General features: G+C 30.7%; 58 protein-coding genes and 2 tRNA genes (2 of these 60 cut by a window edge). 14 read left to right on the forward strand and 46 right to left on the reverse strand.

What is annotated here, in order from left to right; genetic code table 11:
* The 4 genes from RSC72_RS00255 to RSC72_RS00270 all read right to left on the reverse strand — a co-directional run.
* Positions 1–656, reverse strand: the 5' end (the start) of a protein-coding gene (locus RSC72_RS00255) for a thiamine pyrophosphate-dependent enzyme (RefSeq protein ID WP_332566481.1). The gene continues 1078 nt to the left of window position 1, outside the view; the window shows 656 of its 1734 coding nt (coding positions 1–656); it begins with the start codon at positions 654–656; the stop codon falls past the left edge of the window.
* Between the two features lie 450 nt (positions 657–1106).
* Positions 1107–1625: a plastocyanin/azurin family copper-binding protein gene (locus RSC72_RS00260; RefSeq protein ID WP_332543595.1), complete on the reverse strand. Its 519-nt coding sequence runs from the start codon at positions 1623–1625 to the stop codon at positions 1107–1109.
* Positions 1626–1719: 94 nt separating this feature from the next.
* Positions 1720–2367, reverse strand: a complete 648-nt coding sequence (locus tag RSC72_RS00265; protein WP_332543596.1) for a 7-carboxy-7-deazaguanine synthase QueE — start codon at positions 2365–2367, stop codon at positions 1720–1722.
* A 4-nt stretch (positions 2368–2371) separates the two neighbouring features.
* Positions 2372–3247: a bifunctional 5,10-methylenetetrahydrofolate dehydrogenase/5,10-methenyltetrahydrofolate cyclohydrolase gene (locus RSC72_RS00270; RefSeq protein WP_332543597.1), complete on the reverse strand. Its 876-nt coding sequence runs from the start codon at positions 3245–3247 to the stop codon at positions 2372–2374.
* A gap of 426 nt (positions 3248–3673) precedes the next feature.
* On the opposite strand from RSC72_RS00270, the gene RSC72_RS00275 reads away from it, so the two are divergent.
* Entirely contained in the window at positions 3674–4231 is a 558-nt protein-coding gene (locus RSC72_RS00275) for a 5-formyltetrahydrofolate cyclo-ligase (RefSeq protein WP_332543598.1), read from the forward strand.
* Here RSC72_RS00275 and RSC72_RS00280 read toward each other — a convergent pair.
* Together RSC72_RS00280 and RSC72_RS00285 are read right to left on the reverse strand one after the other, a co-directional pair.
* Positions 4171–4794: a hypothetical protein gene (locus RSC72_RS00280; protein ID WP_332578381.1), complete on the reverse strand. Its 624-nt coding sequence runs from the start codon at positions 4792–4794 to the stop codon at positions 4171–4173. The two genes, RSC72_RS00275 and RSC72_RS00280, sit on opposite strands and share 61 nt — an antisense overlap.
* The gene (locus RSC72_RS00285; protein WP_332543600.1) at positions 4784–5860 is read right to left on the reverse strand and encodes a hypothetical protein; all 1077 of its coding nucleotides are present in this window, start codon (positions 5858–5860) and stop codon (positions 4784–4786) included. Before RSC72_RS00285 ends, RSC72_RS00280 begins: the two co-directional genes overlap by 11 nt.
* Before the next feature lie 309 nt (positions 5861–6169).
* Here RSC72_RS00285 and RSC72_RS00290 point away from each other — a divergent pair, with 309 nt between their 5' ends.
* Together RSC72_RS00290 and RSC72_RS00295 are read left to right on the forward strand one after the other, a co-directional pair.
* Positions 6170–6424: a hypothetical protein gene (locus RSC72_RS00290; RefSeq protein WP_332543601.1), complete on the forward strand. Its 255-nt coding sequence runs from the start codon at positions 6170–6172 to the stop codon at positions 6422–6424.
* 32 nt (positions 6425–6456) lie between these two features.
* A complete protein-coding gene (locus RSC72_RS00295) occupies positions 6457–6675 on the forward strand; it encodes a hypothetical protein (RefSeq protein ID WP_332543602.1) in 219 nt (72 codons plus the stop codon).
* Positions 6676–6739: 64 nt separating this feature from the next.
* Here RSC72_RS00295 and RSC72_RS00300 read toward each other — a convergent pair whose 3' ends face one another.
* The 3 genes from RSC72_RS00300 to RSC72_RS00310 all read right to left on the reverse strand — a co-directional run bounded on the left by RSC72_RS00300 (position 6740) and on the right by RSC72_RS00310 (position 10908).
* Positions 6740–7789 (reverse strand): NAD(P)-dependent alcohol dehydrogenase, encoded by a 1050-nt coding sequence (locus tag RSC72_RS00300; RefSeq protein WP_332543603.1) that lies wholly within the window; start codon positions 7787–7789, stop codon positions 6740–6742.
* Between the two features lie 10 nt (positions 7790–7799).
* Positions 7800–8720 carry a hypothetical protein gene (locus RSC72_RS00305; RefSeq protein ID WP_332543604.1) on the reverse strand — a complete coding sequence of 307 codons (921 nt, stop codon included), beginning with the start codon at positions 8718–8720 and terminating at the stop codon, positions 7800–7802.
* Positions 8721–8793: 73 nt separating this feature from the next.
* Positions 8794–10908, reverse strand: coding sequence for a prolyl oligopeptidase family serine peptidase (locus tag RSC72_RS00310; RefSeq protein WP_332543605.1), 2115 nt, complete (start codon positions 10906–10908; stop codon positions 8794–8796).
* 205 nt (positions 10909–11113) lie between these two features.
* Between RSC72_RS00310 and RSC72_RS00315 the strand changes: the two genes are divergently transcribed.
* Positions 11114–12538, forward strand: a complete 1425-nt coding sequence (locus RSC72_RS00315; protein ID WP_332543606.1) for an MATE family efflux transporter — start codon at positions 11114–11116, stop codon at positions 12536–12538.
* A 31-nt stretch (positions 12539–12569) separates the two neighbouring features.
* On the opposite strand, the gene RSC72_RS00320 is transcribed toward RSC72_RS00315, so the two are convergent.
* Complete coding sequence (locus RSC72_RS00320) at positions 12570–13895, reverse strand: hydroxymethylglutaryl-CoA synthase family protein (protein WP_332543607.1); 1326 nt, start codon at positions 13893–13895, stop codon at positions 12570–12572.
* 179 nt (positions 13896–14074) lie between these two features.
* On the opposite strand from RSC72_RS00320, the gene RSC72_RS00325 reads away from it, so the two are divergent.
* On the forward strand, positions 14075–14713 hold the full coding sequence (locus RSC72_RS00325) for an HdeD family acid-resistance protein (protein ID WP_332543608.1): 639 nt from the start codon (positions 14075–14077) through the stop codon (positions 14711–14713).
* A 47-nt stretch (positions 14714–14760) separates the two neighbouring features.
* Here RSC72_RS00325 and cls read toward each other — a convergent pair whose 3' ends face one another.
* Positions 14761–16254: a cardiolipin synthase gene (gene cls, locus RSC72_RS00330; protein WP_332543609.1), complete on the reverse strand. Its 1494-nt coding sequence runs from the start codon at positions 16252–16254 to the stop codon at positions 14761–14763.
* 143 nt (positions 16255–16397) lie between these two features.
* On the opposite strand from cls, the gene RSC72_RS00335 reads away from it, so the two are divergent.
* From RSC72_RS00335 to der, 4 genes are all read left to right on the forward strand, one after another.
* Positions 16398–16473 (forward strand) — tRNA-Phe (locus RSC72_RS00335).
* Positions 16474–16590: 117 nt separating this feature from the next.
* Entirely contained in the window at positions 16591–16941 is a 351-nt protein-coding gene (locus RSC72_RS00340; RefSeq protein ID WP_332543171.1) for a phosphomannose isomerase type II C-terminal cupin domain, read from the forward strand.
* A gap of 24 nt (positions 16942–16965) precedes the next feature.
* Positions 16966–17394, forward strand: a complete 429-nt coding sequence (locus RSC72_RS00345) for an adenylyltransferase/cytidyltransferase family protein (RefSeq protein ID WP_332543173.1) — start codon at positions 16966–16968, stop codon at positions 17392–17394.
* A gap of 106 nt (positions 17395–17500) precedes the next feature.
* Positions 17501–18808, forward strand: a complete 1308-nt coding sequence (gene der, locus RSC72_RS00350; protein WP_332543174.1) for a ribosome biogenesis GTPase Der — start codon at positions 17501–17503, stop codon at positions 18806–18808.
* A gap of 109 nt (positions 18809–18917) precedes the next feature.
* On the opposite strand, the gene RSC72_RS00355 is transcribed toward der, so the two are convergent.
* A tRNA-Arg gene (locus RSC72_RS00355) sits at positions 18918–18991 on the reverse strand.
* A gap of 189 nt (positions 18992–19180) precedes the next feature.
* Between RSC72_RS00355 and RSC72_RS00360 the strand changes: the two genes are divergently transcribed.
* Complete coding sequence (locus RSC72_RS00360) at positions 19181–20248, forward strand: ABC transporter substrate-binding protein (RefSeq protein ID WP_332543176.1); 1068 nt, start codon at positions 19181–19183, stop codon at positions 20246–20248.
* Positions 20249–20740, forward strand: coding sequence for a MepB family protein (locus tag RSC72_RS00365; protein ID WP_332543177.1), 492 nt, complete (start codon positions 20249–20251; stop codon positions 20738–20740). It abuts the gene before it with no gap.
* Positions 20741–20789: 49 nt separating this feature from the next.
* Here the strand turns inward: RSC72_RS00365 and pheS are convergent, their stop codons facing one another.
* On the reverse strand, positions 20790–21809 hold the full coding sequence (gene pheS, locus RSC72_RS00370) for a phenylalanine--tRNA ligase subunit alpha (protein WP_332543178.1): 1020 nt from the start codon (positions 21807–21809) through the stop codon (positions 20790–20792).
* A 95-nt stretch (positions 21810–21904) separates the two neighbouring features.
* Here pheS and RSC72_RS00375 point away from each other — a divergent pair, with 95 nt between their 5' ends.
* The gene (locus RSC72_RS00375; protein ID WP_332543179.1) at positions 21905–22555 is read left to right on the forward strand and encodes an ATP-binding cassette domain-containing protein; all 651 of its coding nucleotides are present in this window, start codon (positions 21905–21907) and stop codon (positions 22553–22555) included.
* Positions 22555–23547, forward strand: coding sequence for a hypothetical protein (locus RSC72_RS00380; protein ID WP_332543181.1), 993 nt, complete (start codon positions 22555–22557; stop codon positions 23545–23547). The genes RSC72_RS00375 and RSC72_RS00380 overlap by 1 nt, the downstream gene beginning before the upstream one ends.
* Positions 23548–23603: 56 nt before the next feature.
* On the opposite strand, the gene RSC72_RS00385 is transcribed toward RSC72_RS00380, so the two are convergent.
* From RSC72_RS00385 to RSC72_RS00520, 28 genes are all read right to left on the reverse strand, one after another.
* Entirely contained in the window at positions 23604–24740 is a 1137-nt protein-coding gene (locus RSC72_RS00385) for a DegT/DnrJ/EryC1/StrS family aminotransferase (protein ID WP_332543182.1), read from the reverse strand.
* Positions 24741–24751: 11 nt separating this feature from the next.
* Positions 24752–25399, reverse strand: coding sequence for an acetyltransferase (locus tag RSC72_RS00390; protein ID WP_332543183.1), 648 nt, complete (start codon positions 25397–25399; stop codon positions 24752–24754).
* Positions 25400–25409: 10 nt separating this feature from the next.
* Positions 25410–26015 carry a sugar transferase gene (locus tag RSC72_RS00395; RefSeq protein ID WP_332543184.1) on the reverse strand — a complete coding sequence of 202 codons (606 nt, stop codon included), beginning with the start codon at positions 26013–26015 and terminating at the stop codon, positions 25410–25412.
* 4 nt (positions 26016–26019) lie between these two features.
* Complete coding sequence (locus RSC72_RS00400) at positions 26020–27147, reverse strand: glycosyltransferase family 4 protein (RefSeq protein ID WP_332543185.1); 1128 nt, start codon at positions 27145–27147, stop codon at positions 26020–26022.
* Positions 27148–27211: 64 nt separating this feature from the next.
* A complete protein-coding gene (locus RSC72_RS00405) occupies positions 27212–28057 on the reverse strand; it encodes a dTDP-4-dehydrorhamnose reductase family protein (RefSeq protein ID WP_332543187.1) in 846 nt (281 codons plus the stop codon).
* Positions 28057–29175, reverse strand: coding sequence for a non-hydrolyzing UDP-N-acetylglucosamine 2-epimerase (gene wecB / locus RSC72_RS00410; RefSeq protein WP_332543188.1), 1119 nt, complete (start codon positions 29173–29175; stop codon positions 28057–28059). The genes RSC72_RS00405 and wecB overlap by 1 nt, the downstream gene beginning before the upstream one ends.
* A gap of 2 nt (positions 29176–29177) precedes the next feature.
* Entirely contained in the window at positions 29178–29582 is a 405-nt protein-coding gene (locus RSC72_RS00415) for a WxcM-like domain-containing protein (RefSeq protein WP_332543189.1), read from the reverse strand.
* Between the two features lie 8 nt (positions 29583–29590).
* Positions 29591–30586: a polysaccharide biosynthesis protein gene (locus tag RSC72_RS00420; protein ID WP_332543191.1), complete on the reverse strand. Its 996-nt coding sequence runs from the start codon at positions 30584–30586 to the stop codon at positions 29591–29593.
* 9 nt (positions 30587–30595) lie between these two features.
* Positions 30596–31363: an AglZ/HisF2 family acetamidino modification protein gene (locus tag RSC72_RS00425; RefSeq protein WP_332565990.1), complete on the reverse strand. Its 768-nt coding sequence runs from the start codon at positions 31361–31363 to the stop codon at positions 30596–30598.
* A 5-nt stretch (positions 31364–31368) separates the two neighbouring features.
* Positions 31369–31983: an imidazole glycerol phosphate synthase subunit HisH gene (gene hisH, locus RSC72_RS00430; protein ID WP_332543193.1), complete on the reverse strand. Its 615-nt coding sequence runs from the start codon at positions 31981–31983 to the stop codon at positions 31369–31371.
* On the reverse strand, positions 31980–33116 hold the full coding sequence (locus RSC72_RS00435) for an N-acetyl sugar amidotransferase (RefSeq protein ID WP_332543194.1): 1137 nt from the start codon (positions 33114–33116) through the stop codon (positions 31980–31982). The genes hisH and RSC72_RS00435 overlap by 4 nt, the downstream gene beginning before the upstream one ends.
* Positions 33117–33226: 110 nt before the next feature.
* Positions 33227–34234, reverse strand: a complete 1008-nt coding sequence (locus tag RSC72_RS00440) for a glycosyltransferase (RefSeq protein WP_332543195.1) — start codon at positions 34232–34234, stop codon at positions 33227–33229.
* 3 nt (positions 34235–34237) lie between these two features.
* Complete coding sequence (locus tag RSC72_RS00445) at positions 34238–35314, reverse strand: glycosyltransferase family 4 protein (RefSeq protein WP_332543197.1); 1077 nt, start codon at positions 35312–35314, stop codon at positions 34238–34240.
* Between the two features lie 93 nt (positions 35315–35407).
* Positions 35408–36757: an O-antigen polymerase gene (locus RSC72_RS00450; RefSeq protein WP_332543198.1), complete on the reverse strand. Its 1350-nt coding sequence runs from the start codon at positions 36755–36757 to the stop codon at positions 35408–35410.
* Positions 36754–37752: a glycosyltransferase family 2 protein gene (locus tag RSC72_RS00455; RefSeq protein ID WP_332543199.1), complete on the reverse strand. Its 999-nt coding sequence runs from the start codon at positions 37750–37752 to the stop codon at positions 36754–36756. The genes RSC72_RS00450 and RSC72_RS00455 overlap by 4 nt, the downstream gene beginning before the upstream one ends.
* The gene (locus tag RSC72_RS00460; protein WP_332543201.1) at positions 37749–39011 is read right to left on the reverse strand and encodes an oligosaccharide flippase family protein; all 1263 of its coding nucleotides are present in this window, start codon (positions 39009–39011) and stop codon (positions 37749–37751) included. The genes RSC72_RS00455 and RSC72_RS00460 overlap by 4 nt, the downstream gene beginning before the upstream one ends.
* Positions 39012–39017: 6 nt before the next feature.
* On the reverse strand, positions 39018–39878 hold the full coding sequence (gene rfbA / locus RSC72_RS00465) for a glucose-1-phosphate thymidylyltransferase RfbA (RefSeq protein WP_332543203.1): 861 nt from the start codon (positions 39876–39878) through the stop codon (positions 39018–39020).
* A gap of 20 nt (positions 39879–39898) precedes the next feature.
* Complete coding sequence (gene rfbC, locus RSC72_RS00470) at positions 39899–40447, reverse strand: dTDP-4-dehydrorhamnose 3,5-epimerase (RefSeq protein WP_332543205.1); 549 nt, start codon at positions 40445–40447, stop codon at positions 39899–39901.
* A 1-nt stretch (position 40448) separates the two neighbouring features.
* Positions 40449–41495 (reverse strand): dTDP-glucose 4,6-dehydratase, encoded by a 1047-nt coding sequence (rfbB, locus tag RSC72_RS00475; RefSeq protein WP_332543207.1) that lies wholly within the window; start codon positions 41493–41495, stop codon positions 40449–40451.
* 16 nt (positions 41496–41511) lie between these two features.
* Positions 41512–42813, reverse strand: a complete 1302-nt coding sequence (locus RSC72_RS00480; RefSeq protein ID WP_332543209.1) for a nucleotide sugar dehydrogenase — start codon at positions 42811–42813, stop codon at positions 41512–41514.
* Positions 42810–43844 (reverse strand): NAD-dependent epimerase/dehydratase family protein, encoded by a 1035-nt coding sequence (locus RSC72_RS00485; protein WP_332543210.1) that lies wholly within the window; start codon positions 43842–43844, stop codon positions 42810–42812. Before RSC72_RS00485 ends, RSC72_RS00480 begins: the two co-directional genes overlap by 4 nt.
* Positions 43845–43847: 3 nt before the next feature.
* The gene (locus RSC72_RS00490) at positions 43848–44267 is read right to left on the reverse strand and encodes an adenylyltransferase/cytidyltransferase family protein (RefSeq protein ID WP_332543212.1); all 420 of its coding nucleotides are present in this window, start codon (positions 44265–44267) and stop codon (positions 43848–43850) included.
* Positions 44268–44366: 99 nt separating this feature from the next.
* Positions 44367–45359 carry a mannose-1-phosphate guanylyltransferase gene (locus tag RSC72_RS00495; protein ID WP_332543214.1) on the reverse strand — a complete coding sequence of 331 codons (993 nt, stop codon included), beginning with the start codon at positions 45357–45359 and terminating at the stop codon, positions 44367–44369.
* 134 nt (positions 45360–45493) lie between these two features.
* A complete protein-coding gene (gene pyk / locus RSC72_RS00500) occupies positions 45494–46936 on the reverse strand; it encodes a pyruvate kinase (RefSeq protein WP_332543215.1) in 1443 nt (480 codons plus the stop codon).
* 34 nt (positions 46937–46970) lie between these two features.
* Positions 46971–47429 carry an IPExxxVDY family protein gene (locus RSC72_RS00505; RefSeq protein WP_332543216.1) on the reverse strand — a complete coding sequence of 153 codons (459 nt, stop codon included), beginning with the start codon at positions 47427–47429 and terminating at the stop codon, positions 46971–46973.
* A gap of 4 nt (positions 47430–47433) precedes the next feature.
* Positions 47434–48186: a ribonuclease III gene (gene rnc / locus RSC72_RS00510; RefSeq protein WP_332543217.1), complete on the reverse strand. Its 753-nt coding sequence runs from the start codon at positions 48184–48186 to the stop codon at positions 47434–47436.
* The gene (fabF, locus tag RSC72_RS00515; RefSeq protein ID WP_332543218.1) at positions 48186–49439 is read right to left on the reverse strand and encodes a beta-ketoacyl-ACP synthase II; all 1254 of its coding nucleotides are present in this window, start codon (positions 49437–49439) and stop codon (positions 48186–48188) included. Before fabF ends, rnc begins: the two co-directional genes overlap by 1 nt.
* Before the next feature lie 18 nt (positions 49440–49457).
* Positions 49458–49694, reverse strand: a complete 237-nt coding sequence (locus tag RSC72_RS00520) for an acyl carrier protein (RefSeq protein WP_038336002.1) — start codon at positions 49692–49694, stop codon at positions 49458–49460.
* Positions 49695–49922: 228 nt separating this feature from the next.
* On the opposite strand from RSC72_RS00520, the gene pckA reads away from it, so the two are divergent.
* Positions 49923–51494 carry a phosphoenolpyruvate carboxykinase (ATP) gene (gene pckA, locus RSC72_RS00525; protein ID WP_332543226.1) on the forward strand — a complete coding sequence of 524 codons (1572 nt, stop codon included), beginning with the start codon at positions 49923–49925 and terminating at the stop codon, positions 51492–51494.
* 77 nt (positions 51495–51571) lie between these two features.
* Here pckA and RSC72_RS00530 read toward each other — a convergent pair whose 3' ends face one another.
* The 5 genes from RSC72_RS00530 to RSC72_RS00550 all read right to left on the reverse strand — a co-directional run.
* Complete coding sequence (locus RSC72_RS00530) at positions 51572–52219, reverse strand: tRNA1(Val) (adenine(37)-N6)-methyltransferase (protein WP_332543227.1); 648 nt, start codon at positions 52217–52219, stop codon at positions 51572–51574.
* A gap of 49 nt (positions 52220–52268) precedes the next feature.
* A complete protein-coding gene (locus tag RSC72_RS00535; protein WP_332543228.1) occupies positions 52269–53717 on the reverse strand; it encodes a sensor histidine kinase in 1449 nt (482 codons plus the stop codon).
* On the reverse strand, positions 53717–54304 hold the full coding sequence (locus RSC72_RS00540) for a riboflavin synthase (protein WP_332543229.1): 588 nt from the start codon (positions 54302–54304) through the stop codon (positions 53717–53719). Before RSC72_RS00540 ends, RSC72_RS00535 begins: the two co-directional genes overlap by 1 nt.
* A 101-nt stretch (positions 54305–54405) precedes the next feature.
* Entirely contained in the window at positions 54406–56253 is a 1848-nt protein-coding gene (gene glmS, locus RSC72_RS00545; RefSeq protein WP_332543231.1) for a glutamine--fructose-6-phosphate transaminase (isomerizing), read from the reverse strand.
* Positions 56254–56277: 24 nt separating this feature from the next.
* Positions 56278–57671 carry the 3' portion of a DUF4270 family protein gene (locus RSC72_RS00550; RefSeq protein ID WP_332543233.1) on the reverse strand. It continues 229 nt past the right edge of the window, so only the last 1394 of its 1623 coding nucleotides appear in the window; its start codon lies off the right edge, out of view; its stop codon occupies positions 56278–56280.

Genomic DNA, 57671 nt, shown 5'->3' on the forward strand with positions numbered 1-57671 from the left:
ACAATTTCTTTGTTTGCATTTGCTGCTCCGATACCGCAAAATAAAGTCACTTTATCAGCTTCATTAATCAGTTTTGCAGCTTTTTCTAACTCAGTTTTATTTGGAGTCAATACAGGTTCATTAAAAAAGAAATCAGAAGTATATGTATTTTCTACCGCATCCATTTCTGCAATATCGCCTGGAAGCCCAATTATTGCTACATCTTTATGATATATTGCATTCTGAATAGCTGTTTGCACCATTCGTGGAGCTTGTTCTGGACGAGTAATAATTTGGTTATAACTACTGCAATCGTCAAATAATTTGATGGTATTTGTTTCTTGAAAATAGTTGGTTCCATATTCGCTGGTTGGTATCGTAGAGGCAATAACAATCAATGGCGTTCTTGATTTGTGCGCTTCGTAAACCCCGTTAATAAGATGAACGTGACCAGGGCCTGAACTTCCTGCACAACATCCAATTCCTTCTAATTCGGATTCCGCTGTTGCTGCAAAAGCCCCAACTTCTTCATGTCGCACGTGTACCCAATCTATTTCTTTACTTTCTTTTACTGCAATATTGAAAAAATTCAAACTATCACCAGTAACTGCATAAACTCTTTTTACACCTGCTTTTTCAAGTAATTCCACAATTTGTTGAGAGACATTCTTTGCCATAATAGTATTTTTAAGATTGATTTTTAAAAATAGCCATAATAAAATGGGAAAAAGAAGATAAAATGTTAAATGTAAGATAATTAAATGAAAAAAGCCTGCTACAAAACAGGCTTAAAATTAACACATGAGGACAAAATTTACTCTACTAAATCTTATACTCTTTATATATTTCAATTTTTGTGCCAAAACAATTTATTTTTACATATATTTCATTAAAACCTACAGAATTAATAGATTTTAATCCATATTGTATTTTTATAAATCAAATATTCTTGACTACTTGTCATATAATTTTGTAAATAGTTATTTTACTAATATTACAACATGTTGATTTTCTAAACACAAAAAATTAATAGTGTCAAAATGACCGAAAATTACATTTTATAAATTCTCATTAAAAAAGCGCTATTTTGTAAGAAATAGCGCTTTTTTAATGAAATATAGTTTATTTTATATTGCTGTAATTGTTCCGTTCATTGTAGCAAAATGTCCAGGGAAAGAACACAAAAAATTATACGTCCCAGCTTGTAACGTAAATTTGATTTGCTCGTTCTCTTTTCCTCCTAAAAGCTTTGTATTAGCTATAATTTGAGATTTTAATTCGGTCGGAATATAGTCTGTCGCTTTTGCAGAAGCAGCTTTATTTGCAAACTCAGAAGCATCAAATCCAGAATTTAACAGAATAAAATTGTGTCCCATTGCTTCTTTGGACATTTCACCTGTATTCATCAAAATTAAAGTTACTTCTTCACCAGCTTTCACGGTAAATTCTGTTTTGTCAAAACGCATATCATCACTTGCTTTCAAAACAATGTGATTTGTTGTTTTAGCTTCAGGTTTAGCAGTTTCTGTTTCTTCTGAAGGCGCAGTGCTATAATCAATTTCAGGTTGAGTAGATTCTTCTTTTTTGGAATCTCCACAGCTCATAATCATCAAAGCAGTGAAACTCATTAAAAATAATTTCTTCATAATTCTATTGTTTGATTCAATAAAAATAATGAAATACACGAACTTAAAAAAGTTTACTCCATCTAAATTGAACTGATTTTAAGCAGATAATTCTCTAAGGAATATCCAAGTATTTGTGCGTTTGTAAAGAATAACGCCATTTCGGATTTTCTTTGACATACTCTATAATTAATGGCAGGTTTTTGTCACGTTTGCTCCATTCTGTTTGTAAAAAAAGTGTACAATCTTTACCAACACGAGCTGCTTGTTCTTCTGCAAACTCAAAATCGTGGTTATTGAAAATAATACATTTTAATTCATGAGCAGCTGCACAAACATCCTCTAATGGTAACATTTTTTTCTTTGGAGAAAGACAAACCCAATCGATTTCTCCACTTAATGGATACGCTCCTGAAGTCTCGATATGAATACGAGCGCCTTTTTCGTGTAATTTTTTTGTCAAATACGTTAAATCCCACATCAAAGGTTCTCCACCTGTAATAATGATTGTTTTGGCTTGTGAAGTTGCCAAATCTACCAACTCATCAACATTAGTTAAGGGATGCTTTTCAGCATCCCAACTATCTTTTACATCGCACCAATGACAACCAACATCACAGCCACCCAATCTGATAAAATATGATGCCACGCCAGTGTACATTCCTTCTCCTTGAATGGTATAGAAATGTTCCATAACAGGCAATAATTTACCTTCTTTTATAAGTTCTTGTTCTTCTGCTGTTGTTGATGCAATATGTATCATAATTTTATTTTTTTCTATTATATGCCAATAATGTATTTTTCAATAACATGGCGCGTGTCATTGGTCCAACCCCTCCAGGAACTGGTGTTATCCACGATGCTTTTTCTTTTACATTATCAAAATCTACATCTCCTGCCAATCTGAAACCTCTTGGATTTGAAGTGTCATCAACGCGTGTAATTCCTACATCAACGATAACTGCTCCATCTTTTATCATATCGGATTTCAAAAAACCTGGTACGCCTAAGGCTGTGATGACAATGTCAGCTTCTTTTGTAAATTGTTCTAAATTTTTTGTTTTCGAGTGAGTTAAAGTAACTGTACTGTTTCCTGGATTACCATTTTTACTCATCAAAATACTCATTGGGCGACCAACAATGCGCGAACGTCCGATAACAACAGTGTGTTTACCTACTGTATCAATATTGTAACGCTCTAACATTTCCATGATTCCATAAGGAGTTGCAGGTAAAAATGTTTCCATTTCTAATGCCATTTTACCAAAATTTGTTGGATGAAAACCATCTACATCTTTATTTGGATCAATTGCATTGATAACTGCTTCTTGGTCGATGTGTTTTGGTAAAGGTAATTGCACGATAAATCCGTCTAAAGTATCGTCGTTATTCCATTTTTCAATTTCTGCAATTAGTTCATCTTGCGAAATTGTGTCTGGTAAACGTAACTCTGAAGATTGGTAACCTACAAAATGACAATCTTTTATTTTATTGTCTACATAAGTTTGTGAAGCACCGTTACTTCCTACCAAAATTGCACCCAAATGTGGTACACGAAGACCTTGGTCTTTCTGATTCTGTACCAGCTCCTTGATCTCTTGCTTGATCTCTTTTGCCAGTTTAATTCCGTCTAAAATTTGCATTGTTTTGTTGTGTTTGCGCAAAGATACGGACAAATTTAGAATATAGAAATTAGATTTTAAATTCGCTTTTGAGCTTCTTTTCAAATTCATATAATTAAAAAAAAACAATAACCTATAATAATAAAAATTATGTTATTTAAAGCAACCTTTTACTATTTTCGCATCTTAGTAGAAAGCCATCTTTAATTCAAAAAAAATCAATTTATATAATTAGTGTTATAATGTCAAAACCAAAAAGAATTCATAAAACTTACAAAAAATCATTATTTGAAATAAAACGTATAAAACTTGTTGATCTACTCCTTTTTGTTGCAACAATATGTTTTATGTTTACCTTATATTATTTTATAAAATAATATAGAAATGCGGATATCAATATGGTTTCCGCATTTTTTATTTCATAACTTCGGATAAAATATCCGTAAAATGACAAAAGCCGAAGCAAGGAAATATTACAGAAACTTACGCAAACAATTCTCAAGAGAAGAAGTTAATAATCTTAGTGCGCAGATTTTTAATCAATTGAAACAGATAGATTTTACTTCTGCTCAAACTTTTCACATTTTTTTACCGATAGAAAAAAACAACGAGATCAATACTTATCCTATTATTGATTGGTTGTTTCAACAACACAAAAACGTCGTTTTACCGCTTGTTGTTGGTGATGATATGATAAATTGTGAAGTAAAAAAAGGCTTTGAAACACAACTAAATTCACTTCAAATTCCAGAACCTATTCATTACAAAGAAATTGATTCTACTGAAATTGATGTGATTTTAATTCCACTATTTGTAGCGGATAAAAAAGGGAATAGAGTGGGTTATGGAGGTGGATATTACGACACATTTTTGGCGAAATGTAAACCTGAGTCAAAAAAAATAGGTTTAACATATTTTAAACCTATTGATACTATTGAAGATGCTTATTTGGGCGATTTTCCTTTAGATTCTTGTATCACTCCAGAAGGTATAACGTCTTTCTGAACGGAATCTTTTTTCTCATTCAATGTTCTGAAATAAAATTTAAACTCGCGCTTAAACTGTATTGGTTCTTGCTTCAAAACAAAAACGCCTACACGATTGTTACTTTCTATTAATTTCTTATCTGCATTAAAATAGTTAATAGAATACGCAATTTTCTTGATAGAATCTGGCGTTATAGAGTCTTTTGGTAATATTGCAAATTTTGTTACAGATGTATAGGTTACTTTTTTTGAGGCTAAATCTCTCAATAACGGATAAATTTCTGTTGTATCTTTTTCTGGGAAATAGGCCAATAATTGATCTTTCAACAAACTATCAACCACCGTATCGCTTGTGTTAGAAGCCAGCGCAGAAAGTTCATAAAACTCGCGTAATTTCTGCTTTGCAATAAAATTTACAGCTTCTAACGAGTCCATTTTACTACTCACAGTAGACGCCTCATTTTTATATCCTTTTATCGCTTCTGGGTTATAATCTCCTTTATATTTATCGTCTTTACACGAAAATATAATCCAAACACTACATAGCACAACTAGGCTAAACTGAGTAATTTTACTTATCATTCTCATCTTGTTGGATTTTAAATTTTAATTTAACAATTTTTCCATTTTTGCTTTCAGATTCGATCAAAGAAAAATTCTTTAACGAAGTCGTCGGCATTGTAACCAAATTAATATATTGTTGTTTTGATAAAATCTCAACACCAAAAAAATCATTGTCATAAACCTGATAAATAAGCGCATTATTCGCAATCATTTGGTCAAGTTTAGCTATTCTTTGTTTCAAATCTTTTGCTGAATTAGAATAATAATAAAGCATAATTTTATAATCATCAGGCTCTAAAAGCAACTTTTCAGGCTGATTATATTGATGCAAATTAACCTTAAACGTATCTTGTTTATAATAAGGCGAACTCACAAACATTTTGATTGTATCTCTTTGCGATTCAAATTTTATACAACCTGTTTTTGTCGATAAATAAAGCGGTGTAAAACCATCTCTAATTATTGTAACCTCAACAGAATTTGTTACAGCCGTCTGTCGATCAGCATCTACAAAACAAAATTCGTATTCTTTTTGGTCGAAAAAAGAATAATAAACGCCTGCCCCAATTCCACACAAAACTAAAATTGTAGCCGAAATCATCGAAATTAATTTAAGTTTCGGTTTTGTTTTCTTCGTTTTATCAGGTTCTTCTTCTTTGTTTGTCGATTCTTTATTTTCGGGAATAATTTCTGTCGAAACTTCTTCTGAAAAATTATTTTTTGGTAGATTATTTTCTGTTTTTTCTGCTTCTATCGTCGATTCTTCAACTTTATTTGTTCCAAAATGTTCATTTTTATTAATTTGAACAAAATGCGCCCAATTCTTATAACCACAATATTGTGATAGCAGATTGAGCATGTCTATGCGTGGAAGTTTCTTAAAATCTGACTTAAAATACGTATAAAACCATTTTTCGCTCACAGTAGAGCGGGTTTTATTGAATAAATCGTCTTGAAAAGAAGTAATTTCTTGACCTCTCCAATCAGAAATATTATCGGATTGAGCAGAATTTTCTTCTAAAAATCGTTTTGCTATCGATTTTTTTAGAATTTCGAAAATTTCTATATCTGTAAATTTGCTCAAAAATTAAAGTTTAAATAATTGGTTATGAATATTTTGTAAAATAAAAACGATTTTACAATTTGTTTTTAAATACATCTACAAATAAAATAATTTTTTTGATAAGATGCGTTGTATTTCTTTATTAATGATGTTTTGTTTGATATTATATGTTGTAAAACTTTTGTTGATTATTTGCACAATTGATTACAACAATGTTACAACTATTTTGCTTAGAAAAATATTGTTGTCGTTCTAACTTTGACTTAACAAAATGATTGAGAAATCAACGAAAATTAAAAATCAAATTAAACATTTAAAAAAATTAAAGTTATGAAAAAATTAGCATTAAACGTAATCGTATTAGGAGTTATTGGAACTGCATTTGGTTTATCTTCTTGTAATTTATTTGGATCGAAAGAAACAAAAACTGAAACAGAGGTAAAAAATGATACAATTACAACAATTGAAGATTCTGTAAAAATTGATTCTGTAGGTAAAGATTCAGTTGTCATTAAAGACTCAGTAGTTGTAAAAGAAACGCCTGTAAAAGTTGAAACAACTACGACTACAACAGAAAAAAAATAGTTTTAAAGAGAAATTAAACAACAGATTATCAAATGAAAAAATTAGCGTTATTCGCTCTTGTAGCGATTTCATTCACAGCAATTTCTTGTAAACAAGAACCAAAAGTTGGAGAACCAACAACAATTGTAGAAGATTCTGTAATTGTAGAAAAAACAGCTGTTCCGGCTGCAGATTCTGTGGAAGGTGTTACAACAGATTCAGCAAAAACTGTAAAAGCTGTCGATACAAAAACAGACTCTGTTACAAAATAAAGCTTGAATATTAAATCAAAAAATCCGCTCTGTGAGCGGATTTTTTGATTTATAAATGATGATTTTAAGCGTTTTTCAATGATTTGATGTCAATCACAAAGCGATATTTAACATCAGATTTTATCATTCGTTCATAAGCTTCATTAATATTCTGAATATCAATCATCTCAACATCAGAAACAATATTATGCTCACCACAAAAGTCTAACATTTCTTGTGTTTCTTTGATTCCTCCGATTAATGAACCTGCAAGATTGCGTCGTTTCATAATCAACAAACCTCCATGCATTGGGTCTAAAGGCTCTACAGCACCAACCATACACATTGTTTTATCTAATTTCAATAAATTAAGATATGGATTAACATCGTGTTTTACAGGAATTGTATTTAGTAAAAAATCAAACGAATTTGCATGTGCTTTTAATTGCTCTACATCTTTTGAAATCAATACCTCATCTGCTCCTAATTTCTTTGCATCCTCTCCTTTCGCCTCAGAAGTTGTAATCATAACAACATGAGCGCCCATTGCTTTTGCAAATTTTACACCCATGTGACCAAGACCACCAAGCCCAATAATTCCAACTTTATCTCCCGATTTTACATTCCAATGACGTAAAGGTGACCAAGTTGTAATTCCTGCACAAAGCAATGGTGCAGCAGCTTTAGCATCAATATTTTCTGGAACAGTTAAAACAAAATCTTCTTCAACTACAATATGTTCTGCGTAACCACCGTATGTTACTCCTCCGTATTTTGAGTTTTTAGAATTGTATGTTCCTGTAAAACCATTCTCGCAATATTGCTCGATACCATCGTCGCAAGGAGAACAGTGTTGGCAAGATTCTACCATACATCCTACTCCAACCAAATCACCAACTTTGTATTTTGTTACTTCTGGTCCAACTTCTCTTACTCTACCAATAATTTCATGTCCTGGTACAACTGGATAGCTTGGTTTTCCCCAATCTCCTTTTGCTGTATGAATATCGCTGTGACAAACACCACAATATTCGATATCTATAAAAACGTCTTTTGCATGTAAATGACGACGTTCTATTGTATGTGGCACTAATGGATCTGTTTCATTAAATGCTGCGTATGTTTTTGTACTCATTTTGTAATTATTAAAGGTTATTTAATATTTCTCTTTGTTTATCTATAGAATATTCTGCTTTACAATCTAAATTAAGTTCTGAATTATATCGTTTCGCATAACTACTTAAATCAGAACAATTCGATAATATTTCGAATTCCTTATTTTTTGTATCAAAAATGATTCCTTTATAATCATTTGTATTAAGAGTTATGATTCTCTCTTTAACTAGATTGATATAATTTTCTGAATAAGCTTCTGGAGTATCTTTAGTTTCTAAAACAGTTGAAGCAATTGCTCCAGCAATTCCAAACATCATTAAATAGCCATTATTTTGTTGTGATTTTGGCAGTTCCATGTACAAATGATTATCTGATCCAGCTTTTACTCTAACATAGGCAAAATTTGGAATCTCTTTAGCTAATAAGATTTTTTTATCTTTTGCAATCTTTTTAATCTCTTTTACATTAAAATAAATATCTCCATTGCTCACAATTGCAAAATAATCTCGTTGTTGAAATTCAGGAAATTTTCCTTTTGTGTCATAAAAATTAACTAAATCAACTGATTGCTCAAACCAATCTGCATAAAGATTTGGTTTCACTTCAAATGATTTATTTTCGACATTTTTAGAAACGAAATCATCTTTTGTCAGATAAACTCCATCAATATAACTAAAAGATTCTTTACTAAATACACCTTTTATTTCAGGAATATTCTTAGAAAAATTTTCAGTATCATAAACTAATTCAAAATCTTTTATTCTAACTACTGCAAAAGTATTTTTTGATAAATCTGTTTTAAACTGCAATCCTTTTCCATCATTAATATATTTTACATCGCTTATTTCAAAAGAATTATTTGTACTCTTAGAAGTTATTTTCGCTTTAGAGATATATTGTCCAAAAGAAAAAGTTGAACATAAGATAAGTAGCGTTAATAATTTTTTCATTCAATAAATTTTATCAAAAATAAAAAAATCCATCTGAATAATCAGATGGATTTTTGTTATTTAAAAGCTAATTTTATTTCAGTTTTTTGATTCCCATGTTCCACAAAGTGAATGCATATTTATCAGCCGTTTCGTTAATCACAACTTCTGTCGAACGACCAGCTCCGTGACCTGCTTTTGTTTCAATTCTAATCAAAACTGGATTTTCACAGGCTTGTTTTGCTTGTAAATTCGCTACAAATTTGTACGAATGTGATGGCACTACACGATCATCATGATCTCCCGTAGTTACTAAAGTCGCAGGATAACAAGTACCTTCTTTTACATTATGTACAGGCGAATATCCTTTTAGAAATTCAAACATTTCTTTGCTATCATCAGCCGTTCCATAATCATATCCCCAACCTGCACCAGCAGTAAAAGTATGGTAACGTAACATATCTAAAACTCCAACCGCAGGCAAAGCAACTTTTGCAATTTTTGGATTAATTGTTTCTGTTGCACCAACTAACAATCCTCCATTAGACCCTCCTGAAAGAGCAGTAAAGTCTGGTGAAGTATAATTATTTTTTTGTAAATATTCGGCAGCAGCAATGAAATCGTTAAATACATTTAATTTATTGAATTGACGACCTCCATCATGCCATTTTTTACCATATTCTCCACCTCCACGTAAGTTTGGAACAGCATAAACACCACCATTTTCTATCCAAGCAGCAGTTGCTGGACTAAATCCTGGCGTTAAACTAACATTGAAACCTCCATATCCATAAACGATTGTAGGATTTTTACCATTTTTCTTTAATCCTTTTTTGTACGTGATAATCATCGGAACTTTTGTACCATCTTTCGACGTATAAAAAACTTGTTCTGAAACGTAATCATCCGAATTAAATTTCACATTTGGTTTGATGTAAACATTAGAAGAACCCGTTTCTACACTGTATTTGTAACTTGTAGAAGGTGTAATGTAATTAGAGAATCCGAAATAGATTTCTTTATCCGTTTTTTTTCCTCCAAAACCTGATGCAGAACCAACTCCTGGTAATGTAATTTGACGAACTTTTGATCCATCATACTTATATTGCTCTACAACAGAAATAGCATCTTTTAAGTATTTAGCAAATAAATAACCTCCTCCAGTAGAAACTGATAATACGTTTTCTGTTTCTGGAATAACAGTTTTCCAAGCAGACTCGCTCAAATCTGAAAGATTCGCTTTTACAACTTTGTTATTTGGTGCTTTATTATTTGTGAAAAAATAGAATGTTTCTCCATCATTGTCAATAATTGATGTACTTGTATCAAAATTATTAACAATCGTTTTGATTGGGCTATTTGGTTTCGATAAATCTTGGTAATATAATTCGTTACCCGTTGTTGTATTTGCTGCGGTAATTACCAAAAATCTTTCGTCATCTGTTAAATATGCACCAACATAGCGACGAGGCGTTTCAGATCCACCAAAAATCATTTTATCTGATTTCTGAGCTGTACCTAATTTGTGGTAATATAATTTGTGTTGATCTGTCTTTTCTGATAATTCTGATCCTTTTGGTTTGTCGTAAGATGAATAATAAAAACCATCATTTCCTTTCCAAGCAATTCCAGAAAACTTAACGTCAATCAACGTTTCACCAACTTGTGTTTTATCTTTTGCATTAAGAATAATTACTTTTCTCCAATCCGAACCACCTTCAGAAATAGAATAACCAACTAAACTTCCGTCTTTAGAAAAACTAACATCAGACAAAGAAACTGAACCATCTTTTGAGAATTTATTTGGATCTAAGAACACTTCTTCTGCTCCATTTTCTCCTAACTTACGGTATAAAACTGAGTGTTGTTGTAAACCATCATTCTTATAATAATAAGTGAAATCTCCTTCTTTGAATGGTGTTGAAATCTTTTCGTAATTCCAAATATCTGTTAATGATTTTTTTAATTGAGCACGTAATGGAATCTCATTCAAGTAAGCATAAGTCGCTTTATTTTGGTCAACAACCCATTTTTTTGTATCCTCAGACAAATCATTTTCTAACCAACGATATGGATCCTGAACTTTTTCTCCAAAATAAGTATCAACATGGTCTACTTTCTTTGTTTCAGGATATTTTTTTTTATAACTCTGTGCATTCACTCCTACCATAAGTGCTACATTTAATAAAATAAAAGCAGTTTTTTTCATCTTTTGTATAATTGCTGTTTATGTAAAGATAATAATTCAAATGAATAATTATCAATCGTAAAAAATGATTTACATTTGCAAAACGAAATCCTCTCAGATTTTTTTGAATGAATAAATAATCAAAACTACGCGGCAATTTAAAGTTTTATTCATTCTTAGATAATTCATTATCAATTAATTTTTATTATTTTCAAATTTTAAAATTATGACTGCAAATTCAAATTTTACAGCCAAAATTGGGTCAATTTTTTCGTTGATTAAACAAGCTTTTTCAAGCGAAAACTTAGACTTAACCGCATTACCAATCAAGAAATCTGTATTTCTATTAGCCATTCCGATGATGTTCGAAATGGTAATGGAATCTGTATTTGCATTGGTCGATTTATACTTTGTTGGACATCTTAAAGAAAGTGCTTACGCTATACAAACCGTAGGTCTTACAGAATCTTTGTTAACAATCGTATATTCCATCTCCATCGGAATTAGTATGGCTGCAACAGCGATAATTGCGCGACGAATTGGAGAAAAAAAACCAGAAAAGGCATCAAAAAGTGCCGCTCAAGCAATTATACTTTCGGTAATTATCACCATTTTATTGAGTGTTTTCGGATTTATATACGCCAAAGATTTATTGATTTGGATGGGATCTACAGAACAAGCTGCCGAATATGGTAAAAATTTCACCAAAATAATGATGGCAAGTTGTTTAAGTATTGTTCTTTTATTTTTGATTAACGGAATTTTTCGCGGAGCTGGAAATGCTGCAATTGCCATGAAAAGTTTGTGGTTGGCAAATATTATTAACATTATTCTTTGTCCAATCTTGATACGTGGATGGTTTCATTTTCCTGCAATGGGTTTAGAAGGAGCTGCATTAGCTACTGCAATTGGTAGAAGTTGTGGTGTAATTTATCAATTGTATTGTTTAACAAAAAGTAACTCGTTAATTCAAATAAAACTTAATTATTTCCTTCCAAAAATAAAACCGATAATGAGCATTGTTAAAATTGCTGTACCTGCCATTTTACAATACATTGTTGCAAGTTGTAGTTGGATTATTTTGGCAAGAATAGTAGCACAAACAGGTGGAGAAATTGCATCGTCGGGTTATCAAACAGCTTTACGATTGATGATGTTTTTTATGTTACCTGCTTGGGGCTTAAGTAATGCTGCAGCAACTTTGGTTGGTCAAAATTTAGGAAATAAAGATCCCGAAAAAGCATCAAAATCTGTGATGATGACAATGAAATTCAATATTATTTATATGTTGATTGTAAGTGTTATTTTTTATGGACTGAGCAATTATTTGGTATCGATTTTCACTACAGAAGAGCATATCAAAATTGTTGCTAGAGAAGGAATGTATATCTTGGCAACTGGTTTTCTTTTGTACGGAATAGGTATGATGATGATGAATGCATTTAACGGTGCGGGTGACACAATGACGCCGACATTAATTAATCTGGTTGGCTTTTGGTTGTTCCAAATTCCATTAGCTTATGTATTGTCGTATCATTTTAACCTAAAAGAAGAAGGCGTTTTTATCGCAATTCCTGTTTCAGAAACGTTTATTGCAATAGTCGCTTTTATCTTATTCCGAAGAGGAAAATGGAAGCTAAAACAAGTATAAAAAAATCGCTCAGTGAGCGATTTTTTTGTTTTTATCCTTTATATGTGTAATATCTTGCACCTTTCAAATCATTTATTTCCGTTTCTATTCGATCCAAAGCAAAACCTTTTGAATCATTAATTGACGTTTTTAGATTTTTGTTATGTAAATCTTGATATTGATCAAAAGTAATTGCTTGTCTTCCGTTCAGATAATCAAACAAATTAATTTTATTCATCACATCTTTCCAGCCTTCACCAATTTCTCCTTGAAAAACTTTTGATTTTGAACCCGAACCATACGCAATGAAACCTATTTTCTGTCCAATCAAATCTTCATTGGCATCAGAACTAACCTGTAATGCAGATAAAAATGCAGTAAAAACAGACGCTGTGTACATATTTCCAATTTCTGAAGAAGCACGTTGCGTTGGTTCTACTTTTTCTTTGATTAATGCTTTATAATCCTCCGATTTTGAAACAATTTTCAAGTTATCATTTGAGTTTTCTAAATTATTTTCTAACGCAAAAACATCCGAAAACATTCGTTTTCCTTGAAAAGCATAAGGCAAATGAAAAGCAACATAACGCCAGTCTTCGTACAATTTACCATCAATTCCAGCTTGTTCTTTAAAGTCAAAATAAGCTTCTCTAACACGATTTTTATAACATTCGTTAGAATATTGACCTTCAAAAACAGGTTCATCAGAAAAGATTTCTATTTCAGATTTTGTTGTTTCTAAAGCATTTAAAACCTCCGAATTAGACGTTGATTGACGAGGTTTGAAGAAATCAAAAACCGATTCCATACCAATTCCCCAAATATTATCAAACGCAATCAAATCTGGTTTATTCGAAATCAAAACCGCTACAGCACCAGCGCCTTGCGTATATTCTCCTGTCGATTCTAATCCATATTTTGCATAATCTGCCGCAATTACAATTGCTTTTTTTTCTGGATTAATACGTACATAATCTATCGAATTATGCATAGCATCTACTCCACCAACGCAAGCAAATGTCATATCTACAACATCGGTATGTCTAAAAACACGCGAGCCAAATTCATCAGCCAAAACAGATTCTACCAATTGTACAGCATAAGTAGCTGTTGGTTTTGCGCCGTCTAAGGCACTTTCGGTTCCTAAATAAATTCGACCAATATCTGCGGGATTAATATTAAAATCTTTGATTAATTTCAACAAAGCATTGGCTGCAATTGTAGCTGTATCCTCGTGAACATCGAGAATAGCCATTTTTTTCAGCCCTAAACCTAATTTTAATTTTTCGGGATCAATATTTCTTTTTATTGCTAAATCTTTTATTGGCAAATAGATGTGCGGAACGTAGATAGAAGCCGCCTCAATTCCATATTTCATTCTAAATATTTTTTAAGCGAAATTCAAAGTTACACGTATTTGATTATTTCTAAACAATGAATAAACATTGATTTAAGAAAAATCTTAATTGATTAAAAATTAACAAATAATGCGGCTATATTCTTATAAAATTCTTAATTTTAGAATACTAATTTTAATTATTTAAAAACGATTACACTATGGCAAGAACATTTTACAAATCCATTAAAGAATCCATTAAGTATTGGTGGATTTTATTATTAATTGGTTTACTATTTATCGGATTGGGAGTTTATTGTTTTATAAACCCACTGGCTTCATACGCCGCTTTATCGTTAGTTTTTAGTATTTCATTTTTGTTCTCAGGTATTTCTGAAATCATTTTTTCGATTGCGAATAAAGATGAAATTGATAGTTGGGGCTGGACATTAGCTTACGGAATTGTAACAACAATTGTCGGTTTTTTATTAGTTGTAAATCCTGTACTTTCTTTAGAAGTTTTTGCATATTATGTTGGATTCTTAATTTTATTCCGTTCTATTTCTGGAATTAGTCACTCTTTAGACTTAAAAAACTATGGTGTAAAAGATTGGGGATTCTCTTTATGTATTTCAATAATCAGTTTAATTTTAGCCATAATATTACTTTGGACACCACAATTGGCTGGTTTAACAGCTGTTCTATGGCTAGGAATGGCAGTAATTACTTCTGGTTTATTTGCTATATTTTTATCCTTCCAATTAAAAAAGATAAAAGATTTACCGAATAATTTATCTGATGATTTGAAAAGACGATATGCTCAAATCAAACAAGAAATTGAAGATTTTAGAAATCAATAAAAACAAAACCCACTTCAAGCGAAGTGGGTTTTATTTTTCTAAATATTTTATAAAATTGGTGCTAATAATCGACAAACCGATGCAAAAGCTCTTTTATACCAAGGTCTTTCTTCCCATTTTTTAATTGTCAAAATCTCTGAGTTTTCTTTATCTATATGAAACTGATTAGCCATTTGTTTTAATAGTATTTCATCATGAATAACAGACGTAATTTCAAAATTAATAAAGAAACTTCTATAATCTAAATTAACTGTTCCTATAAAAGCAAGTTCATCATCTATCGTAATTGTTTTGGCATGAATAAATCCTTTTTCGTATAAATAAACTTTAACACCTCTTCTCATAATAGGCTTTAAATAAGACAATGAAGCCTGCTGTACAATTATTGAATCTCCTCTTTTGGGAATAATTAGCTCAACTTCTACTCCTGCAGAAACAGCAATCATAAGAGCTGTTTTAAATTCATCACTCGGAATAAAATAAGGCGTACACAGTTGCACTTTTTTCTTTGCAAGAGTTATTGCCAAAATCATCGCTTCCATAGCAGAATGGACACTATCGCCAGGAGAAGTAAGTCCAAAACTAACTGTTGCAGAATTTTCAAACTGAATATTTTCTGAATTAAAAAAATACTTTCTATTGGCAATTTTAAACTCTTTTCCTTCTGTCATCATCCAATTTAAATGAAAGTGCAATTGTAGACTATTTATTGCTTCACCTTCCACCATAACAGACGTATCTCGCCAATAAACTCCGTTATTCAAACTTTTTTCTCCATTTTGATTAATATATTTATCACTAATATTAATTCCTCCTACAAAAGCAATTTTTGCATCAACTATCAATATTTTACGATGATTTCGATAGTTAGAATTAGCCAAAGATGAAAAATGTACAGGTAAAAACGTTTGAAATTCAATTCCTGATTCTTCAAATTGTTTATAATGTTTATTAATTTTTGGAGATCCAAAATCATCAACAGTAATACGAACTTCTACGCTTTTTTTTGCTTTCTCTTTGAGAATATCAATTATTTCATTTCCTATATTATCTTCTTCAAAAATATAATATTCTAAATGTATATGATCTTTTGCAGAACGAAGTGCTTCTAAAAAAAGAGGAAATTTTTCTTCTCCATTAATTAAGAGTTTAACTTTATTTTTTGTAGATGGAGGTGCTATTCTATTATTATTTAGGTATCTAAAAACTTGAGTTAAAGAATTTATTTTATTCTCTATTTGCGATAAATCATCTTGAATAAGACTTTCCATTTCATTCCATTTATCATTTATAATTTCTTTGTGTTTTTTATCAATTCGTTGAAAAAATCGTTCACGATTAAACTTCTGCCCAAAGAAAAAATATATAATAATTCCGATAAAAGGTAAAAATATAATGACCAAAATCCAAGCTATAGTTTTTGTTGGATTACCATTTTCTATCAAAATAGTTATAATCACCATTATGTATAATAACGTTACAGGAACCCAATACCAGGCTTTTATAAAAGTCCAAATCTCTAAAATAGTAGTCCAATCCATTCATCTCTTTTTTTAAGTTCATCAAAAACTATACTTAAATTTAACAAATTAAAAATGAATGATTTAATGATTTTATTGAAAATAATTAAAAATAATTTTGGAAATAATAAAAATACTGCCTTATATTTGCAATCCAAAATGACGGTGCCTTAGCTCAGTTGGTAGAGCAAAGGACTGAAAATCCTTGTGTCCCTGGTTCGATTCCTGGAGGCACCACCACATTTATAAAGCCTCGAACTTAATGTTTGAGGCTTTTTTTATTGAATAGAATAGTAACAATTTATTAATTGGATATTTATTCAGAAACTGAACAAATATTCCGTAAATTGCATAATAATGGAAATTGGAAAAAGACCTTGGGGTTCTTACTATGTTTTAGAAGACACCAATACATATAAGGTAAAAAGAATAGAAGTGAATGTTGATGGACGTTTGTCTTATCAATATCACAATAAGCGTGCTGAAGTTTGGACAATTGTACAAGGAAAAGCTTTGGTAACTCTTAATGACAAAGATTACGAATACAATGCGGGAGAAGTTGTAATAATTCCTTTACAAGCAAAGCATCGAATAAAAAATATAGGTAAAGAGAAATTAATTTTTATCGAAGTACAACATGGTACGTATTTTGGAGAAGATGATATTGTTCGTATTGAAGACGATTACAACCGATCGAGCGAAGACTAAGACAATATTATAACCTAACAAACTATGAAAATCGGAATAACATTTAGTGCATTTGACCTTTTGCACGCAGGGCATATAAAAATGCTTGAAGATGCAAAACAACAATGTGATTATTTGATTGTAGGCTTACAAACCGACCCTACACTAGATCGTCCAGAAAAAAATCGTCCTACACAAACTGTTGTAGAACGCTACATCCAATTAAAAGGATGTAAATTTGTAGACGAAATAATTCCTTATGCAACTGAGCAAGATTTGGAAGATATTTTACGATCATTCAACATTAATGTTCGTATTCTAGGTATCGAATACCAAGACAAAAATTTTACAGGACGAAAATACTGTGAAGAAAAAGGAATCGAGTTTTATTATAACTCAAGAGATCACCGTTTCTCAAGCTCTGGACTAAGAAAAGTAGTCGCTGAAAAAGAATTATTGAAAATTGTAAAATAACAATTTGTTAAGGTTAGAGATTCATCTAACCTTTTTTTTATGCTCAATAGTTTCTCAATCAAAAAATTAATGTAAAAATATCTGCTAAAAATTATACCTTTGCAAAATGTCAAATATAGTTGCAATTGTAGGAAGACCAAACGTTGGTAAATCTACTTTCTTCAATCGATTAATCCAAAAAAGACAAGCTATCGTTGATGACACTTCTGGTGTTACACGCGATCGTCACTATGGAAAATCAGATTGGAATGGAAAAGAATTTACTGTGATCGATACCGGAGGGTATGTCGTTGGTTCTGATGATACCTTTGAAGAAGAGATCCGTAAGCAAGTTGAATTAGCTATTGATGAAGCAAATGTAATTTTGTTCATGGTAGACAATCAAGTTGGATTAACGGATATGGATAAGGAAGTTGGCAACCTTTTAAGACGCACTAAGAAGCCTACATTCTTAGTTGTGAATAAGGTCGATACCAACAAAAATTTAGAGGATTCGTATGAGTTTTATAACTTAGGATTCGAGAATATGTTTACAATCGCTGCAATGAGCGGTAGTGGAACAGGTGAATTATTGGATGCTGTTGTGGATACTTTTACAGAAGAAGTTCACGTAGATCCATTTGAAGGTTTACCAAAAATAACAATCGTAGGTCGCCCAAATGCTGGGAAATCTACTTTTATTAACGCATTATTAGGTGAAGAACGTAACATTGTAACAGATATAGCTGGTACAACGCGTGATTCTATCGAAACATTGTACAACAAATTTGGACACGAGTTTGTTTTGGTAGATACTGCCGGAATGCGTAAAAAAGGTAAAGTAAGCGAAGATTTAGAATTCTATTCTGTAATGCGTGCTGTACGCGCTATAGAAGAATGTGATATTTGTGTTTTGATGATTGATGCCGAACGTGGTATTGAAGCGCAAGATCTTAATATACTTTATTTAGCAGAACGTAACCGTAAAGGAGTTGTTATCTTAGTTAACAAATGGGATTTACTTGAAAAAGAAACAAATACCATGAAAGAATACAAAGATCAAATCCTAAAACGTATTGCTCCTTTTACAGATGTACCAGTTTTGTTTATCTCTGCATTGACAAAACAACGTGTATTGAAAGCTGTTGATACATTTATAGATGTATATGAGAACCGTAGTCGTCGTATTAAAACAAGTAAACTAAACGAAGTTTTATTACCAATTATCGAGATCACACCTCCACCAGCAATCAAAGGAAAATACATCAAAATTAAATATGTGACACAATTACCTACTAAAACGCCACAGTTTGCGTTTTTCTGTAATTTACCACAATATGTAAAAGATCCTTACAAACGATTTATCGAAAATCAATTAAGAAAAGAGTTTGATTTTGAAGGAGTTCCGATCGAAGTTTACTTCAGAAAGAAATAATAAAAATCCAAAAAGTCCATTTACGTTATGTAGATGGACTTTTTTATTGAATAACAATAGAATTTAATATTCATAAAAAAAGCTCAACGATTGACGCTGAGCATTTTTGTGACCGAGACAGGATTCAAACCTGTAACCTCCTGAGCCGTAATCAGGTGCGCTATTCAGTTGCGCCACTCGGCCATTTCAAAAAAAGAAAAATGACTTCCTTATTTCGACTGCAAATATAAGGCACTTTTACTGTAATTTCCTAAGATTTCAAGAAAAAATTTTTAACTAAAATTTAATCTACAATCATTCAATCTCTTACAAAAATAATTTCGCTCATTTTTTAAGAATTCTTAACTTGTCGAAGAATAAATTCAATCCAAAATGATAAAAAAAATCCTTTTCAGTTCAGTTATAATTATTGCCATTAGCAGTTGCAAACAAACCAAAGAAGAGTCAAAAATAGAATCAAAAAACAACACATTTCTATTTGCAAAAAATATTTCTATTGATGAAAATGAAACATCAATTACAATAAAATCTTCAGGAAATACAGTTTCTTTCGATAAAAAAGAGTTGCCAATAAAAACTGTAATGGTAGAAACGGCTTCCGCAATTGCTTATTTAGACTATTTAGGCGCATTAAATACGTTGAAAGGTGTAAGTGATGCAGATTTTGTTTATAATCCTAAAATTGCCGAAGGAATTGTGAATAAATCAATCCTAAAAATTGGTTCTTCTAATGAATTATTCACAGAAATTATTCTGAAAAATAAACCGCAACTTATTATCGCAAGTTCTAATCCTGTTTTGGCAAAATTTCATCAACAATTAGAGCAAAATAGTATAAAAATCTTGTATTTGGACGAATATAAAGAGCAAAATCCATTGGGACAAGTTGAATATCTAAAGATTTTCGGAAAATTATTCGGAAAAGAGATTGAAGCAAATAGTCGTGTAAATATGGTAAATAATAGCTATGATTCTATCAAAAACATTATTCAAACACAAGGAAAAGGGCAAGTTTCTACCGTTGTAAATAATATGTTTGGCGATGTTTGGTATGTGCCGACAAATGATTTGTTGCAAGCAAAATTGATAGATGATGCAAAAGGAAATTATATTTTTAAGGATAAAAAAGGAGCGTCGAGTTTGAGTTTAACTTTTGAGGAAGTTTACACAAAAGGAAAATCGGCAAATTATTGGATCAATGTAAGTGGCGCTAATTCTTTGGCAGAAATGAAAGCTTCTTACCCAAATTATGCATGGTTTGATGCCTTCAAAAAAGGAAATGTCTATGCGTACAATAAACGTATGAACGAAAAAGGATCGAATGATTATTTTGAGCAAGGAATTCTTCGACCAGATATTGTTCTGAATGATTTAGGAAAAATTTTCTATCCAAATTTGTTCCCGAATTATGATTTATACTTTTATCAACAATTAAAATAAATGATTAAAATTATTCAACAATTTGAAGAAATTGTGCTAAAACCATTGCAATTATCCATTTCTAATCTAGGAAAAGACTTGGAATGTGATGAATATTCTGGATATAATTTTGAATCAAATCAAGTGTTATTCAAATTTAGAAACGCTAAAATTACACCCAAAAAAGTTGGTCAATTTGTAACATTATGGAAACGAAATGCAGACAAACAAACCGAACCTTTTGACGAAAATGATTTAGTTGATTATTATATTATCGCAACAGAAGATGATTCTAAATTAGGATTTTATATTTTTTCTAAGTCAATCTTAATCGAAAAAAATATTTTGTCAACCCAAAATAAAGAAGGAAAACGAGGTTTTAGAGTTTACCCTGATTGGGTGAAACCAGAAAATAAACAAGCGGAAAAAACGCAGAATTGGCAACAAAATTATTTTATAGAAATCCGTAATAATCAAGTTGACTCAACACGACTTAAAATATTATTCAAATAAAAAATTCCTGCTCAAAATTGAGCAGGATTTTTCGTTTATAGTTTCATTCTTAGAATAATTCAGCTTTGAATTGCTCTAAGAAACGTTTATCATTTTCTGTGTACAAACGGATATCACCAATTTGATACAATAACAACGCAATACGCTCAATTCCCATACCGAACGCATAACCAGTATATTTTTCAGGATCAATATCCACATTGCGCAAAACATTAGGATCTACCATTCCACAACCCATAATTTCTAACCAACCTGTCCCTTTTGTCATACGATAATCAGTTTCAGTTTCTAATCCCCAATACACATCAACCTCAGCAGAAGGCTCTGTAAATGGAAAATAAGAAGGACGCAAACGAATTTCTGACTTACCAAATAACTCTGTTGTGAAATAACTTAACGTTTGTTTCAAGTCTGCAAAAGAAACACCTTTATCTATATACAAACCTTCTATTTGGTGAAACATCATGTGCGAACGCGATGAAATTGCCTCATTACGATAAACACGTCCTGGCGCTAAGAAACGCATAGGTGGCTGATTTTTTTCCATGTGACGAATCTGCGTAGACGATGTATGCGTGCGCAAAACAATATCTGGATCAGTTTCTATGAAAAAAGTATCTTGCATGTCGCGTGCTGGGTGATGCGCAGGCAAATTAAGTGCTGTAAAATTGTGCCAATCATCTTCGATTTCTGGACCTTCTGAAACACTGAAACCAATGCGATTAAAAATCTCAATAATACGATTCTTTGTAATATTAATCGGATGACGAGAACCCAATGGAAATGGCTCTCCTGGACGAGTTAAATCCAAAGAAATATCCGTTTTTCCATCGTTAGAAATTTCATTTTTAAGAACTGTTGATTTTTCTGTTGCAATCGTTTTTAATTCATTCACAACTTGACCAAATTCTTTTTTCAGTTCATTTGGCACAGATTTGAATTGTGTAAATAAATCTGTTAAAATACCTTTTTTACCTAAAAATTTTATTCTGAATTCTTCGATTTCAGTAGCATTTGTTGAATGGAAGTTTTTTACTTCCTCAATATATTGTTTGATTTGGTCAATCATAATTTCTGAACAATTTGAATACAAATTTAACGGATAATCGACTTATAACAAATTATTCGAGGACTTTTATGTATATTTTGAGAAAATATAGGACGATGCAACAATCTGTTTTAGATATTCATATTGATGAGATAAAATATAACAATGATAAAATAATACTTAAAGATGTTAAATTATCAATTGATACAGTCGGTTTATACGGTATTTTCGGAAAAAATGGACAAGGAAAAAGTACATTTTTGAAAGCTTTGTGTGGTTTAAAATCGTACAAAGGAAAGGTTGAATTTAATAACAAAAATTTGTCTTCTTCTGACGTGGCGTTCTTAGCAACAGAACCTGCTATTTATGAATATTTGACGGCTGAAGAATTTTATAAATTTTATCAAAAAGTTTCTGGTAGACAAAATCCTCAATCGCAACGTTTGTTTGATATTAACGAAAAAATAATGCTGAAAACAATGTCTACAGGGACTTTGAAGAAAGCGTATGTAAACACAATTTTACAATTTGATGATTATAAAATTTATATTTTTGACGAACCTTTCAATGGATTAGATATTGAAAGTAATTATATTTTATTGACTAAAATTAGAGAATTGGCAAAGAAGAATATTGTCTTTGTTTCTTCTCATATTGTAGAAATTGTGTTGCCTTATTTGACCAAAACTTTTTTTGTAAATAATCAGCAAATTGTTGAAGTAGAAAATGAGAATATTATGAATTTATTTATGATTTCTTCTAAATAATGGATAAACTAATCTACACGCTAAAAATCATCTTCATCAATAGATATAGACAATTAACTTACAAGGATCAATCTGCTTTTTGGATTCCTCTTATTGGTTATTTTATTCTAATTTTCAAGATAATTAACGGTTCGTTTCCAACATTTCCAGCTTTAGATTTAACCTCTTATTTTGTCATAATTTTTGTTTTTACATCAAGTCAATTTATAAATAATCGAAATGATCATGCTCTTTTAAAAAATTTATTTCCGACAAAAACCATTTATTTCCTATTTTTTCTTGAAATAATTCTTATAAATGTGCTTAACATTATTGCATTAATTGTTTTAAAAAATTATACATTTTTATGTTATTCATTCATTATTTTTTTATTCTTTACCTTTTATTTTCAGAAAGATAATCAACCAAAAATAAAATTACCATTCAAGATATTAGATGTTCTAACAATTGTAAATTATAGAAGATTCAAAATAAATTATCTCGTATTAATTGGCATTTACTACGTCGCATATCAAGGATTAATAGAATCAAATCGAAACTTATTTTTAGGATGCGTATTAGCTGTCATCATAATTTCTTTTTTCAATGTACAAAAAACAGAAAAGTTGGATTATTTTATACTTTCTAAATTGACAAACAAGCAGTATATTATTCGTAATGAATTAGATTTTTTTATGAATTGTCTACTTCTAATTTCTCCTTGTTTGGTTTTATCACTATTTTTTCAGATTGATTATTTCCTTTTTGGACTGATAGGTTTACTTATTATTCCGTCTCTTTTTCCATTAAAATATATCCTACTCAATTATTCTCTTCCGTTAACAATGAGTTCTTCTCTGATTATTTTAATATTTTTAGCAGCAATTCTAAATGATGAAATTGATTGGATATTATTAATTTCTTTTGTTCCAATCAGTATTATTTTACATATAATATCATTCAGAAAATTTACAAAAGAAAAAATATCTAATAATTCTGAATTCTATTTATAAAAAAATCCTCTCAAGTTTTCTTAAGAGGATTTTGAATATATTTTATTTCGAAAAAATTATTTCCCGAAAACTTCTTTTATTTTTTGTGCAATACGAGTGCGTTCTTCGTCTGTTAAATTAGAACCAGAAGGTAAACATAAACCATTCTCGAATAATTCTTCAGCAACTTTTCCACCGTAATAAGGTGCATCAGCAAAAACAGGTTGTAAATGCATTGGTTTCCATAATGGGCGAGATTCGATATCATCTTCTAATAATGCTAAACGTAAATCTTCGCGTGTTTTTCCTGCAACTTTCGGATCAATTGTGATTGCAGACAACCAATGATTCGAATAATAATCAGAATTTGGCTCAACAAAAACAGTTACGCCATCAATATCAGCAAATAACTCTTGATAAAATTGATTCATCGCACGACGAGCATCTACTCTATCTTGCAAAACTTCCATCTGTCCACGACCGATACCAGCCGAAATATTACTCATACGGTAATTGTACCCAATATGTGAGTGTTGGTAATGTGGTGCATTATCACGAGCTTGAGTCGCTAAGAAAACGGCTTTATCCTTGTCTTCTTTCGTATGGGAAACTAACGCTCCACCACCAGAAGTTGTAATAATTTTATTCCCGTTAAACGATAAAACTCCGAAACGACCAAAAGTTCCAGCAGATTTACCTTTAAATTTAGATCCTAGTCCTTCCGCAGCATCTTCGATAACTGGAATATCATATTTTTCCGCAATTGCAGAAACTTCATCTACTTTATATGGCATTCCGTACAAATGAACCGCTAAAATTGCTTTTGGCTTTTTACCTTTCGCAATTCTATCTTGTATCGCTTCTTCTAAAGCAATCGGGCAAAGATTCCATGTATCAGCTTCCGAATCTACAAAAACAGGCGTTGCACCTTGATAAGCAATAGGATTTGAAGTTGCGGAAAATGTCATTGTTTGACACAAAACTTCGTCTCCGTAACCAACTCCACATTCTATCAAAGCTAAATGAATAGCCGCTGTTCCAGCAGATAAAGCCGCAACTTTAACATCTTCATTTAAGAATTTTTCTATATCTTTTTCAAAACCATCAACATTTGGTCCAAGAGGTGCTACCCAATTTGCATCAAATGCTTCGTGAATGTATTTTAGTTCATTTCCACCCATGTGTGGGGAAGAAAGCCATATTTTTGAGTTCATAAAATTAAGTTTTAATTGTGAAATTTAATTGGTTTTGCAGGTATTCCAACCGCAGTACAATTGGCTGGTATAGACTTGGAAACCACAGCACCTGCACCTATAATTGTATTTTCTCCTATTTCTAGTAAATTAATAATTTTTGCTCCAGTACCTACATAAACAGCATTGTGAATATGAACTTCACCAGATATATTTACAGATGGCATAAAAGCACAATAATCATCAATAATAGTATCATGACCAACTGTACACATCAAATTAAGAATGACGAATTTTCCTATCTTAATGTTACAAGTTATTATAGTTCCTTCACAAATGATTGAACCTTCTCCTATTTCTACAAAATCATTAGAAATTGAAGCATTTGGATGAATTATTGTTGGAAAATCAATATTTGGATTTTGAATTGAATTTATAATTTTCAATTTTATTTTTGGATCTCCAATAGAAATAACCAAACTCAATGGATTGTTTTCATTATTTAGTTCATCTATTCCTCCTAATATAGGGCATCCATTTATGATAGTTCCTTTCTCAAATCCATCATCATAAAACCCTAAAAAGTTATAGGTGTTTGGATTTTCATTATTTATTTTATCAATTATGGTTTTAACTTCTCGCCCAAAACCACCTGCTCCAAAAATTGCTATATTTTTCATCACTAATTATTTAATTTCTACCATTAAAGGCTTCTGCTGTAACTTGTCCTTCTTGCGAAATACCTTCACTTTTAAAGACTTTCTTAAATGTTGTAAAAAACACGTTTATATCCGTTGTAAAAGAAAGGTTATCTACATACCAAACATCCAGTTCGAACTTCTTTGTCCAAGAAATGGCATTTCTACCATTTACTTGTGCCCAACCTGTAATTCCTGGCCGAACGTCGTGACGATGTTTTTGAACTTCATTATACAAAGGTAAATATTGTGGCAACAAAGGACGCGGTCCAATAATCGCCATATCGCCTTTTAATACATTGATTAATTGTGGAATTTCGTCTAAACTTGTTTTGCGAACAAAAGCTCCAATAGATGTTAATCGTTCGGCGTCTGATAAAAGATTTCCATTGGCATCTTTTTTATCGTTCATGGTTTTAAACTTGATGATTTTAAAAATTTTCGCATTTAGACCTGGACGTGATTGAAAAAAGAATGGTTTTCCTTGATTAGCAAAATATAAGCCAATTGTCACAAAAATAAATATTGGAGACAAAACAATAAGTCCAATTAAGGCGATAAAAAAATCGAAAAATCGTTTGAAAAAGTGTTTGTACATTATATTAATTTAAAATATTAATGATTTTTTCATAAGACTTTTCAGCTGATAAATTCTCATGGCAAAATTTATTTCCATTTTTCCCGATATCAAAACATTCTTCCTTATTTAGATACAATTCTTTGAAGGCCAAAAATAATTCATTTGGAGAATCTGCGTAAGCAAATAGTCCCATGTTATTATTTACCAAAATATTTCCTAAATCATTTCCTCGATCAATAGATGCTAAAACAGGAATTCCTGCGTTCAAGTAATCGTTTAATTTCATTGGAGTATTAGGAACTGTAAAATCTTGATGAAGACTTATCAATCCTAAATTACAATTAGACAATAAATTAAAATATTCTTCTCGAGGAACTTTATCAACAAAAAGAATATTGGAAAGATTCATATTTTGAACCTCCTTTTTTAGCTCATCAACCTCAGTACCTTTTCCGATAATTAAAAATAATACATCTTTATAAATTGACGTATTTTTAGCCAATTGGAGAACATTCTCTAACTGTTGTGGTTTTCCCATATTTCCTCCAAATACGACAACAAATTTTCCTACAGTGTTATATTTTTCAGTTATAAGTGAATTATCTTCCAAATTCTTTTTTAATAACTTTGTACTGTTGTAAACTATATCTAAGTTTTCATTCTTTAAAAATAAATTATGTTTAAGAAGATAATTTTTATTTCCTTCAGATGTACAACCTATTTTGTCAGCTGTTTTCAACAATTTTATTTCATTTTTTTTAAAAAAGTTATAAATAAGGCTATCTTTTTTCATAAAGCCTAAATCAACAGCGTTTTGTGGAAATATATCTTTTTGTAATAAGAGTACTTTAGCATCTGTTTTTTTCTTAGCATAAGAAACAAAATCTGCAAACATAACAGATGGTGTAGCTACAATAATAAGATCGAAAGATTGTTTTTTCCAAAATTTCAAAAAGGCTTTTTTGTACTGATATGGTAATAGCACATTTGCAATTCCTTTTTGAATTAAATCTTTACTGAAAACATCTCTTGTTTTTACACGAAGTACATCAATTCCTTGTTCATTTAAAATAATAGATTTTGTTTCTTTATTATTCGTTGGAGCCATAGGAAATACTTTATGTCCATTTTCATGAAAGATATTGACCATGTCACTATACATAGATGATTGTGATAGATCTGGGAGTGTGAAAAATACAAAAAGGATATTCAAATTAATAAGTATATATGTTAGAAAATTCATTCATCCATTCATACTGATCTTTTAACATTTGATCGTATGTTGGAACTTGATAATCAAATCTACATGATTTAATTAAAGATTTATCAACTACTTTACCTTCAAATGCGTTAATAGTTACATTTGTTTTCCAAATTTCTTTAAATACAGAAAGCAAATCATACTTATTTATAGGTTGACCATTTGTAAGATGAACTAATCCTGTTGTTGGTTGTTCAATTACATATTCCACCGCCTTGGCAAGTTCTAAAGTTGTAACTCCACTCCAAATTGCAGAAGTATATCCGTTTATTTCCCCTGTCTGATTCATAAACCAATGAAATAACCCAATCCCATTTTTATTAAGCTCAGGCCCAATAATTGATGTTCTTATGGTCAAATCTTTTTCGTTTTCAATCTCACCTAAAGCTTTTGACTGCGCATAGAAACCAAAACCATCTTTTACATCGTTTTCAGAATAATTTCCTTTTTTACCATTAAAAACACAGTCTGTACTTATATGTATTATCTTAGTTGTTGTTTCTCTAGTTGTTTCTTCTAGGAAATGAGGAAAATAACTATTAAACCAAATTGCTTTTTCTGGATGATCTTCAGCATCCTTATTAAGTATACCAATACAATTAATTACAATATCAAACTGATTTTCTTTAATAATTTCTTGAAGCCTTACTGTATCAGAGACATCTAAAGAAAATTCATTTTCTGTTTCCGTAATATTTCTTGCAATTCCGAAAACATTAAAATTTCCGGATTTCTTAAAGTAGTTATACATGACATGTCCTGCCATTCCTTTAATACCTATGATTAATACTTTTTTCATTACTTATCCCAAATAACTTTATCAACAATAGACGAATAGCTTTGAATAGCTTTAATAACACGATCAGAAGTATTTGTCACTTTATACTCAAATGGTAATTGAATATTTGGATCAAATAAACCTTTCGAAATTTCAATCGCATTTAGCATTTGATCTTTTGAAATTCCACCCAATACAATTGTACCTGCATCTATAGCTTCTGGTCTTTCTGTACTTGTTCTGATACTAATTGCAGGAAATCCCATCATTGCAGATTCTTCACTAATTGTACCACTATCAGAAAGAACGATAAAAGATTGATTTTGCAACTTCACGTAGTCAAAAAATCCTAATGGAGCTACATTTTGAACTAATGGATGAAACTGAATATTGTTTTTTTCAATTCTATTCTTAGTACGTGGATGAGTAGAGAAAATAATAGGCATTTGATATTTTTCTGCAACGGCATTGATAGATTCTGCTAAGATTTCGAAATGATTACTTAAATCAATATTTTCTTCTCTGTGTGCACTTACAACGATATAATTATTTGCTTTCAGGTTTAATCTTTCAACTACATCACTTTCGTTAATTTTGTGCTGATATTTATCTAAAACTTCTTTTAACGGCGATCCAGTCACAAAAACGTGATCTTTTCTAAAACCTTCACTTAGTAAATAACGTCTACTATTTTCGGTATATGTAAGATTAATATCACTAATGTGATCGGAAATTTTTCTGTTAATTTCTTCTGGTACATTTTGGTCAAAACATCTATTTCCTGCTTCCATATGGAAAATAGGTATTTTAAGCCTTTTGGCTGCAATTGTACTCAAAACACTATTTGTATCTCCCAAAACAAGAAGTGCATCTGGTTTTTCTTGTGCAAGAATTTCGTATGATTTTGAAATAACATTTCCAATAGTTTCGCCAAGATGAGCACCTGCCACATTCAAGAAATAATTAGGTTTACGAAGTTCTAAATCTTCAAAGAAAATCTCGTTCAATTCGTAATCATAATTTTGACCTGTGTGAATTAAAATATGATCAAAATATTGGTCACATTTTTTTATACATTCTGTAAGACGAATAATTTCAGGTCTTGTTCCTAAAATTGTTACAACTTTTAATTTTTTCATTTTTATTTCCATTTTTGGGAATCAAATTTATAATCATCATTTATTTCTCCTAACAAATAGTTAGAAAATACAGCTAATTTGGCATTATCAGAAAGCGCTTGTATTGATGTTCCATAACCAGGTTGTATATATAAACAATCCATAGTTTCGGCACTTAAAACAAATTTTTCAACTTTTAAATTTTCTGATGGATTTTCAAAATTATCAATTTTCACTAATTTAATTTCAAATTGACCATCAACCGCTACAAACCATCTTTTTTCAATTTTATGAGCTTGCCAAGCACGAATTATACTTATATCTTGGTTTTCCAAGATATACATTCTTTTGGTTTCTGATAAGTTGAAATCATTGTTGTAAAACAATTTACCTCTTTCGTCTACGAACTTATTTCCTTTAATTAGCATTTAAATAATTACTGAAATAAATCCAATTTCTTAAGCAATACTTTTACACCCTCCACATTTTCTCTTTTTGTATTATGAGAGTTGTAATCTTCAATTTTTTCTGCAATTTGATTTCCTTGAGAAAAATATTTAGCATAATTCAGGTCACGATTATCCGCAGGAATTCTATAAAAATCCCCCATATCTTCTGCGTTCATCATCTCCTCTCTTGTACAAAGTGTTTCGTATAATTTTTCCCCATGACGAGTTCCAATAATTTTAATGGTATTATTCGCATTTTTCATTTCTAAAACTGCTTTTGCTAAATCACCAATTGTTGCTGCAGGAGCTTTATTCACAAACAAATCGCCTGGATTTCCATTTTCGAAAGCGAAAAGAACTAGTTCTACTGCTTCGTCTAAAGACATCAAGAAACGGGTCATATTAGGATCAGTAATTGTAATGTCTTCTCCTTTTTCTATTTGATTCAAAAACAAAGGAATAACCGATCCACGAGACGCCATTACGTTTCCGTAACGTGTAAGACAAACCACAGTTTCTGTAAGATTACGCGCTTCTGCAACGGCTACTTTTTCCATCATTGCTTTAGAAATACCCATAGCGTTAATTGGATAAGCCGCCTTGTCTGTTGATAAACAAATTACTTTTTTTACTCCATTCGATGATGCAGCACGAATAACATTTTGAGTTCCTTCTACATTTGTTTTTACCGCTTGCATTGGAAAAAATTCGCACGAAGGCACTTGCTTTAAAGCAGCTGCGTGAAATACATAGTCTACACCTCGTGTTGCAGATTCTACAGATGAGAAATCGCGAACATCACCAATGTAATATTTTATTTTATCATTTTTGTACAAGTTTCGCATATCATCTTGCTTTTTCTCATCACGAGAAAAAATACGAATTTCTTTGAAATGGTCTGTCTCTAAAAATCGATTTAAAACAGCGGTTCCAAAAGAACCTGTACCTCCTGTTATTAATAAAACTTTATCTTTGATTTGCATAATGAATTTTTATTGAATGTCGTATAGTTTATTTTTTATTTCTTTTGTCGGATAATTGATTAAAACTGCTTTAAGTTTGCCTTTATAAATAAACAAACTTCCTGCCGCAGCTCCTATTATTTTAAATTCTTTGTATATTTTTTTTACATCTTCTAAACTTCCAGCACCACCAAGAATAGTAACAGGTTTGGATGTATATTGAAAAACTTTTCTGATTAAACCAAAATCATATCCTTTTTCGGTACCGTCAAGGTCGATATTATTGACGATGATTTCACCAAACTGAAGATCTTTAATTTTTTTCAAAAAATCAACTAAATCTATTTTGGTGCTTTTTGTTCCATTATTAATAAAAATTTCATAATCCCCTAATAATTTCTTTTTAACATCTATCACTAAAACAACACTTTGACTCCCTACTTGTTGGCTAATTTCGTTTACTAAATCTATATTTGTGAATAATATACTACTTAAAGCAATCTTCTCTACACCTAGATTGAAAATTTTCTGAGCTTGTTCTACCGTTTTTATTCCTCCACCATAACAGATTGGCATTCGTGATTGTGAAGCAATAGTTTCTATTAATTTATAATTAGGTTCAAGATTATTTCTGGTTGTTGAAATATCAAAAATACAAATTTCATCAACCTCTTTTTTATTAAAAATATTGACTGTATTAATTGGATCACCGATATATCTTGCGTTTTTGAATTTGATCGTTTTTACAACCAAACCATCTTCTATAAGTAAACTTGGAATTAATCTTGGTTTTAGCATAACTTTTAAAGATTTACAAAATTATTCAGAAATTGAACTCCTATTTGATGACTTTTTTCGGGATGACATTGTATACCGTAAATATTATCTTTCTGAACAATTACGGTAATTTCTTCTCCGTATTCTGCCGTAGCCAAAATATTATTTTTATCTTGACATTCCATCACATAAGAATGTAAAAAATAAAAATCTGGATCACTTTGAAAATCATGAAATAAAGTTGAATATTGCTTAATTTCAATTGTATTCCATCCCATGTGAGGCAATAATGTATTTTGAAGCAAAGCAGATGTGTCTATTTTTTTTACTTTGCCAGTAATCCAATTTAAACCATCTAATTTTCCTTCTTCACTACTTTTTGCCATCATTTGCATACCTACACAAATTCCCAAAACAGGAGTTTTTTCTTGTAACACTTTATAATTAAGTATTTCTATCATGCCAGAATCAGTTAATTTTTGCATTGCAAAATCAAAATGACCTACACCTGGCAAAATTATTTTTTTTGCATCAATCAGATCTTCTTTCGTTTTTGCAAGTGAACATGGAATGCCTAATTCCTTAAAAATATTAAGAAATGCAGCTATATTTCCAACTCCATAATCCACAATAGTTATCATCTAAACAATCTTTTTTCTAACCCGAAAGTACGCATAAATTGTATTCCGAATCCTATTAGGTTTCTTTTTGATTTGTAATCTTTATATGTCTTATTTTTTCCTTGAAAAATTACTTCAAATTCATCTTCTGAGAAATTTAATTTATCGGCAATATATTTTTTTTCATTCATTAAATCTTGTTCATCAAGCTCTGGTTTTGAAATTCTTTCAAGAGCCTCTTCACGGGACATTTGTCCAGTAAGAATCAAACTTGAAAAATGTGCTTTACGTCTGTCGAATCCAAACTTTATTGGCAACCAATAATCTTCAAAAAACCTAGTAAAACGAGATTCATGATGTTTATGTTGAAATGATTTCCAACCAAATTTCTCCGCTAAGAACTGCTCAACATTGTTTTTATTATATTCAACATAATTTAATGGGTGAAAAATTTTCATTCCTAAAACGCGTTGATAATAAATTTTATATTTAAAGATATCCACGATTGGAAATGTTTTTAGTTTTCTTTCTCCATGTTTAGTGAAAATATTTTTAATTAAAACTGAGTCTATTCCTGGATAGGCTCCCCATTCTTCTGGTTCTCGACAACATTCTGTACTATAATTTGCACCAGTAAACACATATTTTATGTTATTTTTTCGGGCAAATTTATAAAGACTTGAAAAGAATGCAATATCTTGAGGCATGTCTTGATCTGGGATTTGAGCTTTAAAAAATGCTCGTTGTAAATCTTTCATCTCATTCCAGTCGACAACATCAGTGTATAAATCTAGATCTAAGCCTGTGATTATTTTCTCAATATTAGAGGTAGCTTGCTCTGTATTCCAACCTGCATCAACATGGTAAATCAAAGGTCTTAATCCCATAATTTCTTTTGTAACATATACACAGTACGAACTATCTAAACCTCCACTAAGACCTATTATGCAATCATAGTCTTGCTTTTTACATTCTTGTTTTACTTTTTCAGCAAATTTCTGCAACTCATCTAATCTGCCTTTTCCAAAATTCCATTCTGGTAAAATATTTTTTTGGAAATTTGTATAATAATCACTTTCACCATTTTCATTAAAAACAATGTTAGGGTCGGTAGTATCCATTATAGTTTTAGAGCAAATTTTGTAGTTAGTCATATAGTGTTAATTTATGTTAGTTAGCTTTTCTCTATTACTTTCTTATATAGATATATGTATTTACTAAATGAGAATTCTAGTTTTTCTAGATATTCTAAAAATTCATTTTTTCACAAAATTGAGATTAAATCATCTATCCTATTGTTAACATTTGAAGTTGAATATTTAACTTTTGGTTCTAATGATTTTTCTAACGCATCGGCTATAGAATCCTCATCTAAAGGATTAAATACTAAGCTAGGTTCACATGCAGCATACATGTATGGAAGATTAGCTCCTATTACTTTACAACCATTTTCTATTGCTTCAACAATACCTAAACCAAAACTTTCAGCCAATGAAGGGTATATTAAGTATTCTGATGAACTATAAATTTCACTTAAGTTTGCTCTTGGTACAAATCCAATATTTTTTAAGGGATAATTTAATTCTAATTTTTGTTTGATCAACTCTAAAAGTTCAGGAAAATTTTCGTCAATTGTTAAAATTAATTCACCTTGTTTGTGTTTATCATAAAAAGCACAAAAAGCATTGATCAATCTTACATGATTTTTATGAGGAGGTGCATTGCTTATATATACATAAGTATGTGCTTTTCTTTTTATCTGCTGATCATTCTGTATTGGTGGATAAAATGGCATTAGTAATAATTTTTCAGAACTCGTTTTAAATTTTTCTTGAAAATTATTTTTAATAACCTCTGTTTGTAACATCCAATAATCACTATACTTAAATAAGTATTTTAAAACATATCTTTTTAAGGTAAATAGTACTTTATGACTAAAAGGTATATCACTCGGGAATTTAATGTAAAGCTGTTGATGAAAATAAGTATACACCTTAGCGTCTAGTTTTATACTTGGTGGTAAATCTCCGAAGCATAGAACAGATGTAAATTTATGCCGATTTTCAACATAAAATTTATGCCGATTTATCAAAGATGCTTTCATTAACATTACTTCATTATCCGTATTATCAAGATAGTCTATCTTTCCTTCTACTCGTTGGTCTAATAAATAAAATATTTTTTTACCTGATTTTTCTAATTCCTCTATTAGATAATCAAGTAGAATTTTACCTCCACTATTGTTTATGTATATGGCGTCTATTAAAATCATTTATTATATTAATATTTTTTTCCAAGATTCGTAAATATTTTCAGGAGAAAATTTCAAAACGTTTATTCTTGCATTTTTACTCATGTTTTCTCTTAAATCTTTATCCTCCATTATCTTTCTCAATTTAGATGATAAATCATCTTTATTCTCCATTTCAATTAAAAAACCGTCATTTTGATATACCAAATCTTTAGGGCCTGTTGGACAGTTATAAGAAATAATTGGTAACCCGCATGCTTTAGCTTCAAGTAGAACCATAGGTAAACCTTCATTTCTTGAAGTCATCAGATATATTGATGATTCTAAAAACTCTTGTTCAATTTCGGGGGTTGGTGGTGATAAAATCACATTGTTTAATTGATATTTTTTTATTAATTCTTCTAAAATATTTTTCATCGATCCACTACCTATTATTTTAAAAACCCAATCCTGTTTTTCTTTTATTAATTGGTGTAAATCATTCAAAAGAATATCAAATCCTTTTTGCGTTTCATATCTTCCGACTGCCAAAACTTGTTTTTTTCTTTCTTTGTCAACTAACTCAGGATAAAATGAAAATTGATTCGGAATGACATAACATGATTTGATTTTCGGTATTTGTTTTTTATATTCAATCTTATCATCATTTGTTAAGACAACAACCGCATCTAACCTGGGGTATAATCTCTTACGTAAATATCTTGTAGATTTTGTTGTCGCCCAATATCCCATATGCTCACAGCCTATACGTTTCAATTTTTCTTTTTTTGAAAGAAAAGCTAGCATACAATTAATAGCATGTGTTGTTCCTATAATTATTTCTTCTTTTTCAAAATATTTAACTAATTGTCTTGCCAATATCCAATAATCAACCAATCGAAATAAAATATTAGATTTTAATCCTTTATCAAGATGTAATACATCAACATCTTGATCTACTTTATAATAGGGTGATCCTTCTGATGAATATAAACTTATTATTCTAACTTTATGTCCTTTAGAAACCAGATTATTTGATAAATTAGTAACCGCACGTTCTGTTCCTGCGCTAAGTCTTATATCTCCTATTACTATATTTATTCTTTTCCTTTGATTATCCATAAATTTCTGTTATTCTTTTTTAGAAAGTAGTAACTTCTCCTTTATCCGAAATATCTGATAAAATAATACTAATTTTACTCATAATATAGATTTCTATTTTTTTGCTATTTTACTAAATAAAAAAACTCGTTTTTTATACAATTGGAATAGAAAAATAATCAACATTGCCCATATTATTGTTCTAGGTTGTACTAAATAAGTTGCTCTTGGATAAAAGATTGCATGTGATACAAAAATAAAATAGATCACATAGTAATATACATTATTTAAGTTTAATTTAGCTTTACTTACAACCCAACCAATTAAGAATGAAATAAATACAACTCCATATATTCCAAATGAAAAATACATTTCACCAACCATATTTGTTCCTAAACCAAATTTAGATCCTGTACCAAATTCTAAAAAGGTTGGGAAAGCTCCGCTCATCATATCTTTTGGTAGACCAAAAAAATCTAAAATTCCTGTAGATCCTGGTATTGGCGACAGAATATCACTTGCAATTGATACAAAATAAGCGTGAAAATTATTATTTGCAAAATCTACAAGTACATATAAATTTCTATTGGTTACAATTAAGTCCATATAAATATCAAAACCTGATGAAAATTGATTCATCGTGTTACTTGAATGATCTTCTTGTCTAAAGAGCATTACAAATGCCATTAACATTGAACCTAAGCCTACAAATAATAGTAAAAATAGTTTTGGTATTTTTTTTATAAAAGTTCCAAAAGTCACTAAAAGAATTAATCCAACACTAATAACAATTGTTCTAGAACCTGTAAATATTACAAATAGCATCGCAAAAAACAGGTAAATTAGTACAGTGTTTCTTAGCGCCTTGTCTTTTATTTTAAAGACAAACATTGCTAATAACAAACAAGTGATTGAAAAAATAGTATTGAAATAAGAAAACATACCTACTTCATTAAAATCTGCATCACCAGAGTAAACTGCGCTTAGGTGAGATAAACCTCCTGTAGCTATATACAAAAAATAGGAAATAATTGATAAAGTAAATAATAATCTTATAAAATAGGAATTGACTCTAAAATCATTATTAACCTTAATTTTTTGCTCTTTTAATGAAAAAATATGTGAAATTCCTAACAAATAGGAAGAGTAGGCTAATCCTGATAGAGCAGTTGAATAGGTTATTATATTTTTATTGAATGGAAAAGCAAAGTTAGCAAAATCCGGTTTTATAGGAAAATAGAAAACGGGGTAAATAAAATTACAAAGACAATATGAAAAGGCAAAAAAGAATTCGAAACAAGCTAAATTGTTATATGATTTTTGTGAAAAGAAGATGACATTCTGAATCAGAAAAATGATCAAGATTGCAGAACAAAACATAAATGAATAAGTTTTTGGTGCTAAAAAGCATAAAAATAAACTTATTAAAAAAAATATCGAATTTATTATTTTTGTATTAATCATAACCTACCTTTCAATTTTTGATATACATAAACTGTAAAATTATATGTACGTCTATATAATTTTAGCAATAGAAAATTCTTGTTCTCTATTAATCTGTATGTAATTTTTTCTTTTAAACTTAAAATTGATAAATCTGTTATTTGGTTCACTTCTGGAAAAGCGAGAGATAGTTCTTCCCAATATTTAGAATCTGAAATAAAAAATAATTCAATCTTTTTTCTTAATTTACCTTCTAAAATTGCATTTTTATACAAATCATAATCTTTTTTATTTCCAAAAAAATCTGTTAATTCTTTAAATACTAAAAGAATATTATTGATATGTTCTTTCGTTAATTTCTTAGTGTAAGAATTCGTATTTGTTTGAATATAATGATAAACGGGAATATCTATTTTAGAAACAGAATTTGCGTAATACGCTAAACGTGGAGAAGTCACATAATCTTCTCCATAATTAACTCCTTCTAAAGCTGTAATTTTATTGTCTATATATAATTTTCGTCTAAAAAGTTTATTAACGACGCCAACTATTGCTTGTGCTGATAACATTAAATTAATAAAATGAACTTTGTTTTTACCAATATCTTGAACTGCTTCTTTTTGAACCTCTCCCCATTCTAAAACATAGTTACAAGTAACAATATCTGAATTTGTTTCAACTGCTTTTGTATATAAAAGGTCAATCGCATTCAAATCTAAATAATCATCACTGTCAACATGGAGAATATATTCTCCTGTTGCATTTTCTACTCCTGTATTTCTAGCTCCTGCTAAACCTTTATTCTCTTGATGGTCGATGATTTTTACATTTGCCTTTCTATGTGGATATTTCTCTATTACTCCTTTTAATAATTCAATCGAACGATCCGGAGATTTATCATTAACAAAAATATATTCTATATGTTCAAAATTTTGCTCAAACAATGAGGTTGCGCAACATTCTATAAAATTTTCAACTTTATAAATAGGTACTAATATTGATACTTTCGGATTCATAAAAGTTGATATTTTTTAGTTACAGATTTACAATATAATATTTCCGTTAATCCAGATAATGCCATCGCAGCACCAAAAACATAAATATTTTTATAGAAGAAAAAACCTATGGCTAAATAAATTAAAAAGCTAATTAATGCGATTATTTGATTTTTAGTAACTAAATAATATTTATTACTCGGTACAAATACAAAGCTAATATACGCTCCTACTACAAGCCAAGACATAACTGTAAAACTAAGTAAAATTGCTAATGGATAGGCTGAATTCATTTGGTATCCTGCAAAAATTTCTACAATTAATTTTCCGAAAATAGTAATGAACAAGACTACGCCTAATGACATTAATATTTCGATATTAATAATCTTTTTTATTCTTGATTTTTTAATATCAACTACTAATTTAGGAAAAACGGCTCCATTAATACTCATAAATATTGTTCTTGGGATAATGACAATTTTACTTGCCAAGTCATAAATTGCAACATCTTTCATTCCAAAAAAAGCACCTATTATTATGGCTATACTTTGTTCTTTAATTACACCAGCAGATGTACTTAAAAAGAATGGAAAAGAATCTCTAAACCATTTTTCTAAACTGCTTTTTTTTACAAAATTTAAATGATAGTTATATTTAAATCTAATAATAAAAAATGCTATAATTCCTCCAAATAAACTACTTAATGATACAATTAATACATACCAATTTATATCTGATGGTGCTTTAATTAAATAGAAAATAAATGGTAAAGAAATTATTTTTATAATCAATTGTATATAAGTTATGATTTTCATATTCTGAATACCTTGAAAAAACCATTGTGGAAAAATAATAAAACTTATAACTTGAATAAAACTAAAAATAAATAAAATAAAATGTTGTTTTAGGAAAGGAACAAAAAAGAGTAAAAAACTTATTATTACTATAGATAATAATAGTAGATAAACTTTTGCCGTAAAAACACACGATAAAGTTTCTTGTATTTTATTCCTATTTTCAATATTTTCAGCAATAGCTTTTGTCGCTGGAAAATCGAATCCAAAGTTGATCAAAAATATAAAATAAGTTGTTATCGAAGTTGCAAACACATATAATCCATAAGATTCTACTCCAAGTACTTGGATAAGGTAAGGATAAATTAATAAGTAGAAAAACGAATTCAATACTTGTAAAATTGTCATAAAAAAATAATTTTCTATTATTTTTTTATTGTTTTTTAACAAATCGAAAATATTATCTACTTTAGGTTTTAAATTCATTTAGATTTATTTACAAACTTTCATTAAATACTCACCATAACCGCTTTTGCGTAATGGCTCTGCAATTTTTACTAATTGTTCCTTGTTGATATAACCCATGCGGTAAGCAACTTCTTCGATAGCACCAATTTTCATTCCTTGGCGTTCTTCGATTACTTGAACAAATAGTCCTGCTTGCATCAACGAATTAATTGTTCCTGTATCCAACCAAGCTGTTCCACGGTTAAAAACACCAACTTTTAGTTTATCTCTTTTCAGGTATTCTGCATTAATGTCCGTGATTTCTAATTCTCCACGAGGTGAAGGTTTGATATTTTTTGCAATTTCTACCACATCATTATCATAAAAATAAAGTCCTGGTACAGCAAAATTCGATTTTGGTTCTGTTGGTTTTTCTTCGATAGAAACCACTTCATTCTTCTCATTAAACTCAACAACTCCATATCTTTCTGGATCTGAAACTTGGTAAGCAAAAACGACTCCTCCATCTGGATCAGCTGAATCTTGTAGTAATTTCGACATTCCAGAAGCGTAGAAAATATTATCTCCTAAAATTAAGGCTACTTTATCATCTCCGATAAAATCTGCTCCTAAAATAAATGCTTGCGCTAATCCGTCTGGACTTGGTTGTTCGATATAAGAAAATTTACATCCGATTTGAGAACCATCACCTAATAATTTTTCGAAATGAGGTAAATCGTGAGACGTAGAAATAATCAGAATTTCACTAATCCCTGCCAACATCAATGTTGATAACGGGTAGTAAATCATCGGTTTATCATACACTGGCATTAATTGCTTACTAACAGCTAATGTCAACGGATGCAACCTAGTTCCTGATCCTCCTGCTAATATTATTCCTTTCATTTTATAGTTTATAGGTGAGTTTATTTATTTTTAAATGTTGTAAATGATTGTGCTTCTTGATCTTTTTCAGAAATAATCATTTCATCTGTAGGAATTCCCCAATCAATATCTAATTCATTATCCAACGGATTTACACCATCTTCAGATGCTTTGTTGTATCCATTATCACATTTATAAAAAAATGTTGCCGAATCAGAAATTACAGAAAAACCATGTAAAAATCCTCTTGGTATAAATAACTGTTTCTTATTATCAGCAGATAATTCCACCGCAACAGATTGCCCATACGTTTCTGAACCTTCGCGAACATCAACTGCAACATCAATTACCGATCCTTCTACAACACGTACTAATTTTGCTTGCGAATGCTCACCTGCTTGCATATGTAAACCACGCACAACACCGTAAGTTGAATTGGATTGATTATCTTGAACAAAAGTTGGTTTATAACCCAAAATTTCTTCCATTTTATTTTCGTTGTATGATTCGAAAAAATATCCTCTCGAATCTTCAAAAACAGTTGGTTCTAAGATAAAACAGCCTTTCAATTTTGTTTCTGTAACTTTCATCTTAATTATATTGCTCTTTATAATAATTTTGGTAATCGCCAGAGGTTACATTATCTAACCATTCTTTGTTTTCTAAAAACCAATCGATTGTTTTTGATAAACCTTGCTCAAAAGTTACAGAAGGTTTCCATCCTAATTCTTCATTGATTTTTGTAGCGTCAATTGCATAACGTAAATCGTGTCCTGGACGATCTTTTACAAATGTGACTAATTGCTCTGAAGTTCCTACTTCACGACCTAATTTTTCGTCCATTTGTTTACACAATTCTTTTACCAAATCGATATTTTTCCATTCGTTGAAACCTCCTACATTGTAAGAACCTCCATTTTTACCTTCATGGAAAACTAAATCAATTGCTTTTGCATGATCAATCACAAATAACCAATCGCGCGTATATTTTCCATCTCCATAAATCGGTAATGGATTATTATTAAGAATATTATGAATACATAAAGGAATCAATTTTTCTGGAAAATGATTTGGACCGTAATTGTTAGAACAATTCGTTAAAACAATAGGTAAACCGTATGTATCGTGATAAGCTCTTACAAAATGATCCGACGACGCTTTCGACGCAGAATATGGTGAATGTGGATCGTAAGACGTTTCTTCTGTAAAAAATCCTTCGTCACCCAAAGCACCAAAAACCTCATCTGTAGATACATGATGAAAACGTTTTCCTTCGAAATTATCGTTCCAAATTGTTTTTGCAGCATTCAAAAGGTTCACCGTTCCGATTACGTTTGTCATCACAAATTCTAATGGATTTGTAATCGAACGATCTACGTGAGATTCGGCCGCTAAATGAATGACACCTTCTGGTTGATGTTTTTCAAAAACGTCTAAAATTTGTTTTGCATCTGTAATATCTGCTTTTACAAACTCGTAATTTGGTTTAGATTCAATATCTTTCAAATTCTCTAAATTACCTGCATAGGTCAAAACATCAAGATTGATGATTTTTGTTTCAGGATAATTTAAAACAAATTCTCTAACAACATGCGAACCGATAAAACCGGCTCCACCGGTAATTAGGATTGTTTTCATAGTATTTTTATAGTTATTATAATCGTTTATCAACTTCAGATTTAGGCAAAACTCCCTTTACATCATAAACCACACCGTTTTTTTGTAAAAGACTAGTTAAATCAAAATCTAAATATTCTTGGTGTGCAACAGTCAAGATTATTGCATCAAATTTTTGCGCTTCTATCTCTAGTTTTGTCAAACATTTTACATTATATTCTTTCGAAATTTCTTCGTCATTTATCCAAGGATCATATGTTACGACATCTAAACCATACTCTTCTAAAGCATTTATTACATCTATCGCTTTAGAATTTCTGATATCGGGACAATTTTCCTTGAATGTAATTCCTAAATTCAAGATTTTAGCTCCTTTTATTTTAATGTCTTTATCAATCATTAATTTTACCACTTGAGATGCTACAAATGCTCCCATCGAATCATTTAATCTTCGTGCTGCTAAAATTAATTCTGAATAATAGCCAATTTCTTGTGCTTTTTGAGCCAAATAAAAAGGATCTACACCAATACAATGTCCACCAACTAAGCCTGGTTTGAATGGTAAAAAATTCCATTTTGTACCAGCAGCTTCCAAAACATCATTTGTATCAATATTCATCAAAGAAAAAATCTTTGATAATTCATTAATAAAAGCAATATTGATATCTCGTTGCGAATTCTCTATAACCTTAGATGCTTCTGCTACTTTTATGCTAGGCGCTAAATGAGTTCCGGCAATAATTACCGACTTATATAAATCATCTACAACTTTCCCTATTTCGGGTGTTGAGCCTGATGTTACTTTTAGTATTTTTTCTACTGTATGTTCTTTATCTCCTGGATTAATACGTTCTGGTGAATAACCTGCATAAAAATCTTTATTAAACTTTAATCCAGAAATTTTTTCTAATATAGGAATACACTCTTCCTCCGTAACACCTGGATAAACAGTAGATTCATAAATTACAATATCACCTTTAGATAAAACTTTACCTACCGTTTCTGATGCTTTTTTAAGCGGCGTTAAATCTGGTCGATTATTCTTATCAACTGGTGTAGGAACGGTAACGATGTAAATAGTTGCATCTTTTATATCTTCCGAATTTGTAGAACAAAATAATCCATTTTCATTCTCTTGAAAAGGATTCTTATCTAATAAAACTGATTTCAGAACATCATTTTCTACCTCTAAAGTAGCGTCTATTCCTGCATTTAATTCATCAATTCTTTGTTGATTGATATCAAAACCTAATACAGGATATTTTGTTGCAAACAATCGTGCTAATGGTAAACCTACATACCCTAGCCCTATTATTGCTATTTTTAATTGTTGATTCATTCTTGATAATATTCTTTATACCATTTTACAAAATTAGCGACACCTATTTCTACTGGAAAATTTGGATGATAATCAAATTTTTCTTTCAAATCATCTACGTTTGCCCAAGTTTGATTGACATCACCAGCCTGCATTGGCATCATTTCTAATTGTGCCGTTATACCTGTTGATTTCTCAATCTCATGGATAAATTTCATTAATTGTACAGGTTCGCTATTTCCTATATTGTATAATTGGTATATCTCTTTTTGATTTTTATTTTCTATAATTCTTTCTATTCCTTGAATAATATCGTCAATGTACGTAAAATCACGAGACAAATCACCGTTATTAAACACTTTTAATGGTTGATTATGTAAAATTGCATCTGTAAACAAAAACATAGCCATATCTGGTCTTCCCCAAGGTCCGTAGACTGTAAAAAAACGAAGGCCAATTGTCTTAATATCATATAAATGACTATAAGTATGCGCCATCAATTCATTTGCTTTTTTGGTTGCAGCATACAAACTAATTGGATTATCTACGTTTTGATTTGTTGAAAATGGAACATCAGATGAATTTCCGTAAACACTAGAACTACTTGCATATAATAAACGATCCACTTTATTGTGACGACAACACTCTAATAAATTAAGAAAACCTACTAAATTGCTCTGTCCGTAAGCCATCGGATTTTCGATACTATAACGCACACCAGCTTGTGCTGCTAAATTTACAACAGTCGAAAATGAATATTGATTGAATAATTGAGGTAATTGTTCTTGATCTTCTAAATTCATTCGATAAAAGATCATTTTATCTTGGTGAATCTTCGAGTATATTTTTTGATTAAACTGTTCGGCCTCTTGACGATTTATTCCTAATTCGTTTAATCGACCATATTTTAGATCAATCGCATAATAATCATTGATATTGTCTATTCCAACTACACAATATCCTTTTTTTATTAAGTTTTCTGCAAGATGATAACCTATAAAACCCGCTACACCAGTTATAAGTATCGTTTCTGTTTGATTAGATTGTGACAATTTCTATTTGTCGTTTTCAGAAGTTGCGACTACTCTTCTTAATCCAGAACTAGAAAAACGATGTGTTCTTTTGTTATAATAAATCTGGATATTATTGTCTAAACAATATTGTTTACCATTAAAGTTTTTGTCGCGGTATTCCTCTCCAATAATTCTGATATTAACTGGTAATGCACTCAACAAATCAAACAAATCTTGTTCTGTTTCGTACGGAATTATTTCATCTACATAACGACAACCTTCTAGTTGTATGTATCGTTCGACGATTGATTGGGTTGGGTGATTTTTACTTGGATCGACCAATGTAGGGTCTGTATTTAGACCTACGATTAAATAATCGCATTGTCTTTTTGCTTCTTCAAGCATCATAATATGACCTGCATGGAGCAAATCAAATATACCAAAAGTAATACCTGTAGTCATTTTTATAATTGTAGTTGGAATTGCAAATCTAAGAAATAATATCTTATCAACTTGTGAAATATGGAATAAAAAAGCACTCAACTATTTGAGTGCTTATCATTATATTAATTCCGAATTTCTTTTTTCTAAATGTGTGTAAACATTTTTTACTTCTTGCGAATATTCTTTTTGCAAAATTAGATTTGCTGTTGGGGTATTTACAAAAATTGTGTTTTGTAAGCCTACAAAAGAAGTGTAAGTATCTGTACCAATTACCATGTTTCCATTTCTGTCTACATAATGTCCATTCATTACAAAATAATCATACAACGATTCAAAAGATCCCAAATCATTCCAAACAAATTTAGCAGGAACAACTTTTATCTTTTTGCTACGCTCCATTACCGCATAATCAATACTATTAGAAGGGATTTCTATTGAAAGTGCTTCGTCTAATTCTCCATTATTTGAGGCTTCCCAAGCAATTTTTGAAGTTTCGTAAATTTCTTTTTCAAACTTCTTCAATTCCTTCAATAAAACCTTTGCTTTAAAACAGAACATTCCGCTGTTCCATAAGAAATTACCTTGTTCTATGAAATCTTGAGCAGTAATATGATTTGGTTTTTCTCGAAACGATAGAACTTTATCTCCTTTATGTTCGATATAACCATAACCTGTTTCTGGACGTGTTGGATGAATACCAAATGTTACAATAAAATCATTTTCAGCCAAATCAATCGCTTTTTTCATTGCAATTTGATATGCTTCCATATCTTCTATTAAATGATCTGATGGTGTAACAATCAAAATATCGTCTTCATCAACTGCTAATGCTGCAAAGGCAATTGCTGCAGCCGTATTTCTTGGGACAGCTTCTACAATTTTTAGATATTCTACATCCAATCTATCTAAAACCTCTTGGCTTAAATGATCATTATCTTTATTTCCGATCACCATCAATTTATCAGCAATTGGACGATTACGTTGAATTGTTAATTCAAATAAAGATTTATTATCAAACAATGGTAAGTATTGTTTTGGATGACTTTTTCGTGACAAAGGCCATAAACGACTTCCTACTCCCCCTGATAATATCACGTTATATATACTCATAAATACTGTAATTCGAACTTGTAAAGTTATTAATTCTATTTTTAATAGTAAACGTTAAAAATAGAATTTTATTTAGTCATTAAAAAATCCCTTCAATTACTTGAAGGGATTTGATTTATTTTATTTTTATAATTTTAGATCATCGAAATACGTAATGTATTTGTAATACCTTTTTCAAAAGCTGGCATTGCATTCAAGTTGATGATATAATCACCATAATCTACATAACCTGCATTTTTTGCTAAAATATTAACCTCTGTCACAGTTTGATCTGTTGATGTATCACGAGGATCGTAATTCACGGCTTTTACTCCCCATAATAAATTCACCATACGGTTGATTCGTTTACTTGGATTGAAAACCAAAATAAATGAATTTGGACGATGTGATGAAATTTGGAAAGCTGTATAACCAGAATATGTTAATGTAGCAATTGCTTTTGCACCTGTATCTTCAGCCATTTTAGCTGCATTATAACATACCATATCTGTAACAAAACGTTCGTTTTTTACTTTTGGTTTATGCTCTGGTACATGTACGTGCTCATCATCTTCTACAGTTTGAAGAATTTTAGTCATTTTTTCAATAACCTGAATTGGATACATACCTACAGAAGTTTCTCCTGATAACATTACGGCATCAGCTCCATCAAAAACAGCATTTGCAACATCAGAAACCTCAGCACGAGTTGGCGTAAGACTAGAAATCATAGTTTCCATCATTTGCGTTGCAACAATAACTGGTTTACGTGCTAATTTAGCTTTGTCAATTAATTGTTTTTGCGCTTTTGGTACAATTTCAAAAGGAACTTCTACTCCTAAATCTCCACGAGCAACCATTAATCCATCAGAAAACTCTAAAATATCATCAATATTTTCTAATGCTTCTGGTTTTTCAATTTTAGAAATAATTGGAATTTTTAATGTTCCATGTTCTTTAATAAAATCTGATAAATCTCTAACATCTTGTCCAGAACGAACAAAAGATAAAGCAAACCAATCTACTCTATTTTCGATTGCAAAAATTGCATCTTCTTTGTCTTTTTCTGTTAATGCTGGTAATGATATATTTGTATTTGGTAAGTTTACTCCTTTTTTAGAACGTAATGGACCTCCTTGTATTGTTTCTGCTTTTACAGTATCAGTACCATTTGTTTCGATAACTTTGAAAATTAATTTTCCATCATCAATCAAAATATTTTCACCAACTTGCACGTCTTGTGCAAATCTTTTGTACGTCATAAATACTTTTTCTTTTGTACCGACAACGTCTTCATTTGTAAAAGTTAAAATATCGCCTTGGTTGATCACAAAATCTTCGTGTTCCATTTTACCAATACGTAATTTTGGTCCTTGTAAATCTGCTAAAATAGCAGTATTATAACCGTGATCATTATTTAACTGATGAATTGTATCTATCTTACGTTTCACATCCGGATAATCGGCGTGCGAAAAATTGATACGGAACACATCGGTTCCTTTTTGCATCATTTCTAATAAAATCTCAGGACTATCAGTTGCAGGACCTAATGTCGCTACAATCTTTGTCTTTTTAAGATATTGTTTATCGTAAATCATAATTTTTTCCCTTTTTTTTATGCACAATATTTTGTTAGAATACCAATCTATCAGCAGTACTGATTAAATCAACATCTATTTTTTTAATCATTTTTATAAATTCATTTTCAACAAATGGAAGTTGAAGATTGTGAATATCATCTTCCCAACCGGCTACTTTTACAATATAATTGCAGTCTTTATAATTAGGCACAAGTAGTATACTTTCCTTGAAAAGATTTGATAAATCTACTTCATTTTTTTCAGAATCGGATTGATTTGGAGTATTTTTAATGATATGATAATCTAATTTATTTGATTCATCTATCCATTCGTAAGTTTCGAAAAAATAGGTATAATCATCTAACCAGATATCCAAATCCTTGATTCGTGTAAAATGAGTAGCATTGGTAGAATTGAGGTGGAAAATAAATTGTGTAGAAGTATCAAAGCTAGAATTTACGCCTATTAGATGAAAATCTATCCAATCTTCGAATAATAGTAATTCTGCCATGTAATTATACTTTTTCTATTTTCTTTTGTAAGGAATAATAAGCGCGTTTAGCTGCACTTTCTTCTGCTTTCTTTTTAGAAGTTCCTCTTCCTTTGGAAATTACTTTGTCGTTAAGACGAATTACGGATACAAAAACTTGTAAATCTTCAGCATTTTGCTCTTCAAAAGTATTGAATCTTATCGTATTTCTCGATTTTTGACTCCATTCTAATATCAACGATTTGTGACTTGTAATGGTGTGCTCCAAACGATCTAAATCCGCGTAAGGGTCAATAATTTTGTCTTGGATAAATTTTTCTACTGCCTTAATTCCTCCATCCACATAAATTGCTCCAACCAAAGCCTCTAGCATATCTCCATTTACATCTTCACCTAAATTAGCGTGGTTGTTTAATGGTTCTAGATAATCTAAAAGACCTAGTTGTTTTGATACAGCATTCAGCTGCTTGCGTGAGACGATTTTTGATCGCATTTTGGTTAAATACCCTTCTTGCTGATCTGGTGCTTTATAATACAAATGCGTTGCAGCAGAAGCACCAAGTAATGCATCTCCTAAAAACTCTAATCTTTCAAAATTGATACTATTTCCGTTTTCATCTTTTTTTTGTGCCGATCGATGGGTAAATGCTTCTTTAAACACCTCAATATTCTGAGGAGTATAACCTAGAATCGACTTTAAAAATTTCAAAAACGGATCAGACGATTTTGAATCATCGTTTTGATTTTTAAAAGAAAATAATTTTTTTAAGAAAGACATTACTTATACTTCTTAAATATCACACAAGCATTGTGACCACCAAAACCAAATGTGTTACTTAATGCATATTCTACATTTTTCTCTTTTGGTTTATTAAATGTATAATCAATTTTCGGGTCAAGATTTTCATCATCCGTAAAATGATTAATTGTTGGCGGAACAATACTGTTATTCATCGCTCCAATAGTCGAAATTGCTTCAATAATACCTGCAGATCCTAATAAGTGACCTGTCATAGATTTTGTTGAATTAATTTGAATATTGTATGCGTGTTCTCCAAATAATTTTTGAATTGCTTTTGATTCTGCAATATCACCTAAACCTGTAGATGTACCGTGCATATTGATATGATCAATATCCTCAGCTTTGATATTTGCATCTTCTAAAGCATTTCTCATCACATTGAATGCGCCTAACCCTTCTGGATGTGGTGCTGTAATATGATGTGCGTCAGCTGACATTCCTGTACCTACAAGCTCTGCGTAGATTGTTGCTCCACGTGCTATTGCGTGCTCATACTCTTCAAGAATCATACATCCTCCACCTTCTCCCATCACAAAACCATCGCGGTCTTTGTCAAATGGTCGAGAAGCTGTTTTTGGATCATCATTTCTTGTAGAAAGTGCATGCATCGCATTGAAACCTCCAATACTAGAAGCTGTAATTGCGGCTTCTGAACCACCAGCAACAATTGCGTCTGCTTTACCAAGTCTTAACAACATAAATGCATCAATTAACGCATTTGTTGATGAAGCACATGCCGAAACAGTTGTATAATTAGGTCCCATAAGACCAAATTCCATCGAAATATGACCAGGTGTGATATCTGCTATCATCTTAGGGATAAAAAATGGATTGAAACGTGGTATTCCATTTCCTGTAGCAAAATTAGAAACTTCTTCTTCAAAAGTTTTAATTCCACCAATACCAGACCCCCATATAACGCCAATACGCTCTTTGTTTGTATTTACATCTTCTAAGATTCCACTGTGTTTAATTGCTTCTCTTGCAGCAATTATTCCCAATTGGGCACAACGGTCAATTTTTCTTGCTTCTTTACGATCAAAATAATCTTCGATATTGAAGTTTTTAATCTCACAAGCAAATTGTGTCTTAAAAAGAGTTGCGTCAAAAAGCGTAATAGGCGCAGCGCCACTTACACCATTCATTAATCCTTCCCAAAACTCTTGGTAAGTATTTCCGATTGGTGTTAGCGCGCCTAAACCTGTTACTACTACTCTTTTTAATTCCATATTAATTATAAGGAACTATTACTTGTTTAAGTCTTCGATGTATGTTACAGCTTGACCTACTGTAGAAATTTTCTCAGCTTGATCGTCTGGAATTTGAATATCAAATTCTTTTTCGAATTCCATGATTAATTCTACTGTATCTAATGAATCAGCTCCTAAATCGTTAGTGAAGCTTGCTTCTAGAGTTACTTCACTCTCATCAACTCCTAATTTATCTACGATAATTGCTTTCACTCTTGATGTAATATCAGACATAATTTTCTAATTTTAATTGTTGTAAACTAGTGCAAAAATATAAAACTTATATGAAATACAAGCTTTTTTTTATATGCTTGCATAGCAATGCTTAAAAATGAGGGTGTTATTTGTTCACGAAAACGTTTAAGTTAATGATATAAGTCAAATTTTTAGCAAATCTTTTTATTGTAATTTTGCACAAAATTTTTACCTTTAATATTTCATATTTACTATAAAATCACAAAAATGAGTATAGAATTGGCATCTTACGGAATAAAAAATTCCAAAATTAACTATCAATTATCTTCGGAAGAGTTAACCCAAAAGATGGTTGAACTTGGACAAGGAGAAATTACTTCTTCGGGCGCAGTTAACATGTTAACTGGAGAGTTTACAGGTCGTTCGCCTCAAGATCGTTTCATTGTTATGGACGAAATCACTGAAAATAACGTTTGGTGGGACGGAAAAACGAATATTCCTTTCGATTCTGACAAATTTGATGCTTTATACGATAAAGTAGTTGAGCATTTAAGTAACCGCGAAATTTATGTTCGTGATGCTTTTGCTTGTGCAGATGAAGCGTACAAAACAAAAATTAGAGCAATTACGGAAACTCCTGCTGCTAATTTATTTATTTATAATATGTTTATTCGTCCAACAGAAGAAGAAATTAAAAACTTCGGAGAATCTGAGTGGACAATTATCAATGCACCAACTTTTACTGCTGATGCTGATATTGATGGAACTAGACAACATAATTTCTCTATTTTAAATTTTAAACGTAAAATCGTTTTAAACGGAGGAACTGGTTATACAGGAGAAATGAAAAAAGGAATTTTTTCTGCATTAAACTTTATTATGCCTGTCTTTAAAAATACTTTACCAATGCATTGTTCTGCAAATTCTGGTGAAAACGGAGATACAGCAATGTTTTTCGGATTATCTGGAACAGGAAAAACAACTTTATCTGCTGATAAAAATAGAAGATTAATTGGTGATGACGAACATGGTTGGACAGCTGATAATACAGTTTTCAATTTTGAAGGTGGTTGTTACGCAAAAGTTATTAATTTATCTCCAGAAGGTGAGCCAGAAATTTTTGCAGCAATCAAAGATGGAGCTTTATTAGAAAATTGTAAATTGGTACCTGGTACAAATGAAGTAGATTTCTCTGATACATCAATCACAGAAAATACACGCGTTTCTTACCCTATTGATTATATTGAAAATATTGCTGTTCCATCTGTAGGAAAAAATCCTAAAAATATTTTCTTCTTATCTTTTGATGCTTATGGAGTTTTCCCTCCAATCGCAAGATTAAATCCAGATCAGGCTGCTTACTTATTTATCTCAGGATATACATCAAAAGTTGCTGGAACAGAAGCTGGTATTACAGAACCACAAACAACTTTTTCTACTTGTTTTGGTGCGCCATTTATGCCATTACACCCAACTAAATATGCTGAAATGTTGAGCGATAAAGTTGAACAAACTGGTGTAAACGTTTGGTTAATCAACACAGGTTGGAATGGTAAAAAGGAACGTATGTCTTTAAAAGATACTCGTGCCGTTATTAATGCTGCTTTAAGTGGAGATTTAAGCAAAGGAGAATTCCGAAAAGATCCTTATTTTGGATTTGAAGTTCCAGTTGCAATTGCAGATGTTGCTTCAGAACAATTAAATCCTGCTACATCTTTTGACTCTACAGAAGCTTACGAAGCAAATGCGAAAGAATTAGCAGACAAATTTAAAGCTAACTTCAAAAAATTCGAAGAATTTGCTACTGCTGATTTATTAGCTGGAGGACCAACAATCTAATTTTATTAGATTTTATAGATACAAAAAACGTCAAAACTAAGTTTCGACGTTTTTTTATTTTCAATAATTTATTTTTCTTACATTTTTAGATAAAAATCTTTTGTCAAATTGATATAATCTTCTGTGTATTGATGACGTTCAACTTCTATTGTAAGTAGATTTTCTTTTATCTCTTTTTCTTCAAAACTAAATTCTAACAAAACTCTTTTGATTGGAGAAGTTTCATTTCCTTTAATTTGTGTTGTTTTTGATACTTTTAAAGCGTTTTCAGCTGCTATCGCACAAAACTCTAACATTCGGTCATGTGGAATAATAAAGCTAGCTAAACCGTCTTTGTTCAATAATAAGGCTGTTTTCTTTAATAAATCAGAAAATGTAAGTGTTTCTTCTTGACGAGCTTGTTTACGAGCATCAAATTCATTTAGATCATTTACGGTAAAAAAAGGCGGATTACTTACAATCAAATCATATTTTTTATCGGTTTTATACGTTTGTAAAGACGTAAAATAAATGGATAAACGATTCTGAAATGGTGCATTTTCGAAATTTTCTTTGGCTTGATAATATGCATTTTCGTCAATTTCTATTGCATCAATTTGTGATTGAGGAAATCTTTGCGCCAACATCATCGAAATTAATCCTGTTCCTGTTCCTATATCTAAAACATCTTTACCAAGACAATCTGCCCAAGCTCCTAACAAAACTCCGTCTGTTCCGACTTTCATGGCTGTTTTATCTTGAAAAATAGAGAACTGTTTAAACTTAAAAGGTTTTCTATTCATGATAAGGAATCAAGATATAAAATGTTGTTCCTACTCCAACTTTAGATTCAAAACGAATTGTTCCATCATAATCATCAATAATTTTTTTGACCATAGGTAAACCAATTCCCATTCCGCTATTTTTGGTTGTAAATTTTGGTACGAAAATAGAATCTTGTGCCTCTACTGGAATTCCAGAACCATTGTCATTTATGGTGATATGTAAAAAACCATCGGTCAAAACAACATCTACTTTTACTTTTGCTTCGTGATCTTTTGGAATCGACTGAAATGCATTCTTTGTAATGTTTGTGATAACTCTATTTAGATATTGTTTATCAAAATGCATTAAAATTACTTCAGGAGAATAATTAAATTCTACATAATCCATTGGGAAAACATAAAGTGCATTCTTTACAACATCAATAATATCAATCTTTTCATCGTTACGAGAAGGCATTTTTGCAAAATCAGAAAAAGCTTCGGCAATTGCAGAAATTGTTTCTATTTGTTGCAACAATATATTTCCTGTTCGCATTGTTTTTTCTGTTAAATGCTCATCACTTGGATCAAACTTTCGCATGTAATTCTGAATCATCAACTTCATTGGTGTTAATGGATTCTTTATTTCATGTGCTACTTGTCTGGCAAAATCGCGCCAAGCCTCTTCTCTTTCTTGCTTTACAATTAATTCTGATTGTTCTTTCAGTTTGAAAAGCATATCGTTATACGAGTCAACTAAAACTTTTATTTCATCGTTTCCATCATAACGAATCGGCATGTTGTTTACGATAACTTCGGTTTCGCGAATACGATCTGCAAACGACCAAATTTGGTTAAGTGTTCGCTTTGTTACAAAGTATACAGCCAGTGTACCAAACAATAAAATAACGCCAAATGCAAGCCCATAACTACCAATAAGCGTAAACATATCTTCTTGCATAAAATCGTCGTTAGATTGATAAGGAAGACAGATTACAGCAACATTTTCGTTATAATAATTTTTGATATAACTGTAGGAAGAATACATGGTGCCTTGATCTCCATTTTCTTTATGTGTAATGACCAATTCATTGGATGTTCGTAGTTTATTTAGAATATCCTGTGGTAAAACATTAAAAGTTGATGTCTTGGCTTCAGTTGTTAAAATTTTATTTCCACGCAAATCATACACCACAATATTAAGCTTGTTGATGTCTGCAATTTGCATGATTTTATCCTCTAATATTATGTGTATATTATCCTTTGTTGCAATACCTGGATAATTATCCATTTCATAATCAATTGCACTAAGAACAGATTTTTCTTTGCGACGTAGAATATCTTCGTGATATCGTTTTGTTTGATTATTAAAATGACTCGCCGTAATAACCAATATCGAACCTGCTGTAAATAGAAGAATCGTTACCATATAAATGATAATACGAACTGGAAGCGATAAGTTATTTTTTCTTCTAATCATTATTTTTGAAATAATCTTTTGACGTATTTTCCGATTATATCAAATTCAAGGTTCATGGTATCACCAACTTTTACGTGATTAAGATTTGTAAATTCCCATGTATATGGAATTATAGCAACAGAAAATTGCCCTACTTTACTATCTACAACTGTTAAACTAATTCCATTTAAACAAATAGATCCTTTTTCTACGGTTACATTTCCTGTCGAAGCTTCATCATAGGCAACTGTTACCAAAAAACTACCATCTTGATTATCTACTGCAACTATTTTACCAGTTTGATCCACATGTCCTTGAACGATATGACCATCAATACGACCATTCATAATCAAACATCGTTCTAAATTGATTAAATCACCTTCTTTTAAAGTGTTAAAGTTTGTTTTCAGTAAAGTTTCGTCTATTGCTGTAACCTTGTAAAGGTCATCTTTAAAATCGACTACAGTTAGGCAAACACCGTTGTGTGAAACACTTTGATCTATTTTTAATTCGTTTACAAAATCGGCTTCAATCCATAAATTTAAGTTAGATTGATCTTTTTCTAACTTCATAATTTTTCCTACTCCTTCTATTATACCTGTAAACATGATGTTATTTTTTGTGAAATTAATAATAAAATTATTTTAATAAAAACGAAAAGGGATGATTTTGAAATCATCCCTTAAAAAACTCGTTTATAGAGTAAATATTATTCTACAGTAACCGACTTAGCTAAGTTACGTGGTTGATCTACATTTTTATCTAATTTAACGGCAATCCAATATGATAATAATTGTAATGGAATAGCTGTTAAGATTGGAGAAAATTCTTCTGCAGTTTCAGGAATTACAACAAAATCATCTGCCATAGCAGTTACTTGCTCGTCTCCTTCGTTTACAATTGCAATAACTTTTGCACTACGAGATTTTATTTCTTGTACATTAGAAACAACTTTCTCGTAATATCCTTTTTTCGTTGCAATAACTACAACTGGCATATTTTCATCTAACAAAGCGATTGGTCCGTGCTTCATTTCTGCTGCTGGATAACCTTCTGCGTGGATATAAGAAATTTCTTTCAGTTTTAATGCTCCTTCTAAAGCTGATGGATAGTTGTATCCACGTCCTAAATAAATCGCATTTTTATTGTCTTTGTATTTCTCTGCAATTTTATCAATTACACCTTCACAGTTAATTAAAATTTGTTGAACTAATTCTGGAATACGCTCTAATTCTCTTGTTAACAAGTTGAATTTTTCTGACGATAATTCTCCGTTATGTTTTCCTAATTTTAAAGCGATTAAAGCTAAAATAGTTAACTGAGCTGTAAATGCTTTTGTAGAAGCAACACCAATTTCTGGACCAGCATGTGTATAAGCTCCTGCGTCTGTAATACGAGCGATAGAAGATCCTACAACATTGTTAATACCAAAGATAAATGCACCTGCTTCTTTTGCTAATTTTAGCGCAGCTAATGTATCTGCCGTTTCTCCTGATTGTGAAATTGCAATCACAACATCATGTTTGTTGATAATTGGATTACGGTAACGGAACTCTGATGCATATTCTACTTCTACAGGAATACGAGCGAAATCTTCGATCATATATTCTGCAACTAAACCTGCATGATACGATGTACCACAAGCTACAATGATGATACGTTTCGCATTCAAGAATTTCTCTTGATGATCCCAAATACCAGCCATTTTGATAACACCTTCGTCTACTAAAAGACGTCCGCGCATTGTATCACGAATAGAACGAGGTTGTTCGTAGATTTCTTTTAACATGAAATGCTCGTAACCACCTTTTTCAATTGCTTCAATATTTAATTGTAACTCTTGAATATCTGGAGATACTGGCTCATTATTTTTGATTGTACGAATGTCAACTTCATTATTTAAAGTAATCGTTGCCATATCACCATCTTCCAAATAAATAGCATCTTTCGTAAATTCTATAAATGGAGAAGCATCTGAAGCCACGAAAAATTCATCTTCACCAATACCTATTGCTAATGGAGATCCTAAACGACCTACAACAATTGTATCTTTTTCTTCTTTATCTAAAACAGCAATTGCATAAGCTCCAATAACTTCATTCAAAGCTAAACGAACAGCATCTGTAAGATTTAAGTTTTGTTCTTCTTGAAAAAACTGAATAAAGTTAACTAAAACTTCTGTATCAGTATCACTGTGAAAAACATATCCTTTTTCTTTTAATAATTTTTTTATCGATTCATAATTTTCTATAATTCCATTATGAACCAAGACTAAACGTCCGTTGTTTGACATATGTGGATGTGAATTTACATCATTTGGCACACCATGTGTTGCCCAACGTGTATGTCCAATTCCAATATGTGGAGTTTTATCTAAAGATGTAGAAATTCCTTCTAAATCTGAAACTTTTCCTTTTGTTTTAACTAATTCAAAATCAGAACCAGTTGACAGGACTAAACCAGCACTATCGTATCCACGATATTCTAGTCTTTTAAGTCCATTTATAATAATTGGATACGCTTCGCGTGGTCCAATATATCCTACAATTCCACACATATATTTATAGTATTTAAGTTTATTTTATTTAACAGAGTAATATACTAAAAGTTTTAATTTTTTAGCTTCAATTTCCGATTTATTTCCATGTAAAACAATTCGGTACGGATTATATGCTCTGTTATTTTGGTACGGGTTTACACTATTGATTGTTGTTGCATCAGTAACAGATGTAATAAAGTTACCCATTGCAATAATCATAGATTGATTATCGTATGCTGTACCTTTTTCGACCATACTTTTTAGATGTTTAGTAACATCAATTGTATAATAATCTGTATCGCCTTTTATCATTGGATTAAAGTGTACAGAATTTGGATAAGCGTTATAAAAATCTAATACATCCGAATATAATTCGCTTATATTTTTACTGTCTTTTTTATAATTATTCCAAGCAACGATATAAGGTGGTTTTGGAAACTTGTTTGTTTCATTATCAAGGAAAAATTTCAATTTAGCTCCGATAATAACCATTCCTCTATTTTTCACATCACTTTTAATTGAATCAATCTGAGTTTGATTAAATTTTAAATTGACCTGGCTTCCGCTCATTCCATTTAAGTATAAACGTGCATCACCTTCTGTTTTATTTGGATTTGCAACCGCATTACCAAAAGCTGTTCCATTAAAATCATTCTTGATTTGATTAACTAAAACATTAGATCCTCCTCCAACTGTCCATTGATTAGCAAAATCAAAGCCATAAGTAGAACTTAGACGTTCTTTATAATTTTTTTCACCTTCTTTTTTATCAACTGGATTTTTGTATGAATAATACATATTCATACTAATGCCATTTGGTTTAAAATTTACAATAAAGCCATTGTCTTCTTCAACAGAAAACTCAAATCCTTTGATGTTTTCACGAATAAATGTTGCATAGTCACCAATTAGTCCTGTTTTAGCATTTTTAACAATCTTTTCATTAAAATAATCGTTATCTAACGAAATTTTATAACCTACCGTTTCTGAATAAATTGATGTTGTTGCATTTTTAACTTTAACAACTTTATTTTCTACAGTAGAACCAACTGTTAATGTTCCTATTGTAGTAGAGTTTGTTGTAATTGGAGATTGAGATCCGTCTAATTTTGAAAAATATTTTGTATCTCTAAATAAAGGCGTATTAATGTCACGAACTTTAAGCGTCATTTTCAGGTCTTTATTTCCATACAATGAATCTACTGCATATTTTGTTGTAATTAAAATTGTATCTGCATCCTCTATTTTTGTACTTGGAGGGTTTATTTTAGTCAACTTAATTATATCTCTAGAAATCGGCTTTGCTGTTGTATTATAAAAAACTGGAATAATTAACCTTACAGAGTCAACTTTTGGCTCTTTTCCAAAGTCAGTATCACCAATAGTACTTGGTCTAAATTGAGCATAAAATTTAGATGATGTAGATCCGAATACGC

This window comes from Algoriella sp. (genome assembly GCF_036647415.1).
In the GTDB taxonomy this organism is placed as follows: Bacteria; Bacteroidota; Bacteroidia; order Flavobacteriales; family Weeksellaceae; genus Empedobacter.

Excerpts from the sequence above, each read along its gene's own strand:
- RSC72_RS00260 (WP_332543595.1), bottom strand. The coding sequence starts at position 1,625 with ATGAAGAAATTATTTTTAATGAGTTTCACTGCTTTGATGATTATGAGC.
- RSC72_RS00265 (WP_332543596.1), bottom strand. The coding sequence starts at position 2,367 with ATGATACATATTGCATCAACAACAGCAGAAGAACAAGAACTTATAAAA.
- RSC72_RS00270 (WP_332543597.1), bottom strand. The coding sequence starts at position 3,247 with ATGCAAATTTTAGACGGAATTAAACTGGCAAAAGAGATCAAGCAAGAG.
- RSC72_RS00275 (WP_332543598.1), top strand. The coding sequence starts at position 3,674 with ATGACAAAAGCCGAAGCAAGGAAATATTACAGAAACTTACGCAAACAA.
- RSC72_RS00280 (WP_332578381.1), bottom strand. The coding sequence starts at position 4,794 with ATGATAAGTAAAATTACTCAGTTTAGCCTAGTTGTGCTATGTAGTGTT.
- RSC72_RS00290 (WP_332543601.1), top strand. The coding sequence starts at position 6,170 with ATGAAAAAATTAGCATTAAACGTAATCGTATTAGGAGTTATTGGAACT.
- RSC72_RS00295 (WP_332543602.1), top strand. The coding sequence starts at position 6,457 with ATGAAAAAATTAGCGTTATTCGCTCTTGTAGCGATTTCATTCACAGCA.
- RSC72_RS00300 (WP_332543603.1), bottom strand. The coding sequence starts at position 7,789 with ATGAGTACAAAAACATACGCAGCATTTAATGAAACAGATCCATTAGTG.
- RSC72_RS00305 (WP_332543604.1), bottom strand. The coding sequence starts at position 8,720 with ATGAAAAAATTATTAACGCTACTTATCTTATGTTCAACTTTTTCTTTT.
- RSC72_RS00310 (WP_332543605.1), bottom strand. The coding sequence starts at position 10,908 with ATGAAAAAAACTGCTTTTATTTTATTAAATGTAGCACTTATGGTAGGA.
- RSC72_RS00315 (WP_332543606.1), top strand. The coding sequence starts at position 11,114 with ATGACTGCAAATTCAAATTTTACAGCCAAAATTGGGTCAATTTTTTCG.
- RSC72_RS00320 (WP_332543607.1), bottom strand. The coding sequence starts at position 13,895 with ATGAAATATGGAATTGAGGCGGCTTCTATCTACGTTCCGCACATCTAT.
- RSC72_RS00325 (WP_332543608.1), top strand. The coding sequence starts at position 14,075 with ATGGCAAGAACATTTTACAAATCCATTAAAGAATCCATTAAGTATTGG.
- cls (WP_332543609.1), bottom strand. The coding sequence starts at position 16,254 with ATGGATTGGACTACTATTTTAGAGATTTGGACTTTTATAAAAGCCTGG.
- RSC72_RS00340 (WP_332543171.1), top strand. The coding sequence starts at position 16,591 with ATGGAAATTGGAAAAAGACCTTGGGGTTCTTACTATGTTTTAGAAGAC.
- RSC72_RS00345 (WP_332543173.1), top strand. The coding sequence starts at position 16,966 with ATGAAAATCGGAATAACATTTAGTGCATTTGACCTTTTGCACGCAGGG.
- der (WP_332543174.1), top strand. The coding sequence starts at position 17,501 with ATGTCAAATATAGTTGCAATTGTAGGAAGACCAAACGTTGGTAAATCT.
- RSC72_RS00360 (WP_332543176.1), top strand. The coding sequence starts at position 19,181 with ATGATAAAAAAAATCCTTTTCAGTTCAGTTATAATTATTGCCATTAGC.
- RSC72_RS00365 (WP_332543177.1), top strand. The coding sequence starts at position 20,249 with ATGATTAAAATTATTCAACAATTTGAAGAAATTGTGCTAAAACCATTG.
- pheS (WP_332543178.1), bottom strand. The coding sequence starts at position 21,809 with ATGATTGACCAAATCAAACAATATATTGAGGAAGTAAAAAACTTCCAT.
- RSC72_RS00375 (WP_332543179.1), top strand. The coding sequence starts at position 21,905 with ATGCAACAATCTGTTTTAGATATTCATATTGATGAGATAAAATATAAC.
- RSC72_RS00380 (WP_332543181.1), top strand. The coding sequence starts at position 22,555 with ATGGATAAACTAATCTACACGCTAAAAATCATCTTCATCAATAGATAT.
- RSC72_RS00385 (WP_332543182.1), bottom strand. The coding sequence starts at position 24,740 with ATGAACTCAAAAATATGGCTTTCTTCCCCACACATGGGTGGAAATGAA.
- RSC72_RS00390 (WP_332543183.1), bottom strand. The coding sequence starts at position 25,399 with ATGAAAAATATAGCAATTTTTGGAGCAGGTGGTTTTGGGCGAGAAGTT.
- RSC72_RS00395 (WP_332543184.1), bottom strand. The coding sequence starts at position 26,015 with ATGTACAAACACTTTTTCAAACGATTTTTCGATTTTTTTATCGCCTTA.
- RSC72_RS00400 (WP_332543185.1), bottom strand. The coding sequence starts at position 27,147 with ATGGTCAATATCTTTCATGAAAATGGACATAAAGTATTTCCTATGGCT.
- RSC72_RS00405 (WP_332543187.1), bottom strand. The coding sequence starts at position 28,057 with ATGAAAAAAGTATTAATCATAGGTATTAAAGGAATGGCAGGACATGTC.
- wecB (WP_332543188.1), bottom strand. The coding sequence starts at position 29,175 with ATGAAAAAATTAAAAGTTGTAACAATTTTAGGAACAAGACCTGAAATT.
- RSC72_RS00415 (WP_332543189.1), bottom strand. The coding sequence starts at position 29,582 with ATGCTAATTAAAGGAAATAAGTTCGTAGACGAAAGAGGTAAATTGTTT.
- RSC72_RS00420 (WP_332543191.1), bottom strand. The coding sequence starts at position 30,586 with ATGCAAATCAAAGATAAAGTTTTATTAATAACAGGAGGTACAGGTTCT.
- RSC72_RS00425 (WP_332565990.1), bottom strand. The coding sequence starts at position 31,363 with ATGCTAAAACCAAGATTAATTCCAAGTTTACTTATAGAAGATGGTTTG.
- hisH (WP_332543193.1), bottom strand. The coding sequence starts at position 31,983 with ATGATAACTATTGTGGATTATGGAGTTGGAAATATAGCTGCATTTCTT.
- RSC72_RS00435 (WP_332543194.1), bottom strand. The coding sequence starts at position 33,116 with ATGACTAACTACAAAATTTGCTCTAAAACTATAATGGATACTACCGAC.
- RSC72_RS00440 (WP_332543195.1), bottom strand. The coding sequence starts at position 34,234 with ATGATTTTAATAGACGCCATATACATAAACAATAGTGGAGGTAAAATT.
- RSC72_RS00445 (WP_332543197.1), bottom strand. The coding sequence starts at position 35,314 with ATGGATAATCAAAGGAAAAGAATAAATATAGTAATAGGAGATATAAGA.
- RSC72_RS00450 (WP_332543198.1), bottom strand. The coding sequence starts at position 36,757 with ATGATTAATACAAAAATAATAAATTCGATATTTTTTTTAATAAGTTTA.
- RSC72_RS00455 (WP_332543199.1), bottom strand. The coding sequence starts at position 37,752 with ATGAATCCGAAAGTATCAATATTAGTACCTATTTATAAAGTTGAAAAT.
- RSC72_RS00460 (WP_332543201.1), bottom strand. The coding sequence starts at position 39,011 with ATGAATTTAAAACCTAAAGTAGATAATATTTTCGATTTGTTAAAAAAC.
- rfbA (WP_332543203.1), bottom strand. The coding sequence starts at position 39,878 with ATGAAAGGAATAATATTAGCAGGAGGATCAGGAACTAGGTTGCATCCG.
- rfbC (WP_332543205.1), bottom strand. The coding sequence starts at position 40,447 with ATGAAAGTTACAGAAACAAAATTGAAAGGCTGTTTTATCTTAGAACCA.
- rfbB (WP_332543207.1), bottom strand. The coding sequence starts at position 41,495 with ATGAAAACAATCCTAATTACCGGTGGAGCCGGTTTTATCGGTTCGCAT.
- RSC72_RS00480 (WP_332543209.1), bottom strand. The coding sequence starts at position 42,813 with ATGAATCAACAATTAAAAATAGCAATAATAGGGCTAGGGTATGTAGGT.
- RSC72_RS00490 (WP_332543212.1), bottom strand. The coding sequence starts at position 44,267 with ATGACTACAGGTATTACTTTTGGTATATTTGATTTGCTCCATGCAGGT.
- RSC72_RS00495 (WP_332543214.1), bottom strand. The coding sequence starts at position 45,359 with ATGAGTATATATAACGTGATATTATCAGGGGGAGTAGGAAGTCGTTTA.
- pyk (WP_332543215.1), bottom strand. The coding sequence starts at position 46,936 with ATGATTTACGATAAACAATATCTTAAAAAGACAAAGATTGTAGCGACA.
- RSC72_RS00505 (WP_332543216.1), bottom strand. The coding sequence starts at position 47,429 with ATGGCAGAATTACTATTATTCGAAGATTGGATAGATTTTCATCTAATA.
- rnc (WP_332543217.1), bottom strand. The coding sequence starts at position 48,186 with ATGTCTTTCTTAAAAAAATTATTTTCTTTTAAAAATCAAAACGATGAT.
- fabF (WP_332543218.1), bottom strand. The coding sequence starts at position 49,439 with ATGGAATTAAAAAGAGTAGTAGTAACAGGTTTAGGCGCGCTAACACCA.
- RSC72_RS00520 (WP_038336002.1), bottom strand. The coding sequence starts at position 49,694 with ATGTCTGATATTACATCAAGAGTGAAAGCAATTATCGTAGATAAATTA.
- pckA (WP_332543226.1), top strand. The coding sequence starts at position 49,923 with ATGAGTATAGAATTGGCATCTTACGGAATAAAAAATTCCAAAATTAAC.
- RSC72_RS00530 (WP_332543227.1), bottom strand. The coding sequence starts at position 52,219 with ATGAAAGTCGGAACAGACGGAGTTTTGTTAGGAGCTTGGGCAGATTGT.
- RSC72_RS00535 (WP_332543228.1), bottom strand. The coding sequence starts at position 53,717 with ATGATTAGAAGAAAAAATAACTTATCGCTTCCAGTTCGTATTATCATT.
- RSC72_RS00540 (WP_332543229.1), bottom strand. The coding sequence starts at position 54,304 with ATGTTTACAGGTATAATAGAAGGAGTAGGAAAAATTATGAAGTTAGAA.
- glmS (WP_332543231.1), bottom strand. The coding sequence starts at position 56,253 with ATGTGTGGAATTGTAGGATATATTGGACCACGCGAAGCGTATCCAATT.